The sequence below is a fragment of the Roseovarius tibetensis genome (assembly GCF_050896375.1).
GTDB classification, from domain to species: Bacteria; Pseudomonadota; Alphaproteobacteria; order Rhodobacterales; family Rhodobacteraceae; genus Roseovarius; species Roseovarius tibetensis.
Genome location: NZ_JBPBBB010000001.1, coordinates 1 through 55,363 on the forward strand (window position 1 = coordinate 1; position 55,363 = coordinate 55,363).

Consider the following 55,363-nt stretch of genomic DNA (forward strand, 5'->3'; position numbering starts at 1 on the left):
AGCCGCCGGATTGGGTGGTTTCGAGTCACCCGGAGATTACGCCACATTCAAATTTCAACCAACTTCGCGACACGACCCTTGGGACGGTTGCGCCGGGTCACACCGACGACACGCATGAGAGTGCACCGGTGCGTGTCGCGATGGATGCGGGGGGCGCGCGACATCCCGGAGCGGGCGGCGACCAGGCGCGTGGACGGGATGATCCGCGCCTGTCACCGCCTCTCCGTTCACCTGCCGTTGCAAACACAGCCGCGCAACCCGTTATATACGGCCCCGGCACCGATGCCACGGTGCCCAAGACGCCGGTTTCCGCCGCCTTCGGGGACGGGTTGGGCACTGACATTGCCGGAAAAGGGCGCGATCCCGATCTGGCATTCGGGATCGAGACCCGCGGACAGGGCGCAAGCCCCTTGAGCTTTCAATCGGGCGGCGCCCTGCCCCGCTCAGAGATGCCACAGATGATCGCCATGCAGATCGCGGCCGCCGCCCAGAAGGCCGCGCCCGGCGCAAGGCCGGCGGTCGAGCTCATGCTCAGCCCCGAAGAGCTTGGTCCCGTGCGTTTGACCTTCACGCAGACCGAAGCGGGCGTCACCGTCAATGTGCTCGCGGATCGCGCCGAAACGCTGGACCTGTTGCGCCGAAATATCGACACGCTTGCGCAGGAATTTCTCGATATCGGCTATGAATCGGCACAATTCACGTTTGATCACGGGGATGCCGACGCCCGAAACGCCCCCCCGCCGGTCGACATGGACGATGCCGACGCGGGATCACGGACCGCGAAGGATACGCCGGACCCTATCACCCCGCTGGTGCTGGTCGCGGACCGGCTGGACATTCGCCTCTAGACACAGGAGACATCATGGAACTGACATCACCAACGCAACCGAAATCGGACCTGCCAGGGACCACGCCCGCGAAGGCAGCCGTCCCGGAAGACGGAGCCAAGCGCGGCAACGCGCTCAGTTCGGATTTCGAGACCTTTCTGAAAATGCTGACCACACAGATGCGCAACCAGGACCCGTTGAACCCGGTGGACTCCGCCGATTTCGCGGTACAACTCGCGACATTCTCGACCGTCGAGCAACAGGTCCAGACCAACGATCTGCTTGCCGGTCTCGGGACGCGGATCGATACGCTCGGGATGGGACAACTCTCGGGATGGATCGGGATGGAGGCCGAAGCACGTGTACCCGTGGCGTTCAAGGGCGCGCCGGTGTCGCTGACCACTCGGGTCGATCCGCTGGCCGATGCAGCGCAATTGGTGGTCACCGACGAACAGGGCCGCATCGTGCAACGTCAGGATATCGCCCCCACCAGCGGACGGCTTGACTGGAGCGGTCGCGATGCGACCGGCGTGCCATTGGCCCACGGCACCTATTCCGTCGCCGTGCAGTCGAGCGCCAAAGGCGAAATCCTGGCCCAGACCCCCGTGGCCGTGCACAGCCGGATCACAGAGGCCCGTCTGAACGGCGGCGAGACCGAGGTGGTGCTGGAGAATGGTCAGAGCCTGTCGGCCACCGATATCATCAGCCTCAGACAGCCGTCGAAGACAGGCTAGGTCACGACAGCGTCAAGACCGCCATGACACCGCCCGCGCCGCAAAGGGCACCGATCGCCCCGTAAGCCAGCCGGATATGCCACGGCGTGCCGGCATCCGGCGTTGGCGGGCTGGCCTGACGGATCAGGGCGGACTCCACGAGTTGCGGCAGACGGGGCCCGTAGCGCGACAGGATGGCGGCTGTCCGCCCCAGATCCCGTAGCGCGGCACGCGGCCCGATGGTCTTCTTGATGTAGTCCTCGACCACGGGCCTTGCGACCTGCCAGATGTTCATCTGCGGATCGAGGCTTCGGGCGACACCCTCGACCACGACCATCGTGCGCTGCAGGAGAATCAGTTCGGTGCGCGTTTCCATGCCAAAGCGTTCGGTCACCTCGAAGAGATAACTCAGCAAGTTGCCCATCGAGATCCGGCTGGCATCCATGCCGAAGATCGGCTCGCCCACGGCGCGCAAGGCACGGGCAAAGGCATCCATGTCGCGATCTGCCGGGACATACCCGGCCTCGAAATGCACCTCTGCCACGCGTCGGTAATCACGCTTTATGAAACCGTAAAGGATTTCGGCATACACCCGGCGCGTATACTCGTCGATATCGCCCATGATCCCGAAATCATAGGCGATGATATTGCCGTTCGGCGCGACCTTGAGGTTGCCCTGATGCATGTCGCCGTGAAAATAGCCATCACGCAAGGCGTGATTGAGAAACAGTTGCAGCACCCGCTCGGCCAGGACCGAGCGATCGTGACCGGCCGCATCGATCGCGGCGTTGTCACCCATCGACACGCCATCGGCCCAGCCCATCGTCATGACCCGTCGCGACGACAGGGTCCAATGCACGGCCGGCAGCTGGAACCCCGGATCTCCTTCGGTGTTGGCCGCGAATTCGGAGGCCGAGGCCGCCTCGAGCCGCAGGTCGAGTTCGCCCATCACGACGCCCTCGAAATGGGCGATCACATCGGTGGGGTGCAGACGGCGCGCACCGGGGGCCAGCAATTCGATCATGCGCGCGGCAAAGTAGAACGCATCGATGTCGCGGCGGAACGCACGCTCTATTCCGGGACGCAATACCTTGACGGCCACCGCCTCGCCTGTCTCGCGCAGCCGGGCCTTGTGCACCTGCGCGATCGACGCGGCGGCGACCGGCGGGCTGAAATCGTCGTAAATCTGCGACACCGGCCGGCCCAGTTCGTCGGCGATGCTCTGTCGCGCCACATCGACGGGGAATGGCGGCAACTTGTCCTGCAGCACGCGCAACTGCCCGGCAAGCTCCTCACCCACCAGATCCGGGCGGGTGCTCAGGATCTGACCGAACTTGATATATGCCGGTCCGAGGGCGGAAAGCGCCCGCAGCGCGGCCGGGCTGTCCGGATCACCCCGATATCCCAACCATTGGAACGGCCAGGCCAGGCACCGCATCGTCGCCCGCACCAGCGGCGGCGCCTCGAAGGCGTCCATGATCAGCGCCATCGCCCCGGTCCGTTCCAGCGTCGCACCGGTGCGCACAAGCCGCACGATATTGTGGGGTCCGCGCATCGCTCAGAGTTTCCAGCCGGAATGCAGACAGGCGATCCCGAGGCTCAGGTTGCGGTACTTGGCGTTGCCGAATCCGGCGGCGCGGACCATGTCCAGAAATGCCTCCTGGTCGGGGAACCGGCGGATCGATTCGACAAGGTACTGGTAGCTGTCGCGATCGTTGGCGATCGCCTGCCCGAGACGCGGGATGATGTGAAAGCTGTACAGGTCGTAGACCGTCTGCAGCATCTCGTTGGGGATCTGGCTGAATTCCAGCACCATCAGGCGCCCGCCGGGCCGCAGCACGCGATACGCCTCTGCCAATGCCTCTTGCGGGCGGGTCACGTTGCGGATGCCGAAGCTGATCGTGTAGACGTCGAAACTGTTATCGGCAAACGGCAGCGCCATCGCATCGCCGACCACCCAGTCGAGACTGTCGGCCATTGCCTCGGCCTCGGCGCGGCGGCGCCCCTCGATCAGCATAGGCTCGGTGATGTCGAGCACTGTCGCATGCCCCTGCCCTGCCCGGTCGAGGAACCGAAACGCGATATCACCTGTGCCGCCGGCCACATCCAGAAGCCTCTGACCTGCGCGCGGCGCAAGCCAGTCCATCATCGCATCCTTCCAGATCCGGTGGATGCCAAGGCTCATGGCATCGTTCATCACATCGTATTTGCCGGCGACGCTGCCGAAGACCCCGCGTACACGCCCGGCCTTTTCCGACTCGGGAATCTCGTCAAAGCCGAAATGGGTGGATTTCTCGTTCATTGGTCTTGTCGCCTTCTGTTCCCGTATTTCTTATAGGACAGGTCGGGGCGGTTACAATGCGCCCGTTTTGTCAATGCAGGTTCCACATGCCCGAATTACCCGAGGTCGAGACAGTCCGCCGCGGCCTGGTCCCCGTGATGGAGGGGGCCATGATCGCGCAGGCCGTGGTCAACCGGCCCGATCTGCGCTGGCCCTTCCCGCCCGACATGGCGAGACGGTTGACCGGGCAGCGGATCATGACGCTGCGCCGGCGATCGAAATACATCCTTGCCGACCTGGACTCGGACGAGACGTTGCTTATCCATCTGGGGATGTCGGGCCGGATGCTGATCTCGGGCAACGGGATCGGGCATTATGTTCACACCCATCCCGCACCCGAGAAACACGATCACGTCGTGCTCGACATGGAGAATGGCGCGCGGATCACGTTCAACGACCCGCGCCGCTTCGGCGCGATGGACCTGATGCCCACGGGTTCTGCCGACGCGCATCCGCTTCTCGCGAAACTGGGGCCGGAGCCGCTTGGCAATGGCTTTCACGCGCCGTACCTCGCGGCGGCGATCGCCGGGCGGTCAAGCCCGATCAAGTCGGTGCTTCTCGATCAGAGGATCGTGGCAGGGTTGGGCAACATATATGTCTGCGAGACGCTGTTTCGCGCGGGGATCTCGCCACGCCGCCGTGCCCGAAACATCTCCGCGCAGCGCGCGGGCGGGCTTGTGCCGATCATCCGCGCGGTTCTCGACGATGCGATCGCCGCGGGTGGCTCCTCGCTGCGCGATTTTCGACAGGCGACCGGCGATCTGGGATATTTCCAGCACGCGTTCGATGTCTACGGGCGCGAGGGGGCACCATGCCGCACAAGGGACTGCGCGGCGAAAATTGCGCGCGTTGTGCAATCGGGGCGGTCCAGCTTCTATTGCCCGCGCTGTCAAAGATAGGTTGATCGCGCAGCAAACAGTGGTAATGACTCGGACTGTTGGAAACAAATGAAAGCTGGTTTCATGGCCTATGAGACGATCATCGTCGAAGTAGAAGACCACGTCGCGCTCATCAAGCTCAATCGTCCTGACGCCCTCAACGCGCTCAACGACCAGCTCATGTCAGAGCTTGCGCGCGCCCTCGGCGAGGCGCAGGACAACGAGAAAGTCCGCTGCATCGTGCTGACCGGCTCGGAAAAGGCGTTCGCGGCCGGTGCCGATATCAAGATGATGAGCGGCAAGGGCTTCGTCGATGTCTTCACCGAAGATCTCTTCACCGAAGACACCGACGCGATCATGCGCGTGCGCAAGCCGATCATCGCGGCTGTCTCGGGCTATGCCTTGGGCGGCGGCTGCGAGTTGGCCATGATGTGCGATTTCATCATATGTTCGGATACGGCGAAATTCGGCCAGCCCGAGATCAATCTCGGTGTCATCGCCGGCCTCGGCGGCACGCAGCGCCTGACGCGCTATGTCGGCAAGTCCAAGGCAATGGACATGAACCTGACGGGTCGCTTCATGGATGCCGACGAGGCGGAACGTTCCGGCCTCGTCAGCCGCGTGGTCCCGGCCAAGAAGCTGATGGAAGAGGCGATGGCGGCGGCCCAGAAGATCGCCGAAAAGTCGCAGATCACGGTGATGGCCGCCAAAGAGACGGTCAACCGCTCCTACGAGACCACGCTGCGCGAGGGGCTTCTGTTCGAACGGCGCGTCTTTCACTCGCTCTTTGCGACCGAGGATCAGAAAGAGGGAATGGCCGCCTTCGCCGAAAAGCGCGAGGCGCAGTTCCGCGACAAGTGAGCAGGTCACGGGTGTATGACAGGAGGGGCGTTGCCCCTCTTGGCCTTCGGCCAATTCACCCCAGGGTATTTGACCCAAGAAGAAGGCAATGGTTTGTTAAACGCCCCATGCCAGACTGGTGCCGCGGTACAGGCTGGGGAGCCGATGACCGCCCAAGGAGAAGACGTGCCCGGCCACGGTTTGCATCGGGAAGGCTCCGACCGACGCCAGGGCCGGGCGCGCACCTGTTGTTTCTTCTTGGCAAAAATACCCCAATCCGGCGCCGGCACTCTGCGCATCCTTCGGGTCATCGCGATTTGCGCAAAAGCATCTCGTCACTTTGCTTGTCGCATGTCGTTCGACACATCTCACACAACCGGCAAGATCGCCTCTCATTCGGTCTTGTCCTCGAACAGACAGAGATCGCGGATAAGGCAGGTGCCGCAGGCGGGCTTGCGCGCACGGCAGACGTAGCGCCCATGCAGGATGAGCCAGTGATGCGCATGGCGCTGGAAGTCCACAGGAACATTGTCCTCGATGGCACGTTCGACCACCTCCACATTCTTGCCCGGACAGATGCCACTGCGATTGCCCAGACGGAAGATATGCGTGTCCACCGCCTGAGCCGGGTAGTGCCACCACATGTTGAGCACGACATTGGCGGTTTTGCGCCCGACACCGGGCAGTGATTGCAGGGCAGCGCGCGAGTTGGGCACCTCGCCACCATAGTGATCCACCAGAATGCGACTTAGCTTCAGGACATTCTTGGCCTTGTTGCGGTAAAGCCCAATGCTGCGGATATGTTCGATCAACCCGTCCTCGCCCAGATCCAGCATCTTTTGCGGCGTGTCGGCCACCTGAAAAAGAGTGCGCGTGGCACGGTTGACACCGGCATCGGTTGCCTGCGCCGACAGCGCCACGGCCACCACGAGGGTAAAGGCGTTCACATGCGCCAGCTCGCCCTCCGGATTTGGCGCGGCGGCCTCGAACCGGGTGAAGATCTCGCGGATCGTATGATAATCGAGTTGGGCTACCATCGTGGAACCTATGGCGCGATTTCAATGGATGCGCAACATTCGGGTCGTCTGCGCGGCGCCAACAGCCTATCTTGGCGACAACCAGTCAGGATTGCCCTATGACCGATCTCGAACAAAGCTATCATTACAACGTCATGCGCCGCGCGATCGCGCTGATCGACGCGCGTGGGGATACCCTTTCGCTGGACGATCTGGCGGGCGAAATGGGCATGAGTGCCGCGTATTTCCAGAGGCTCTTCTCGCAATGGGCCGGCGTCTCGCCGAAACGCTACCGGCAATACCTTGCACTCGACCATGCCAAGACGCTTCTGGCCGAGCGGTGCACCACGCTGGAGGCCGCGGACGCGGTCGGGTTGTCGGGCAGCGGGCGTCTGCACGATCTTTTCCTGCGATGGGAGGCCATGAGCCCCGGCGCCTTCGCACGGCAGGGCGATGGTCTGACCGTGCATTACGGCTGGTTCGAGAGCCCGTTCGGCACGGCGCTCGCCATGGGCACGGATCGCGGCCTTTGCGGACTGGCATTTGCCGACGAGATCGGGCGCGATGCGACCTTTGCCGACATGCGCGCGCGGTGGCCGCGTGCGGTCTGCGATCCGGCGCCAGAGCGGATCGCGCCATGGGTCGAGGCGGCCTTTGCCGGGCGCGGAGACGTGGCGGTGCAGGTGATCGGCGCGCCGTTCCAGATCAAGGTGTGGGAGGCGCTGATGGATATCCCGTCGGGGCATGTCACGACCTATTCGCATATCGCGCGGGCGATCGGGCATCCGCGCGCCGTACGCGCGGTCGGGACCGCCGTGGGGCGCAACCCTGTGAGCTATCTCATTCCCTGCCACCGCGCCCTGCGCAAATCCGGCGGGCTTGGCGGCTATCATTGGGGTCTGCCCATCAAGCGCGCGATGCTGGCCCGCGAAAGCGCGCGCACCGACGGATAGGCGGACTTCTGCGCCCGACGGCGCATCTTTTCGCGCATGGAGGCTTGGGGCTGGACGTGTTACTGCATATCTTGAACGCACGTTGTGCGCTATCGCGCGTAATCCAATGAAAGGGCCTCTCTCATGATCCGAACGAAACACCACATGCGCACCCCGATCCTTTTGCTCTCGGGGGCCTCGCTGCTGCTGGCCACGGCCTGCACCGATCCTGCCGCGCTTGGCGGACAGGACCGCCAGAAAACGCGGCAGGGTGCCATTGTCGGTGGTCTGCTCGGGGCCGGGGCCGGTGCGCTGACCAGCGACAACAAGGCGCGGGGCGCTCTGATCGGGGGGGCGCTCGGGGCTGCGGGCGGCGCCGTGGTCGGCAATGCACTCGACCGGCAGGAGGCGGAACTGCGCAATCAGCTGGATAACGACGTGGGTATCAACAACACCGGCGACAGCCTGATCGTGACCATGCCGCAGGACATCCTGTTCGCCGTCGACAGCTTCGACATCCGTCCCGGCTTGCGCCAGGATCTGTTCACCGTCGCCGACAGCCTGCAGCGCTATCCCGACACCCGCGTGCAGGTCGTCGGTCACACAGACAGCGATGGAGCCGCCAGCTATAACCAGAGGCTGTCCGAGCGGCGCGCCGAAACCGTGGCCAGCGTATTGCGAAGTGGCGGTGTTCAATCGTCGCGGATCAACGCCTATGGGCGCGGCGAGGATCAGCCGGTTGCGTCCAACCTGACCCCGCAAGGCAAGGCGCAGAACCGTCGGGTCGAGATCGTCATCGTGCCCAATAGGTAATCCGCAACCGAAAGCCCCGCGTGGGCTCAGACGACAAGGCCGGGGGATTGCGGTGTGACGCTACTCCCCCGCCTCGGGCGGCGGCCGGCCACCGCGCAGCGTCGCCCAGGCAAATCGCGGCAGGCGCAGCAAGAGCCGCCACAGAATTTCTCCGTATTCCACCTCGCCCGCCATCAGCCGCAGGTATTGGTGGCGCAAGGTGGTCGAACGGCGAAACGCGTGCTCGAATCCGGGGGCAAAACGTGGGACGAAAATCACCGGTCGGATAAGGCGCGCCATGCGCAGCGCCCGGTGGATGGGGCGCAATGCGCGGGTGTAGAGCCGGATGGCCCGTTCGGGGCGGCCGGCCGACAGGGACTCTATCGCCGCCTGTGCCGCCAATTGGCCGCTTTTCATCGCGTAGCCGATCCCCTCGCCGGTGATCGGATCGACAAGGCCGGCGGCGTCGCCTGCCAGAACGGTCGCGCCCCGTCCCGGTGTCCGGCGGAACTCTCCAAACGGAAGGAACTGGCCCTTGACCCTGTGGTCGTCCGCGTCGAGGCCCAGCATCACACAGTAGTCGGCCATGGCGCGTTTCATCGTGGGGTTCTGTGACAGCAGCCCGCCGACACCCACCGTCGTCGTTCTGCGCTTTGGAAAAACCCAGCCATAGCCCCAACTGACCGCGGCCAGATCGATACGGATGGGCGCGTCGGGGCGGAGGTGATCATCCGTCGCCTCGATCTCCAGCCCGAAACCGATCTGCGCGCGGTCAAAGCTTTGACCGAAGAGGTGCCGCGCCACCTCGCTGTTGGCCCCGTCCGCCCCGATCAGCACGCCGCAGACCAGCGTTCGACCGTCATCCAGTGTCACCACCCCCGCATCACAGTTCAGCGCCGCGATGCTGTGGCCGGTGAAATCCCCTGCCCCGGCGTCAAGCGCGTGCCCGCAGATCATCGCGTCAAGATCCCACCGCATCGTTGCACAAAGCGCGGGCGCATCGTGGATCAGGCCGACGGGACGCCCGCGAAAGCGAAAGTCGACCTCGGTCTTGCGGTCGATCGCCTCGAACGGCATCTCGTGACCGAAAATCCCGGCGTAATAGCCGCGCGCGCGCCCCGTGATCAGGCCGCCGCAAAGCTTGTCACGGGGAAAGCTCTTGCGGTCGATCAGCGCCACGCGCAGCCCTGCCCGCGCGGCCCAATAGGCCGCCGCACCGCCCGCGGGGCCCGCACCGATCACGATCACGTCGTAGCGCTCCATGGCTCAGGCCTCGGGCAGCGCGTCGCGCCGGATCATGGTCCGCAGGGCAAAGCTTGACCGCATGGACCGGATGCCCGGCATCTGCATCAAACCATCCTCGAGAAACCTGTCGAATGCGGCAAGGTCCGCGGCCACGACCCGGATCAACACATCCCGCGTGCCGGTCATCAGGTAGCATTCCATCACCTCGTCGAAGTGCCGCAAGCCATCCTCGAACGCCTTGATGCCGTCGCGGCTATGATGCTCCAGCTCCACGAAAATGAAGGCGTTGAGCGGCAGGCCCAGCTTTTCCTGGTCGATGCGCGCGGCATAGCCGGTAATGACCCCCTGCCCCTCCAGCCGGGCGATGCGCCGCGCCAGGGGTGTCGGCGACAGACCGACTACCGCCGAAAGGCAGGTCAGTTTCTGACGCCCGTCCCGTTGCAGGGCCGCGATGATGCGACGATCGATGCTGTCCATGTCCCCTGAACCGCCCTTTTTTGGCGAAAAAGCCCGCCATTACCGGACACAAGCGCGTTATTCGCCGTTTTTCCGCGTCCGACGCCGTTTACCCTGAACCGTGAAAGGATACCACCATGCTGACACGTCTTTCCTCATCGACACATGAAGAACTTTACCACGTCAAGGACCGCGACAGCCGCTTGCGCGGATTCATCGGTCTGCATTCCACCAGGCTGGGTCCGGCCGCCGGTGGGCTTCGGATGCGGGTCTATGACAGCGACGACGACGCCTTGCGCGATGTCCTGAACCTCTCACGCGGAATGAGCTACAAGAACGCCGCCGCCGACCTGCCGCTTGGGGGCGGCAAGGCGGTGATCATCGGCGATCCCGCCACCGGGAAGACGCCGGCGCTGCTGCGTGCCATGGGCCGGGCCATTGACAGCCTTCAAGGTCGGTACTGGACCGCCGAGGACATGGGCATGTCGCCGGCCGACATGGCCGAAATCGCGCGCGAGACACGCTATGTCGCGGGCCTCGATCAAGGCGTTCACGCAAGTGGCGACCCCTCGCCTGTCACGGCGCGCGGTGTGTGCGGTGCGATGCAAGCGGGGGCGATGCAGGTTTGGGGCAAGGCCGATCTCGCCGGGCGCGTGGTGGGTGTGCAGGGCCTCGGCCATGTGGGCTGGCACCTCTGTCAGCAGCTGCACGACGCCGGTGCCCGCCTTGTGGTGGCGGACATGGATGCGGGCCGTGTCGCCTCGGCCGTCACCGCGTTCGGGGCGACGCCGGCCGCGGCATCCGGAATTCTTGCGGCGCATGTCGATATCCTTGCGCCCTGTGCTATCGGTGGCGTGCTTGACGCGGCGACCATTCCACGTATCCGCGCACGCATCATCTGCGGTGCCGCAAACAATCAGCTCGCCACGCCCGATGCTGCGGCGGCCCTGATGGCCAGCGGGATTCTGTACCTGCCCGATTACGTGGTCAACGGTGGCGGCATCATCAACGTGGCGGCGGAAATCCTGCATATCGCCGAGCGTGACAGCTGGGTCGAGGATCGGCTGTCGTCGATGCAGGTCACGATCGCCCGCATCCTCGCGCAGGCCCGCGCCGACGGCGTCAGCCCCGCCGTGATAGCGGATCGTATGGTCGAGAACCGATTATTGCCACGCGCCGGATGACCGGACTGGCGGCGACCGGCTCACCCGCCGCGCCGAAGTGGCCGACGGCCACCTGTCGCAGGGGCGCCGTCGACAGACGGCCCGTTCGTGCCGGGACGTGTCACGAAGCAGCCATTCGACACGATCCGCGCATCACGACGACCGCGACCCGGCGCGTCAGTCCCAGCACCCCACGAGAACGGTCATCGCATTGGCGCGGTCGGTCAACGCCTCGGCCGACATTGTCCCCGACGTGGACGTTCGGCGCGCAGTGATCCCGCCGCGCGCCAGAACGTCCGCGAGCGCCCCGTTGGTGACCGCAAAGCTGACAGTGTCCGGCAAGCTGCGATTCTCCATCTCGTAGGCAAGCAGCATGCCAAGTACCGAACCGCCCGTGTCCAGCACGGGGCCGCCCGCATCGCCGTCGAGCGCGGCAAGCGTCAGGCGTTTCATGTGCGCCTCGCCGTTCAGACCCTTGAGATCCGAGACCTGGCCAAAGGTGACCGTCGGCCCCCCGAGCGCCCCACCGTAGGAATAGCCGGCGACCGCCACTTCGGACCTCAGGCGTGGCGTCCGGTCCTGAAAGGTGGCGACGCGCACCGGTGCAAGCCGGGTCTTCGGGCGCAGCACGGCGACACTCAGGGCGTCATCGACCAATGCGATTTCGGCCTCGTGCACGCCGTCTATCGTGACCCGCCCGCAGCCCTGCACGGCGTCCGCCGTGGTCAGAACCGCGCCCTGGTCATCGACATAAAAGCCGGATCGCGTGCGCCGGGGTTTGCGCAGTTCAAGCCCGGAGACGAGATCGATCCGCTGCAGCGACGCGTCGCCCTCTGCCGGATCCAGCGTACCCGGCAACCATTCGAAACTGTCCTGCATCTCGCGCAGCAGACGGTTGCGCCGTTCTTCGTCGCCCACCGGCCAAATCAGGGTAAAGCCCTTGATTTCACCGTTGCGCAGCCAGACCTGCGTGTGCGAGATCTCCAGCGCGCCCTCTCCGACCAGCGTGAAACCGTCGCGTTCGAGGTTGCGCGGCCCGGTCTCGGGCACGATTTCAAGCGTCTGCATGACCTCGTACAGCCCGTTCAGCGCGGCGCTGTCGCCCTCTTGGCTGATAAGCAGCACCCGCGCATCGAGATCGCCCACCGGATCGAAATGCGCGAAGGGCGGCGCGTAGCGGTCGAACGCAACACTGGCGGTCGGCATCTTCATCGCGATCCCCGTCGCGCGGTCAACCACCCTGTCCAGACCCAGACCGTCCAGCACGCTATTGTATTGACGCAAAAGCTCGGCACGCTGCCGCGTTGTCAGAACCCCGGTCGCATCGAACCCGTTACCCCGTTGCCAGCGCGCCATGGCAGCCCGCGTGCCGCGTCCGAACGCCGCGTCAATCGCGCCGTCATAGACCCCGGCCCATGTCAGGGCCTTCTGCAGGTCGAATTTCTGCTCGCGGGTCAGCCGCGCTTCGCCTGCGCGGGCCTCGCGCAAGGTCTCGCCCGGCGGCTCGGCACTCTCGGCAATGTCGGGCGCAGGCACGGACGCGACCGGCGCGGGCCGGTCGCTCGACCCCGCGCCGACGGGCCAGAACTGACGCTCGTAGGCCGAACTGCGCGCGATATAGCTGTCGCGCGCGATCCGTCCCTCACGGCGATACTCGCGCAGCAGACGCTCCGCCGCATCGCGGTCATAGGGGCCGAGGGCAATCGCATACCAGCCATTGCCAAGCGAAAACCCGTTGACCGAGGGAAGGGTGGCGGCGTAACGCCGCGCGGCGTCTCGTGCCTCGGCAAGGCTGGACTTCGCCTCGATCTGGACCCAGACGACGGGTGCGGTCGACACGCCCGGACCCTGTTGCGCGCGACCCTCTGTCGCGCCGACAAAGGCAAGGCACATCAGGACCAGAAAAATACGCAGCATAGGGGTTTCCCGATCAAACAGGCGCAACACGGCCATCGCTGTAAGGTTTAGCAAAATTCCCCGCCGATGCACCCCCCAAAGTCGTGGAAGATCACGCCAATCCGATAACGGACACGCGATTGACCCTTCCGCGCGGGACGCCTAGAGAAAGGCGGCACTTTCAGGGGTGGTCCCCAAGGGTATCGCATGATGCAAGACGCAGACAGACCGCGCAGCTTTCAGGAGATCATCCTGAGGCTTCAGACCTATTGGGCGACCAAAGGGTGCGCCGTGATGCAACCCTACGACATGGAGGTTGGCGCGGGCACCTTCCACCCCGCCACCACGCTGCGCAGCCTCGGCCCCCGCCCGTGGGCAGCCGCCTATGTGCAACCGTCGCGCCGGCCCACCGACGGGCGCTACGGCGAGAACCCCAACCGGCTGCAGCACTACTACCAGTACCAGGTGCTGATCAAACCGTCGCCGTCCGACCTTCAGGACCTTTATCTCGGCAGCCTTCAGGCAATCGGCATCGACATGGCGCATCACGATATCCGCTTCGTCGAGGATGACTGGGAAAGCCCCACCCTGGGCGCCTGGGGTCTGGGCTGGGAGGTCTGGTGCGACGGCATGGAGGTGTCGCAGTTCACCTATTTCCAACAGGTCGGCGCGCATGACTGCCATCCCGTCTCGGGCGAGCTGACCTACGGTCTGGAACGTCTGGCGATGTATGTGCTGGGCATCGATCACGTCATGGAGATGCCCTTCAACGACCCCGCCGCGCCCATCCCGCTGACCTATGGCGACGTGTTCCGCCAGACCGAGCAGGAATACTCGCGTTGGAACTTCGACGTGGCAAATACCGAGGTTCTGTTGCGGCATTTCGAAGAGGCCGAGGCGGAGTGCGATGCGATCCTCGGGCAAGAGGATGTCGATCCCAAGACCGGCCACCGCATCGTCATGGCGCATCCCGCCTATGACCAGTGCATCAAGGCCAGCCACATCTTCAACCTTCTGGATGCGCGCGGCGTGATCTCGGTGACCGAACGTCAGGCCTATATCGGACGCGTGCGCGCACTGGCCCGCAAATGCGCCGACGCCTTCGTGCGGACCGACGCCGGCGGAAAGGCAGCGTAATGGGAAAGATACTCGCGATTTTGCTGGTCGGCGCGGGCCTGATCGCCGGTGCGGGCATGTATTACCTGCAGGTCTACCACTTCTACGAAGACGTGCCGGCGACCGGCGCAGACGACGTGCAACTGACCACGCAAGCCGGCGGCACACGCGAGGCGCTGCCGCATGGCGATTTCCAGGCGATCGACGCCGACAGCTCGCCCATCCGCTACCGCGCCTGTTTCACCACTGACGCGCGGCCCGATGAGTTGAGTGAGACCTACGCGCCCTACCCTCAGGCCGAGCCGCTCAATGCGCCGGTCTGGTTCGACTGTTTCGACGCGCAGGCCATCGGCGAAGCTCTGGAGGACGGGCACGCGCAGGCCTTCCTCGGGCAGCGCGACATCGAATACGGCATCGACCGGATCGTCGCCATCACCGGGGACGGGCGCGGCTATGTCTGGCACCAGATCAACCGCTGCGGCGAGGTTGTGTTCGACGGCCAGCCCGCGCCCGACGACTGCCCCGAACCGCCCAAAGGATACTGACCGCATGCCCGATCTGCTGATCGAACTCTTTTCCGAGGAAATCCCGGCGCGGATGCAGGCCCGTGCGGCCGAGGATCTGCGCGCCCGGATGACCGACGCGCTGGTCGAGGCGGGGCTGACCTATGCGGGCGCCGCCAGCTTTGCCACGCCCCGCCGACTGGCGCTGACGGTGCATGGCCTGCTGGCCGAAAGCCCGACCACGCGCGAGGATCGCAAGGGCCCGCGCGTCGATGCCCCCGAAAAGGCGATCGAGGGGTTTCTGCGCGGCGCGGGCGTCTCCCGCGACGATCTGCAGATCCGCGACGAGAAGAAGGGTCAGGTCTATTACGCCATCCTCACCCGCCCCGGTCGCCCGGCGGCCGATATCGTGGCCGAAGAGCTGGAAAAGATCATCCGCAATTTCCCGTGGCCCAAATCCATGCGGTGGGGCAACGGCAGCTTGCGATGGGTGCGGCCCCTGCACTCGATCCTCTGCCTTCTCACCGATGACTCGGGCGAGGCGCAGGTCGTGGACCTCGAGATCGACGGCATCCGCGCGGGAAACATCACGCGCGGGCACCGCTTCATGGCGCCCGATGCATTTTCTGTAACGTCCTTCGAGGATTACGCGGCAAAGCTCAAGCGCGCGCATGTCGTCCTCGACGCGCAGGAACGCGCCGAGGCGATCTGGCACGACGCCACCAATCAGGCCTTCGCCGGTGGGTTCGAGGTGGTCGAGGATCGCGGGCTGCTGGCCGAGGTCGCGGGGCTGGTGGAATGGCCCGTGGTGTTGATGGGTCGGATCGACGAGGAATTCCTCGACCTGCCGCCCGAGGTGCTACAGACCTCGATGAAGGAGCATCAGAAGTTCTTTTCGGTGCGCAACCCCGCGACGGGCCGGATCGAACGCTTCGTTACCGTCGCCAATATCGAGACCCCGGATCACGGCGCGACGATCCTTGCAGGCAACCAGAAGGTGCTGGCCGCGCGGCTGTCGGATGCCAAGTTCTTTTGGGAGAACGACCTGCGCACGATCCGCGACAAGGGGTTGGAGGGCATGGCCGAAGGGCTGGCGCATGTCACGTTCCACAACAAGCTGGGGACGCAAGCCGACCGCGTGGGGCGCATCGCGGCACTGGCCCGCGAGATTGCGCCATTGGTCGGCGCCAAGCCTGATCTCGCCGCCGAGGCCGCGCGCGTGTGCAAGGCCGATCTGGAATCCGAAATGGTTGGCGAATTTCCCGAATTACAGGGGCTTATGGGCCGTTATTACGCCGAGGCCGCCGGCCATGACGACGGTATTCCGGAAGCCTGCGAGGAGCATTACAAGCCCTTGGGTCCGGGCGATGCCGTGCCCTCCGCGCCCGTCTCCGTGGCCGTGGCCCTTGCCGACAAGATCGACACGCTGACGGGCTTCTGGGCCATCGACGAGAAACCTACCGGCTCGAAAGACCCATACGCTTTGAGGCGAGCGGCGTTGGGGGTTATTCGGTTGGTTTTGGGGAATGGGTTGCGGGTTAACATATCAGAGAAGTTGATTGAGAGGCACATTCTAGCGAGCCTGATAATGATTAAAGGCGCAGAATTTCGGCTTCGGGGTGAGAAAATCGCCTCTGATAGCCTAACAAGTCTGTTAAGCAGTGAAGAGCGTAAAGATATTAGTTATCGAATGGTTGATGCCGATAGTGAGGCATCTGAGGAGCGATTACTTGAGAGAATGGATGTAATCACCGCATCTCTCCTCGCCTTCCTCCACGACCGCCTCAAGGTGCACTTGCGTGACGAGGGCATCCGGCATGACGTGATCGACGCCTGTCTCGCGATGCAGGGCAATGACGACCTCACGCTGCTGGTCAAGCGCGCCACGGCCCTCTCCGATTTCCTCAAGACCGACGATGGCGAGAACCTGTTGCAAGGTTTCAAGCGCGCCAACAACATCCTGACGCAGGCCGAGGACAAGGACGGGGTCGAGTATTCCTTTGGTGCGAATGTGAAATTCGCGGAGACGTCCGAGGAAAAGGCGCTGTTCACCGCGCTGGACACCGCAGAGCCGCAGATAACGGCCGCGCTGGAGGCCGAAGATTTCGCTGGGGCCATGCGCGCCATGGCCGATCTGCGCGTACCCACCGATGCGTTCTTTGACGCCGTGCAGGTCAATGTGGACAACGCCGTGATCCGCCGCAACCGGCTCAACCTGCTCAGCCGTATCCGCACGATCTGCCTGCAGGCCGCCGATCTGACCCGTATCGAGGGGTAAGGCGGGGCGCGTGGCGGCGCTCGGGCTTGAGGGGGCTTTGCGGCAGATACCTCAGCGCGATACGCGGCCGCAGGGCCATCGCACGTTCGCGGACAGGCGATGGCCCTTCTGTTTCGAATGACCTCTCAAGCTCAGTCGCGCGCAGTCACACGCCTTTGATCCTTTCCCTTGCCATGCGCGCAGTGCGGCGTATTCTGCAGCCAAAGCAAAGGTGCCGCAGTGCAGCAAGACGCCCAAGATATCACCCTCATCACCCCGTCGGCCCCGGTGCAGACCGCCACCCATGGCGGCCGGGCGAAATGTCTGCAGCGTCTCGTGCGGCTCGACCTGCCGGTGCCGCGCACCGTCGCCCTGTCGTTTCAGGCCGTGCACCGGATCGCCGCCGGCGATCTGCCGGATATCGCGCAGCTTCTGGCACCGTTCGGCGAGGCGCCGCTGCTATGCGTGCGCCCATCCTCGGAAGATCCCGACTGGGGCGGGCCCGGCGCGGTTCTGAATATCGGGATCAATGACGCCCGCTTAGCGCAGTTGGCCGACCAGATCGGCCGTCCCGCAGCGTCAGAGATCTATCTGCGCTTCGTGCAAGCCTATGCGACGCATGTTGCGCGGCTTGACCCGGACATCTTCGACGACGTGTCGGAAGATCCCGTCGAAGGGCTGCGCGAGGCGCTGCGCGCCTACGAGGCCGAGACCGAAGAGGCGTTCCCCCAGGATCCCGGCGTGCAGTTGACGGAGGTCCTGCGCTCGATGGCCCGCGCGTGGGAGGGGACGACGGCGCGGCTGCTCCGGCAGGGCAAGGGGGCGCCCGCCGATGCCGGGCTGGGCCTCGTGGTGCAAGAGCTTGCGCTTGGCCTTGGCGAGGGCGAATGCGGGTCCGGCGTCATGCAGCTTGTCAACAGCCAGACGGGCGCGCGCCAGATCACCGGGCGCTATCTCAGCCAGAGCCAGGGGCGCGACGCGCTGCAACGCGGCGCGGACGCGCTGTTTCTGGAACGCGACGCGCGCGGCCCGTCGCTGGAGGAGCTGGCACCCGACGCCTTTGACAGGATCAAGTCATATGCCGCGCTGATGCGGACCACGCTGCGCGAGGAGATGCAGGCCGAGTTCACAATCGAGAACGGCAAGGTCTGGCTGCTGGACGGGTTGCGCGTGGCGCGCAATGCCCGCGCCGCGGTCGGCATCGCCGTGGCCCTGGCCGAGGACGGGATCATCAGCCGGGGCGAGGCGCTGATGCGGGTCGAGCCGCGCGCGCTCAACGAGTTGCTGCACCGGCAGGTGGACCCCGAGGCACGCCGCGACGTGCTGGCGCACGGTATCGCCGCCAGTCCGGGTGCGGCGTCGGGCCGGGTGGTGTTCACCGCCGCCGACGCGCAGGCGGCGCAGGCCAGGGGCGAGCCGGCGATCCTCGTGCGGCGCGAGACCAGCCCCGAGGACATTCGCGGCATGCACGCCGCCGTCGCGGTCCTGACCGAACGCGGCGGCATGACCAGCCACGCGGCGGTGATCGGACGCGGGATCGGCCTGCCCTGCATCGTGGGCGCGTCCGAGATCCGGTTCCAGACCCGGCTCGGCCAGCTGACCATGCCCGGCGGGCGCGTCATCCGGGCGGGCGAGACACTGACCATCGACGGCACGAATGGTGTCGTCCTTGCCGGCGAGGCCCCGTTGCTGGAGGCCGCGCGCGACGGGTCGTTCCAGACGCTGATGGGCTGGGCCGACAATGTCCGCGACATCGCGGTGCGGGCCAATGCCGACACGCCCGCCGATGCAGAGGTGGCGCGCAAGTTCAACGCCCGCGGCATCGGCCTGTGCCGGACCGAGCACATGTTCTTCGAGGATGACCGCCTGACCGTCATGCGCGAGATGATCTTCGCGGATACCAGCACCGATCGCGCCGCGGTGCTGGAACGGCTGCTGCCCATGCAACGTGCCGATTTCACCGACCTTTTCCGTATCATGCAGGGACAGCCGGTCTGCATCCGCCTGTTCGATCCGCCACTGCACGAGTTCCTGCCGACCGACCGCGCGGGACATCTGCAACTGGCCGAGGCGCTGGACCTGCCGCTATCGGATGTCACGCGCCGGGTCGAGGCGCTTGGCGAATACAACCCCATGCTGGGCATGCGCGGCGTGCGCCTTGGCATCACCGTGCCCGAGATCTACGACATGCAGGCCCGCGCCATCTTCGAGGCGACGCTCGAGGCAAGCCGAGAGGGTGCGCCGGTGGTCCCCGAAATCATGATCCCGCTGGTCAGCGCGCGGCGCGAGGTCGAACTGGTCAAGACCCGCATCGATTCCGTCGCAGCAGCGGTGCGCAACGAGACCGGTCACGACTTTGCCTACCGGCTGGGCGTCATGGTGGAAACGCCGCGCGCCGCCCTGCGCGCCGGCGAGATCGCGCCGCTGGTGTCGTTCCTCAGCTTCGGCACGAACGACCTGACGCAGATGACCTATGGCCTGTCGCGCGACGATGCCGGGCGCTTCATGTCCGATTACGTCCAGCAGGGCGTCTACCCCGAGGATCCGTTCCATCAGCTCGACACCGATGGTGTCGGAGAGCTGCTGCGCATCGGGGCCGAGCGCGGTCGTGCCGCCAACCCGGACGTCGTGCTGTCGATCTGCGGCGAGCATGGCGGCAACCCCGAATCGATATCGTTTTGCCGCGATGCGGGCTTCGACTACGTATCGTGTTCGCCATTCCGCGTGCCGGTGGCGCGGCTTGCCGCGGCGCAACTGACCGTGCGCGACACGATCGGACAGTGCGGTTGATATTTCAGGCAACGGTCGGATCGTGGCCCCCGCGCACCGCGTCACAAAATGACATGAGCGGGTCCCCGCCGACCCCTCGGCTGGACGCGAAGCTTAAAATTGTCTAAAGGATCTCGTCAAATTGAAGATGCCACCCTTCAAGAGACGGAGACGACAGATGAAACGCATACTGGCAAGCGCCTTGCTGGTCATGGCGGCAGGTCCGCTGCTGGCCGACACCCCCGTGACCCGCCTGATGGAGCAAGAGACGCGCGCGCTACGGTCCATTCCGGGTGACCGGATGGCCAGCTACCTGAGAAGCCCCGAGATCGATATCGAATACTCGCGCGACTGGCTGGCGGAAAAGACCGTGGGCGGCGGAAACGCCCAGTCCGCCTGTCTGGCGGAGGCGCTGTATTTCGAGGCGCGCGGCGAAAGCGTCAAGGGTCAGTTCGCTGTGGCGGAGGTCATCATGAACCGGGCCAGCAGCGCCGAATTCCCCGACAGCGTCTGCGGGGTGATCCGTCAGGGCACGGGGCGCAAGTATCAGTGCCAGTTCACCTATACCTGCGACGGCCTCGCGGAAAATATCGCCAATCCCGCAGCCTTCGACCAGGTCGACAAGGTCGCACGCCTGATGGTGCAGGGCGCACCGCGGCGCCTGACTGCCGGGGCCACGCATTATCACACCAAGGCCGTCAGCCCGCGCTGGTCCCGGGTCTTTCCCCGAACGACGACGATCGGGGTGCACCATTTCTACCGCAAGCCGACGCGGCTGTCGCAAAACTGACGCCGCAATGCGGGTATTGCCCGCACAAGCCGGACAATCCCGGTTGACTCGACCGCCCGCGTCGATACAAGGCGGGTCTGACACGATAATCACGGGCGCGCAAAGCGTTCGGCGCAGGAGATACCCAAATGGCGAAGCCGACGACAATCAAGATTCGTTTGAACTCGACCGCGGGCACGGGCCATTTTTACGTGACCAAGAAGAACGCGCGGACAATGACCGAAAAGATGACGATCCGGAAGTTCGATCCGGTCGCGCGAAAGCATGTCGAATACAAGGAAGGCAAGATCAAGTAGATCATTGCCTTGGGCGCGCCCGCGGACGGTTCCCGTCCCGATGAACATTCACGTGACGTGCAGGATGCGGCGTGGCACCTGTCCGGGTGAATGCCTTGGCAGGTGCGATGTAATAACGCGCCCGATATCTAACCCCATCGCACAACTTTAGCTTGTTATGGCAGGCCCAAAGGGTGTATTTCCGAAGCGGTCGCGCGGGACACCGCACGATCTGCTTTAACGGAACGGACCTCTGGCCGGGGAAGGCTTGCGGACAGGATCTGCTGGTGCCACTGACGGCGCGATCAGGCCAAAAAGGAATATTGGGGTAGATATGGCAACCAGTCAGGACCTGACAGAAAACGAACAGCTTTTTCTCGAGCTGGTCAACCGCGCCCGCCTCGATCCGGCGGCCGAGGCAGAGCGTTATGGCATAGGGCTCAACGACCCGACGCCGGGCAACCCTACCGATGAGCCGTCGCAGGTGTTGACTGCCGACCCCAAGCAACCGCTGGCCCACAACCCCCTTCTGGCGCTTGCTTCGACCCGGCATTCCGATGACATGCTTGCCAGGAACTATTTCGATCACGAGGCCGAAGACACGCAGCAATCCCCCGCCCCAAACGGCGTGACGCCGACGGAACGTGTCCGGGATGCCGGCTACAATCTTGACGCGCCTTCTGCAGTTGGCGAAAATATCGCGTGGTTGGGGACGACCGGTACGCCCGATCTTCAGGCGTATATCCTGGATCACCACGCCGGTCTTTTCAGAAGCGCGGGTCATCGGGAAAACATTCTAGACGACGTGTTTCGCGAAACCGGTGTTGCGCAGGGTGAAGGAGTGTTTCGCTTCCAACCCGAGGGCGGGATAGAGCGCGATTACAACGCGTCCATGCTGACCCACAAATTCGGCACGTCCGGGACGGAGATCTTCCTGACCGGGGTGGCCTATAACGATCTTGACGGCGACGAGTTCTATTCGATTGGCGAATCCAAGGCGGGTGTCGATGTTTCGGTGGCGGGAACCTCCGATCAGACGGCCCCGGCGGGCGGGTATACGCTGGCGCTGGCCGGTGGCACGACGCAGACCGAACTGTCGTATACATGGGATGGCGAAACCCGCACGGTGACTGTCGATATGGGCGGTCACAACGTCAAGGTCGATATGGTCGGCGGCAACCGCATCATGGCCTCGGGGGATCTGGCCCTGGGCGATGGTCTGATCGAAGGCGGTCTTCTGGGCGCGGGCGACCTGATCCTGACGGGCAACGACCTCGACAACCTGCTGATCGCGGGTCGCGGGAACAACATAATCGACGGCGGAGACGGCTATGACATCGCCCGATTCTCCGGGTCCAAGGCAGATTACGAGATCAGCTCACCGCAGGACTCGACGATCGTCACCGATACGCGAACAGGTGTTGAGAGCGATGGCGAGAACGACCTGACCGGGATCGAAAAGCTGATTTTCGCCGACGGGTATCACCTGTTTCCCGGTGACGGTCCGATGCGCGTGACAGGCCACCTGCAGGATGCGGCGGGCGACGACATGGTCGGGGCCTCGGTGGAATTCACCCCGCAGGACGACGCAACGCCGAAATGGGGCATGGCGACCGACGCCACCGGTGGTTTCGACCTTGGATTGGCCAGTGGCGCGGCGGGACGGCTCCACGCGCAGCTTGATGTCAGGGAGGACGATCCCGACATAACCGCCGGGGACGCGCTGAACGTGCTGCGCATCGCGGTCGGGCTCGAGCCGTCGTTCGGACCGGCGCAGGCCCAGAACTTTGTCGCAGCCGACCTCAACGGGGATCAGCGCGTCACGGCCGGCGACGCGCTGGAGGTGCTGCGGCATGCCGTCGGTCTGGAAAGCGAGCACGCACCGAAATGGGCGTTCTTCGACGCCGATACCGACTGGCAGACGCTGGAGATTGACAAGGACAATGTCGCTGTCGAGCGTGGCGTGGACATCGCATCGCTTGGCACTGACGCGGATATCACGATGACCGGCATCCTGCTGGGCAACATGGACACCGTGTAGACCAGAAAGACGCGACCTTGCTTTGAACGGCCAGCTGGCCGCATGTGGCCGGCGCCGCGCCGAATCCTATAGCGGGTTTTGCGCGGTTCCGGGTGGTCTGTCCGGCGTGGCGTCGATGAATAGTTCGCGCCTGTCACAATGCGTCGCCGCACCGATCCGGGACAGTGCGGCACGTTTTATTGCGCAGCCCCCGGTGACATCAACCGACACATCCGCGCGGGTCTGCATCGCGCCCGGCATCTGCCAGACTTCTACCGGCAGCGACCCCGAAAGACGTGTGTGCAGAGCCTCGGCCGCGTGTATCATGTCCCCGGTCGCGGCGATGACAGTCACCCGTCCGGCATGCGGCCCCGGCTGAAATCCCGCCAGATCAGCAAGGCCCACCATCCGCGCCGTGGGATACGCGGCCATAGCCGCGAGGATCGCCTGCGCATCGGTCGCCTGCCCATCTGGCAAGGCGACGGTCACCCGCGCCCCGGCGCGCAGCTTGGCACCGGCATGGCCAAGGGCCTCACCGATCACCTGCGCGCCCGACCGGGCGATGACCACGACCTCGCCCAAGGGGTCGAGCGGCTGACGGCCGAGAAAGAACCCGAAGATCTGTTCGGCCATTCCGGCATAATGCTGCGGATCGCGTGCGTCATGCACGATCCGCCCGATATCCACTTCGGTCACTGCCGCCCCGGCGGCATGGACACGCAGCATAACGTCGATATCGACCGCGTAATCGCCCACAAGCTCGGCATGCGCGATCCGGGACTTGTCGAACAGGTAGATCCCGGAATTCGGCGCGGTCAGATGTGCCAGCCCCGGAAACATCCGCGCCAGCGCAGGCCGCACCAGCAGCCGTGTCATCGGCATGTCGTCATCGGGATCGTTCCACGCCCCCTTGACCAGCCCGACACCGGGGCCGCGCGCCGATTGCATGTTGGCAAAAAGCGGCAGATCGAACTTGTCGAGATCCGCGTCGACCTTCATCACCCAGTCATGCCGGGCGGCGGCGACACCGACCCGCACCGCATGGCCCATGCCGGGACGCGCCTCGGTCACCACGCGCGCGCCTGCCGCCTCGGCTTGCGCCGCCGTCGCATCGGTCGAGCCATTGTCGATGACCACGACCTCGGCGATCCCGACCATGTCGCGCAGCTGCCCGACGACGCGTCCGATCGTCTGCGCCTCGTTGCGCGCCGGGACGATCACGCTCACCGGGTTCTGCATGGTCTCTCCTTGGGCAATGAATGTCGCATCGACTTAGCGGCCCACCGACCACTGTGCAAGAACGCCCCCGCGCGTGCCCGCCTCAGAAGGCCAGCGTCGCGTTGATCGCGCGCGTCCACGCCTCCACCTTGGCGCGGCGCTCGGCCTCGGGCATGCGCGGAAGGAACTGACGTTCGAGCTTCCATGTCTCGGCGAACTCGCGCTGCCCCGGATACAGCCCTATCTGCATCCCTGCGAGCCATGCCGCCCCGAGCGCCGTGGTCTCGAGCACTTGCGGGCGATCCACCGGCGCGTCGATGATGTCGGCGAGGAACTGCATGGTCCAGTCGGACACGCTCATCCCGCCATCGACGCGCAGCGTGGCCACCTCGCTGTGCTGGCCGCCAATGCTTTCCTCGTGCGCCGCCCAGTCGTCGCGCATCGCCTGCAACAGGTCGCGGGTCTGAAAGCCCACGCTTTCCAGCGCCGCGCGGGCGAATTCCTCGGGGCGCGAATTACGCGTCAGGCCGAAGATCGCGCCGCGGCATTCCGGCCTCCAATAGGGCGCGCCCAGCCCGGTGAAGGCCGGCACCAGCACCACCTCCTGATGCGGATCGGCCTTCTCGGCCAAGGGCTGCGTCTCGCTGGCGTGGCGGATCATCCGCAGCCCGTCGCGCAGCCATTGCACGACCGCCCCGGCCACGAAGATCGATCCTTCGAGCGCATAGGTTGGCTGGCCGTCGATCTGGTAGGCGATCGTGGTCAGCAGGCGGTTCTGCGACACGACCGGCGTCGCCCCGGTGTTGAGAAGCGCGAAACATCCCGTCCCGTAGGTCGATTTCAGCATCCCCGGATCAAAACAGGCCTGACCGACGGTCGCCGCCTGCTGGTCGCCCGCAACGCCGCGGATGGGAATTTCGCGCCCGAACAGGTCCGCGCGGGCATGGCCGTAGTCATCCGCGCTGTCGCGGACCTCTGGCAACATCTTCATGGGAATGTCGAGCAATTCGCACATCGTGCTGCTCCACCGTCCCTTGCGGATGTCGTAAAGCAGGGTGCGCGCGGCATTCGTGGCGTCCGTGGCATGTACGGCACCGCCGGTCAGCTTCCAGATCAGGAAGGTGTCCACAGTGCCGAACAGCAGGTCGCCCGCCTCGGCCCTGTCCCGCGCGCCGTCGACATTTTCGAGGATCCAGCGCAATTTCGTGCCCGAGAAATACGGATCGAGCAAGAGACCCGTACGGTCGGCCACCGTCGGCTCGTGTCCGGCCTCGTGAAGGTCGAGACAATGCGCGGCGGTTCGCCGGTCCTGCCAGACGATGGCGCGGTGCACGGGGCGTCCGGTGTGGCGATCCCAGACCACTGTCGTCTCGCGCTGGTTGGTGATGCCGATAGCGGCCACATCGGAAATGTTCAGGCCCGCCTTCTCGATCACCGCGCGGCAAGTTCCGGCAGTCGTGGACCAAAGATCATTCGCGTCATGTTCGACCCAGCCCGAATGCGGGTAATGCTGGTCGAATTCCTCTTGGGCGGTGGCGGTAACCTGCATGGCGGCGTCGAAGAGAATCGCGCGGGTCGACGTGGTGCCTTGGTCGATGGCGAGGATATGGGTCATGGTCCTGTCCGCAAATAATTGGCGGCATCATCCGTTACCCGGATGATGCCTGTGTGTACCCTTCCCGGGACATGCCCGGGAAGATACGTGTCCCTGATCACTGCCAGGACTTGATCAGCTCGTCATAGGCAATCGTGACCGGCTCGGGGTCTTCATTGTCCAGCGCGGGCTTCGGGGCCCCCGGCTGGCTCAGCCAGTAGTCCGGGTCACGCTCTTCGTTGAGCTTTGGCCCGATGTCGCCCTGAACGCCGGCCCGTTCGAGCCGCTCCATCACCCGCTCCTGCTGTTGGCAGAGCGCGTCAAGCGCCTCTTTCGCGGTCTTGGCCCCCGAGGAGGCGTCGCCGATATTCTGCCACCACAGTTGCGCAAGGCGCGGGTAGTCCGGCACGTTGAAGCCCGTGTCGGTCCAGTTCTCACGCGCGGGCGAACGGTAGAATTCCACCAGACCGCCAAGACGCGGCGCGCGTTCGGTGAAGCTGTCATGCTCGATCGTGCTGTTGCGGATGAACGTCAGACCGTAATGCGACTTCTCCACGTCCACCGTCTTGGAGGCGATGAACTGCGCATAAAGCCACGCGGCCTGCGCGCGGTCCACGGGCGTGGACTTCATCAGCGTGGCCGAGCCCACGTCCTGATAGCCGATCTTCATGCCCTCTTCCCAGTAGGCCCCGTGCGGGCTGGGCGCGAGACGCCATTTCGGCGTGCCATCCTCGTTCATCACCGGCAGATCCTCATCGACCAGCGAGGCGACGAAGGTGGTGTAAAGGAACATCTGCTGCGCGATCTGTCCTTGCCCCGGCACCGGTCCGGCCTCGGAGAAGGTCATGCCGGGCGCCTGCGGCGGCGCGTAGTTTTCCAGCCATTCGACATATTTCTCGATGGCGTAGACCGCCGCGGGGCTGTTGGTGGCACCGCCGCGATCCATGCACGATCCGACAGGCTGGTAGTCCTCATTGACGCGGATACCCCATTCGTCGACCGGCACGCCGTTGGGCAGGCCCTTGTCGCCCATGCCGGCCATCGACATCCACGCATCGGTGAAACGCCAGCCGAGGCTGGGGTGACGGCGGCCGTAATCCATGTTGCCATAGACGGTCTGGCCATCGATCTCGCGCCCGGTGAAGAATTCCGCGATATCCTCGTAAGCGGCCCAGTTGACCGGCACGCCAAGCTCGTATCCGTATTCGTCCTCGAACTCGGCCATGATCTCGGGATCGGTGAACCAGTCATGGCGGAACCAGTAGACGTTGGCGAACTGCTGCACCGGAAGCTGGTAAAGCTTGTCGTCGGGTCCGGTCGCCGAGGCGGTGCCGATGAAGTCGTCCAGATCGAGGTCGGGATTGGTGACGTCGGCCCCCTCGCCCGCCATCCAGTCGGTCAGGTTGCGCACCTGCTGATAGCGCCAATGCGTCCCGATCAGGTCGGCGTCGTTGACATACATGTCATAGACGTTCTCGCCGGTCTGCATCTGCGTCTGCAGACGTTCGACCACGTCGCCCTCGCCGATCAGGTCATGCGTGACCTCGATCCCGGTGATCGCCGTGAACGCCGGCGCCAGCACCTGGCTTTCGTATTCATGCGTCGCGATGGTCTCCGAGACCACGTTGATCTCCATGCCCTGGTAGGGCTCGGCGGCGTCGACGAACCATTGCATCTCGGCTTCCTGTGCCTCGCGGCTCAGCGCCGAGCGCTCGATATGCTCGTCCAGAAAGCCGCGGGCGGCCTCCATGTCGGCGAAGGCAGGCAGGCCCGTCAGGGCCAGCGCGGTTGCCAGCGCGGTTGTGGATGTCAGCGTCTTGTTCATCATGTCCTCCCAAGGTTGATTGAACGGTTTCTATTGCCGTGCGGCCCGACCGGGCCGCATGGCCTGTCATGCGGCCCGGTCTAGACCCAACGGAACACCGCCGCGGCATAGACCAGACAGGCCAGCAGCGCGTAAGGCTGCGGCGCGACCTCCAGCCCCAGCCACACCAGATTGATGAAGGCCGAGCCCAGAAGCGTGATGAAGAGACGATCGCCACGCGTCGTCTCGATCTGCAGGATGCCCTTGCGGGGCGTTTCCGGATACTTGATCGCAAGCACCGAAAATATCGCCAGCAGCCCCGCGATCACCAGAAAGAAGATCGCCGTCGGCCATGTCCATGCCATCCATGCCATGTTTGTCTCTCCCTCAGACGCGGCCCAGGGCAAAGCCCTTGGCGATGTAATTGCGGACGAAATAGATCACCAACGCCCCCGGCAGGATGGTCAGCACCCCCGCCGCGGCCAGCACGCCCCAATCGACGCCCGAGGCGCCCACAGTCCGCGTCATGGTGGCGGCGATGGGTTTCGCGTCGGTGCTGGTCAGCGTCCGCGACAGCAGCAGCTCGACCCATGAGAACATGAAGCAGAAGAACGCGGTCACCCCGACGCCCGAGGCAATCAGCGGCATGAAGATCTTGCCGAAAAAGCGCGGAAAGGAATAGCCGTCGATATAGGCGGTTTCGTCGATTTCCTTGGGCACGCCGCGCATGAACCCTTCCAGGATCCACACCGCCAGCGGCACGTTGAACAGCGTATGCGCCAGCGCCACCGCGATATGCGTGTCGAATAGGCCAACAGACGAGTAAAGCTGAAAGAACGGCAGCGCGAAGACGGCGGGCGGGGCCATCCGGTTGGTCAGCAGCCAGAAGAACAGGTGCTTGTCACCCATGAAGTGATACCGGCTGAACGCGTAGGCCGCCGGCAGCGCCACCGCGATCGAGATCACCGTGTTCAGCGTCACGTAGATGATCGAATTGACATAGCCCATGTACCACGACGCATCGGTCAGGATCGTGATGTAATTGGCAAAGGTCAGGTCACGCGGCCACAAAGAGAACGAACTGAGGATCTCGTTGTTGCTCTTGAGGCTCATGTTCACCAGCCAGTAGATCGGCACCAGCATGAACAGCAGGTAAAGCACCATCACCACGTTCACGCGTGGCAGGCGGCGGGGTGTCGCGGTCTCGGCCATCATTTGCCCTCCCGTTTGTCGAGATTGGTCATCACCGTGTAGAACACCCAGGAGACCACGAGGATCACGAGGAAATACATGATCGAGAACGCCGCGGCGGGGCCAAGGTCGAACTGTCCCAGGGCCATCTTGACCAGGTCGATCGACAGGAAGGTGGTGGCGTTGCCCGGACCGCCGCCGGTGACCACGAACGGCTCTGTGTAGATCTTGAAGCTGTCCATGAAACGCAGCAGGATCGCGATGGTCAGTACCCCGGTCATCTTCGGCAACTCGATATAGCGGAAGACGGCCCAACGGCTGGCCTGATCGATCTTGGCCGCCTGATAGTAGGCCCCCGGAATGGATTGCAGCCCGGCATAGGACAAAAGCGCCACAAGCGACGTCCAGTGCCACACATCCATCACGATGAGGGTGGTCCAGGCCGAATAGAACCCTTGCGTGTAGTTGTAGTCGATCCCCATCGCGTCAAGCGTGTAGCCCAGCAGGCCGATATCGGTCCGGCCGAAGATCTGCCAGATCGTGCCCACCACGTTCCACGGAATCAAAAGCGGCAGCGACATCAGCACAAGGCAGACAGAGGCCGAGACCCCGCGCTTGGGCATGTGGATCGCCACGAGGATCCCCAGCGGCACCTCGATCGCGAGGATGATGAGCGAGAACGCGACCTGCCGCGCCAGCGCGTTCCACATCCGATCCGAGGCCAGCATCTGCTGGAACCAGTCCAGACCGGCCCAGAAGAACTGGTTCTGGCCGAACGTGTCCTGCACGGAATAGTTGACCACGGTCATCAATGGTATGATGGCGGAGAACGCCACCAGGATCAGCACCGGCAGCACCAGCAGCCATGCCTTGTGATTGACGGTCTTTTCCATCACGCGGCCTCCTCTTTTCGGGGTCCCGGCGCGACGCGCCAGTCGTCGGAATAGACGTTCACCGCCTCGGGCGCGAAGACCAGCCGGGACAGGTCCGCAGGCACCTCGGCCCCTTCGCCCGCGATCAGGTTGATCTGAGTGCCGTCATGGTCGCAACGCACGATCTTGTGGCGGCCGACATCCTCGACCCGGCTCAGCCGCACCGGCAGGCCGGTGCCCTCTGTGGCCATGCGCACGAATTCGGGCCGTACGCCGATCTGCACGCGGCCACCCGGCCGGCCGTAATCGGCCCCCAGCGGTATCTCGGTGCCGTTCACCACCGCGCGGTCGCCCTCGACCCGCGCATCCAGAAGGTTCATCCCCGGACTGCCGATGAAATAGCCCACGAAGGTATGCGCGGGCCGCTCGAACAACTCTTCGGGGGTGCCGACCTGCACGACGCGCCCGTCATGCATCACCACGACCTTGTCGGCAAAGGTCAGCGCCTCTGTCTGGTCATGGGTGACATAGATCATGGTGTGCCCGAACTCGTGATGCAGCGCCTTCAATTGCGTGCGCAGCTCCCACTTCATGTGCGGGTCGATCACCGTCAGCGGCTCGTCAAATAACAGCGCGTTGACATCCTCGCGTACCATGCCGCGGCCAAGGCTGATCTTCTGCTTGGCGTCCGCGGTCAGGCCGCGCGCCTTGCGGTGCAGCGTGTCCTCCATGTCGATCATCCGGGCGATGGACTGTACCCTTTCGGCGACGTATTGCGCCGACGCGCCGCGATTGCGCAGCGGAAAGGCAAGGTTGTCGTGCACCGTCATGGTGTCGTAGACCACCGGGAACTGGAAGACTTGGGCGATATTGCGCGCGGCGGTGCTTTGGTTGGTGACATCGTTGTCGTCAAACAGGATGCGCCCCTGCGATGGCTGCACGAGCCCAGAAATGATGTTGAGCAGCGTGGACTTGCCACAGCCGGACGCGCCCAGAAGGGCATACGCCTCGCCATCGCCCCAGACGTGATTGAGTTCCTTGAGCGCCCAGTCCTCGGGATCTTTGGGCGCGGGCAGGTAGCTGTGCGCCAGGTTGTCGAGCGTTATCTTTGCCATTCTTTCCCCCTCAGGCCGCCTGCGCATAAGGCGCCGGTGCCACCAGCGCGCCGCCGGTCTCGAACACGTACACATGCTCGGGCGCGAGATAGACGCGCAGATCCGTTCCCGGCTCCAGCAGGCGCACGCCGTGGATCAGACCGACCCAGCGTTCGCCGTGATGATCGAGATGCACAAAGGTTTCGGACCCCGTGATCTCGGTCACGCTCAACGTGGTGTCGAACGCCATGACCTCGGCGTCCCGCGCCTCGAGCTCGAGATGATTGGGGCGGAACCCCGCCACGTAATCGCCATCGGCGAGATCGGACAGCGGGCCGACCGCAGGGGCGGATTGACCGTCACCAAACGAGATCCGCGCGCCCGACTTGGTCACCGGCAGGAAATTCATCGGCGGATCGCTGAAGACCCGTGCGGTGGTGGCATCGGCGGGTTCTCGGTAGACACGGGGCGTCGGCCCGAATTGCGTGATCCGTCCCTCCCACAGGGTGGCCGTATTGCCGCCCAGCAAGAGCGCCTCTTCGGGTTCGGTCGTGGCATAGACGAAAATGCTGCCCGCGGCCTCGAAGATTTTCGGGATCTCGGCGCGCAATTCCTCGCGCAGCTTATAGTCGAGATTGGCCAGCGGTTCGTCCAGAAGCACCAGCCCGGCATCCTTGACCAACGCGCGCGCCAGCGCGCAGCGCTGCTGCTGCCCGCCCGACAGTTCCAGCGGGCGACGGTCCAGCATCGGCGACAGTTGCATCAGGTCGGCGGTCTTGCGCACCGCCGCGTCGATCTCGGCCGACGACTTTCCCATCAGCCGCATCGGCGAGGCGATGTTGTCGTAGACGCTCATCGACGGGTAGTTAATGAACTGCTGATACACCATGGCGACGGCGCGGTCCTGCACCCGCATGCCGGTCACATCCTTGCCCTGCCACAGGATACGGCCCGTGTTGGGCACATCCAGCCCGGCCATCAGCCGCATCAGCGACGTCTTGCCCGCCAGTGTCGGCCCCAGCAGCACATTCATCGTGCCCGCATCAAGCGTCAGGTCGGTGGGGTGGATATGCACCCGACCGTCCACGACCTTTGACACCCCCTCCAATGTCAGCGTCATCTCTTTCTTGCCTCGCTCATCCCTTGGCGGCCTGCGCAGGCGCGGTCCGCGCCTGTCGCTGCTGCCGCATCCATGCCTCCAGCTCGTCGATCTGCGTCGGGGTCATCTTCAGCCCCAGCCGCGTGCGCCGCCACACGACATCCGCCGCCTCCCGCGCGAATTCATGCTCCATCTGCCAGCGCACCTCTGCCCCGGTCAGCGTCGCGCCGAACTGCGGACCCAGATCCGACGCCGTATCGGCACCGCTCAGGATCTGGGCGGCCTCGGTGCCATAGGCGCGCACGAGCCGCCGCGCCCACGCTGCTGACAGGAACGGATGGGCCGCCTGCAAATCCTTCACCAGCCGGTCCACCCCGTCAACGGCGCAATCCCCACCGGGCAGCGCCACCCCGGCCGTCCAGTCCCGGCCGGCCTGTTCGAAATACGGGTCCAGCCGCGCCAGCGCGGCCTCGGCCAGCTTGCGATAGGTGGTGATCTTGCCGCCGAACACGTTGAGCAGCGGCGCGCCCTGCGCATCGCTCAGCGACAGGACGTAATCACGGGTCGCGGCCGTCGCCGATTTCGCCCCGTCATCATATAGCGGCCGCACCCCGGAATAGGACCAGACGATGTCGTCGCGGGTCACAGGACGCTCGAAATACTGGCTGGCGAAATGGCACAGGTACTCGGCCTCTTCGGGCGTACACTCGGGCTTGGAATGGGCGTCGGTATGTTCGGCATCGGTGGTTCCCAGCAGCGTGAAGTCGCCTTCGTAGGGAATGGCGAATATGATCCGCCCGTCGGTGCCCTGAAAGAAATAGCACTTGTCGTGATCGTAAAGCTTGCGGGTCACGATGTGGCTGCCGCGCACCAGCCGGACACCCTCGCTGGAATTCATCCGCAGCGTGTTGGCGATCACGTCCTTCACCCACGGCCCGCCGGCATTGACCAGAGCGCGCGCACGCACCGTCTCGGTCACGCCGGTCTCGGTGTCTTCAACCGTCACCTGCCACAGATCACCCACCCGTTCGGCGGCGCGCACACGCGTGCGCACCCGGATGCGCGCGCCCCGTGCCTCGGCGTCGCGGGCATTGAGCACGACAAGACGGCTGTCCTCGATCCAGCAATCGGAATACTCGAAGGCGCGTTCGAACCGATCCTGCAATGGCGCGCCCTCGGGCGCCTGCCGCAGATCCAGTGTCTCGGTCGCGGGCAGGATCTTGCGCCCGCCCAGATGGTCGTAAAGGAAAAGCCCCATCCGGATCAGCCAGGCCGGCCGCCGGCCCTTCATCCAAGGCATCACCACGTTCAGGATGTGCGAGGTCGGCGTCTGCCCCTCGAAGCGCATCTCGGGATGGTACGGCAGCACAAAGCGCATCGGCCAGCTGATATGCGGCATTGCGCGCAAAAGCGTCTCGCGCTCGATCAGCGCCTCGCGCACCAGTCGGATCTCGAAATACTCGAGGTAGCGCAGCCCGCCATGAAACAGCTTGGTCGAGGCCGACGACGTTGCCGAGGCCAGATCATGCATTTCTGCAAGCTCGACCGTCAGCCCGCGACCGACCGCGTCACGCGCGATGCCGCAGCCGTTGATGCCGCCACCGATGACGAAAAGATCGACAACCTTGTCTTGGACGGATTCCGTCACGCAGGCCCCTCCCCTTGGTTCGCGTCAAAACGAAGCACGTTTGACCGCGAGACGTCAAGAAAAATGTTCGTTTATTTTCTTTTTCTACGAGACGCGGGGCCGCACAGGTGATTGCACCCGCAGAAATATCTTTGCAGCCGCAGCATTTTTGCGACGTGCACGCCGCAGCGCGGCAAAGACGGGGCTTGCACATGGAACTGAAACGAACATAGTCGAAAAATCAAACATCGGAATCCGCCATGTCGCAAACCTTCCGCCTGCCAGACATCCTCGAAATCGCGCGCACCGAAGGCAAGGTGACGGTCGAGAACCTCGCCGAACGCTTCGATGTCACCGTCCAGACCATCCGCCGCGACCTGACCGAGCTTGCCAATGCCGGCAAGCTTGAGCGGGTGCACGGCGGCGCGATCCTGCCCTCGGGGGTCTCCAACATTCTCTACGAGGAACGCCGCCGCCTGAACGAGCCCGGAAAGCTCGCCATCGCGCGCGCCTGCGCCGCCGCGATCCCCGACGATGCCTCGCTCTTTCTCGACATCGGCACCACCACCGAGGCGGTGGCCCGCGAGTTGATGGATCACCGCAATCTCATGGTGGTGACCAACAACATCAACGTGGCGCAGATCCTGCTGGCCAATGCCGATTGCGAGATCATCGTCGCCGGTGGTGCGCTGCGCCGCGCCGACCAAGGGCTGGTCGGCCACCTGACGGCGCGCAGCGTCGAGAATTTCAAGTTCGATCACGCAATCCTCGGCTGCTCGGCGCTCGACGAAGATGGCGACATGCTCGATTTCGACATTCAGGAGGTCGTCGTCGGCCAGACCCTGCTCAACCGCTCGCGCGAGGTGTTCCTCGTGGCCGACCATTCGAAATTCCAGCGCAGCGCGCCGGTGCGGATAGGATCGGTCCGGGATGTCGACCGGATCTTCACCGACGCCCCCCTGCCGCCAAGGCTGTCAAAACGCTGTGCAGACTGGCGCACCGAGGTGCATGTCGCCGCCCCGCGGCCCTGAAGGTCAGGCCCGATCACCGACGCTGCGCCAAGTTTCTTCTTGGCGAAAATACCCCGGGGGAGTCGCCCGGAACGGGCGACGGGGGCAGCGCCCCCCAGGACCCCCTCAGCCATCCATGAAACTGCCGAACGGGATGTAGCGCACCGGGTCGCCCGGCGCGATCTCGGCCGCGCCTTCGGCCAGCTCCACCAATCCCTCGGCCCAGCTCAGCCCGCTGATGCGACCAGAGCCTTCGGAGGCAAACACCTCGGCGCGGCAATCCCGCATGCGCGCGCGCAGGTACTCGCGCCGGCCGGGTTTCTTGGACTTCGAGAACCCCGCAGGGACGTCAAAACCCTGCGGCACGGACCAGTCCGCACCCGACAGCACCGCCATGGCGGGCCGCGCGAAGATCAGCGTGCAGACCAGCGCCGCCACCGGGTTGCCCGGCAGGCCGAAGACCGGCGCCCCGCCCCATAGGCCCAGTGCCAGCGGACGTCCGGGTTTCAGCGCGATGCGCCACTCGGCCATCGCACCGGCCTCGTTGAGCAGGGCCGAGACGTGATCCTCGTCGCCCGACGACGCGCCGCCCGAGGTCAGGATCACGTCCGCCTCGGCCGCGCCCCGGTCAAGCGTCGCGCGCAAGGCCGCGCGATCATCCGCCACGCGCCCCAGATCGATCGCCTCGTACCCCATCCGGCCCACCAGCGCCGTCAGCATCGGGCGGTTGGCGTCATATATCTGGCCCGCGCGCGCGGTCTCGCCCGGCTCGACCAACTCATCGCCGGTCGAGATCACCGCGACCCGCAAGCGGACGCGCACACGCAATTCGGCCACGCCGACCGCGGCACACAGCGCCAGATCGGCCGGCGTCAGCATCCGGCCCGGCTCCAGCACGGTCTCGCCGGCGGTCACGTCCTCGCCGGCACGGCGTGTATTCACGCCGCGCTTCAGCCCGCCGCGAAAGGCGATGCGGCCCGCGCGCTCGGTCACGTCCTCCTGCAGGATCACGGTATCGACACCCTCGGGCAGCGCGGCCCCGGTCAGCACGCGGATGGCGTGGCCTTTTGGCACCGCACCGGCGAAAGGCATCCCGGCGGCCGCGCGCCCCTCGACCAGCGGCAGCACCGGATCGTCCGCGCCAACGCTGTCATGCGCAAAACCATAGCCATCGACCGCCGTGTTCGCCTCGGGCGGGTTGGCGCGGCGCGCGACGACCGGCGCGGCCAAAACCCGGCCCGCCGCCTGCCCCAGCGGCACATTCTCGGCACCCACGACCGCGTGCAACCGGTCCCGCAACATCCCGAGTGCATCCTCGACCGGCGTCCAGTCGACACCGGCAGGCAGCGCGAAACAATCGTCGCGAAGGGGTGGCGGGGCGATCGGCGCATCGCATTCGCGCATCAACTCGGCCTCGTGCCCGGCCCCCAGCACCCACCCTTCCTCGTACGCCTCGGGCGGCAGGCCGCGCATCATGGGCATAAGGTCTTCCGCCGGCAGCCGCGACAGCGCGCGCGCCAACAGCCGCACCTGCTCGCGATCCCGGATTGCCCCGGTCTGCGCCATCGCGTCCCTGACGGCACCCTCGATGACACCGGGCCAGATCTCGGCCAGCACGACGGGCGCGTCCTGCCACGCCTCGAACGGCCAGACCGAGACGCCCGCCAGCCGCCGCAGCCGCGCCAGCATCGGCAATCCCATCAGCGCCTGACTGCCCACGGTGGGATTGTAACATAGCTGAAAGCAACTGCTCGACGTCCTCGCGGCCACGTCGCAGGCGCGTTTCTCCGGCACCTCGGCGTAAACGATACCCGCCTTGCGATAGGGGATCCCGGGCCAGCGATCCGCATGCGTCTTGCCCCAGAACGGCCCCGGCCCGGCAAAGGCGGCGTTCATCTCCTCGGCCACGTCAAAGCGGTTGTTCGCGCCATCCTCGGCATCCTCGATGCGCGCCGCCAGCCAGTCCCACAACACCAGCGGATCGTCCGACCCGGTGATCGCCCGCGCAAGCCCGCGCGGATAACCGAAGGGGAAATCGAACGCGGCCAACAGGCGCCGGCCGGCGTCGCGTTCCTCGGCAATCAGATCCGCGATGCGTGCCTCGGCCTCGATGCGCGTCCGGCAATAGATCGGCTCGGCCTCGACGCCGTTTCGGACAAGCCCCATCCAGATGAAGTTTTTGGACGGCTTCGCGGGCGCGCGCGTGCTCGCCGCCGACCAGTCCACCACCAGGACACTGTCAAACCCGGTCACAGCCCCACCTCGGCCAAAATGAAATCGGCGACGCGACCAGTGTCGTCCAGATCAAACACCGGCCGGTCCAGATCCAGCGCGCAATCGGCGGCCACCGCCCGGATCGTCGGATCGCCCGGCGCGATCAGCGGCTGCCCGGTCTCGGCCCGGAACGCCTCGATCTTGGGGTGGCGGTCGCGCTTGTAGCCCTCGATCAGAACAAGATCGACCGGGCTCAGCATCTCCAGCAACGCCTCCAGCGGCCATTCCGCCGCGCCGCGCATCTCGTGCATCAGCGCGAAACGGTTGCGCGAGGCCAGCAGAACCTCGGACGCGCCGGCGACGCGGTGCCGGTGGCTGTCCTTGCCGGGGTGATCCACGTCGAAGCTGTGATGCGCGTGCTTGACGGTCGAAACGGTGATCCCACGCCCCGCGATCTCGGCCACCAGCCGTTCCATCAGCCCAGTCTTGCCGGCATTTTTCCAGCCTGTCACACCGTACAACTTCACGCCCCGGCCCTCCGGCGCGCGCGCTCCAGGTCCTCGGGCGTGTTGACGTTGAAGAACGCGTCTTCATCATCGAACACTGCGTCGCGCCCTGCATGCTGTTCGGTCCAGACCACGACCTTGCGCACGCCGCCCTCCAGCGCGGCACGCAGATCGTCGCGCAAGCTGACCGGCCACAGGCCAAAGGTCGGATGCCGCACCTTGCCGCCCGCGCTCATCGACTTGGTGTCCTCGCTGCCGCGTGGCGTCGCGGCCAGCACCAGCGGATGCGTCATGCCCGCGGCCGCGCCTTGAAGCCGCGCCACGAGATCGCGCGGGAAGAACGGCGTATCGCCGGCCACCGTCACGATGGTCTTCGCGCCCTCGCCCGCCGCCCAGTCGAGCCCTGCGAGAACCCCGGCCAGCGGCCCAGCAAAGCCCTCGACCGAATCGGGCAGAACCGGCAGGCCAAGACCCGCGAACCGCGCCGCATCGCCATTGGCGTTGAGCGCCAGCGCGCCCACCTGCGGCGCCAGCCGGGCAATCACGCTATCGAGGATGGTTGCGTCGCCCAAGGGCAACAGCGCCTTGTCGCCACCACCCATCCGTGTGGCCTGCCCACCGGCCAGGATCACACCGACTGGACCACCCGGCGGCGCGGTCATTCCCGCGCGCTCTTGCGGCGGACCTTGGGGCTTTCCTCGGCCACGGATCCGGGATCGGCGTCGCGCAGCAGGCGATCCTCCCCCGCAAGGCAAACAAAGCGCCGCCCGCGCAGCCGACCCACCAGCGTCAGCCCTACCTCGCGCGCGATCTCCACCCCCCAGGCGGTGAAGCCCGACCGCGAGGCGAGCACCGGAATGCCCATCAGCGCCGTCTTGATCACCATCTCCGAGGTCAGCCGCCCGGTGGTGTAAAGCGTCTTGTCTCCCGGCGCGACGCCTTCGCTGAACATCCAGCCGGCGATCTTGTCGACCGCGTTGTGCCGGCCGACATCCTCCATGTAGACCAGCGGGCACGCGCCTTCGCACAGCACCGTACCGTGTATCGCGCCGGCGGCGAGATACAGCGACGGCGTACGGTTGATCGTGGCGGCCAGCGCGTAGAGGTCCGAGGTCCGCACCGTCACCTGCGGCAGCGTGACGGCCTCCAGCCCCTCCATCATGTCGCCGAACACCGTGCCCACGGCACAACCGCTGGTGCGGGTCTTCTTCTTCAGCTTTTCCTCGTACGAGGTCTGCGCGTCGGTGCGCACCACGACCGTCTCGAGATCCTCGTCGTAGTCCACGCCGCGCACCGCCTCATCGGCACCCAGCATCCCCTGGTTGCGCAAAAACCCGAGGGCCAGATATTCGGGATAATCGCCGATGGTCATCGCGGTGACGATCTCCTGCCCGTTGAGGAAGATGGTCAGCGGGCGTTCCTCGACCACGGACAGCTCGGTGCGCGCGCCCTCGTGATCCACCCCCTCGACCACGCGCGTCAGGCGCGGCGCGTCGGGATCGGGGGCGATCAGGTAGTCGGAGGGGGTGTCGCGGGTGGCCAATTGCATCTCCTGCTCGCATTGGATAGGCGACCTCTCGACAGCATCACATCGAAGGCAACCCGGTGACGACAAAAACCACCAAATCGGTCTATTGGCAAGGCGTGCGCGACGGCGCGCCCTTCATCCTCGTGATCGTGCCGTTCTCGCTTCTGTTCGGCGTCGTGGCGACAGAGGCCGGGCTCAACGTGTTCGAGACGCTCAGCTTTTCGGTTCTTGTCATCGCCGGGGCGGCGCAGTTCACGGCGCTGCAATTGCTGACCGACGGCGCGCCGACGGTGATCGCGCTGGTCTCTGCGCTGGCGGTCAACCTGCGCATGGCGATGTATTCGGCCTCGCTCACACCATGGCTCGGGCAGGCCAGCCTCGGTCAACGCGCGCTCGCCGCCTATTTCACCGTCGACCAAAGCTACGCCTGCGCCATCGTCAAGTTCGAACAAAACCCGGACTGGAGCATAACGCAAAGGCTCGCCTATTTCTTCGGCGTGGTCACGCCGATCTGTCCCCTGTGGTATATCTTCACGCTGGTCGGCGCGTTGGTGGGCGCGAAGATGCCCGGCGGGCTGGCGCTCGATTTCGCACTGCCGATCACCTTTCTGGCGATGATCGGCCCGATGCTGCGCACACCCGCGCATCTCGCGGCGGCGTTCGTGTCGGTCACGACGGCGCTGATTTTCGCGGGGCTGCCCTACAACCTCGGGCTGCTTGTCGCCGGCGTCGCGGGAATGACGGTCGGCGCCCATGTCGAGGTGCTGCTTGAACGCCGCCGCGCAGGGGCCGGCCAATGAGCATCGACACCCTCGATCTGTGGATCGTCATCATCGGGTTGGGTCTTGGCAGCTTCGGTTTGCGCTTCGTCTTCACCGGCTTCGTGGGCGACCGCCCGCTGCCGCCGTGGGTTTTGCGCCACCTGCGCTACACGGCAGTGGCGGTGCTGCCGGGCCTCGTCGCACCCCTGGTGGTCTGGCCGGCGGCCACGGGCGGCAGCCTCGATGCGCCGCGCATGGCCGCGGCCCTCGTCACACTTGCAGCGGGATATTTTCTGCGCAACGTGATCGTAGCCATCCTGCTCGGCGCGCTGACACTCTATGGCGGCCTGGCCCTCATTGGCTGATCTTCATCTTTCCTCAAATACTCCGGGGGAGTCGCGCCGCAGGCGCGGCGGGGGCAGAGCCCCCCGAATCGTCCAGGCCGGCAGCGCGCCCTACGCCTTCGGCGCCGCCGCCCGACGCAGCCGGTCGTTGATGGCCCGGCCCAGACCCCGCTCGGGAACAGGCGACACCGCGATCCCCGCCACGCCCGTCCGGTCCAGCGCGTGCAGGTGGTGAAACAGGTTCGCCGCCGCCTCGGTCAGATCGCCGGCGGGCGACAGGTTCAGATCGGCCTCGACCGGACCAAAGCCCAGCATCGCCTCGCCCGCCCTTGGCGCGCGCGCCTCCAGCCGCACCGGCGCACCCGGCGCGTAATGCGACCGCATCTGGCCGGGCGCGGTCAGATCCGCACCTTCGGGGCGCATGCCAACGGGCCGGCGCAGCGCCGCGTCCAGCGCCTCGACTGGCACCCCGCCGGGGCGCAGCAGGACCGGATCGCCCACAAGGCCGAGGATCGTCGATTCCACCCCGACAGGGCAGGCCCCGCCATCGACCACCGCCTCGATGCGCCCGTCCAGACCGGCCAGCACATGCCCAGCCTCGGTCGGGCTGATCCGTCCCGACGGGTTGGCCGAAGGTGCGGCGACCGGCCCGCCGAATGTCTGCAGCAGCGCGCGGGCCACCGGATGGCCCGGCACCCGGACCGCCAGCGTCGGCAGATCGGCAGTCACCAGTGGCGACAGTTCCGACCCGTCCCGCAGCGGCAGCACCAGCGTCAGCGGCCCCGGCCAGAACGCGCGCGCCGCGATCTCTGCCGCGTCCGACCAGACCACGAGGTCGCGCACGGCGTCGATGCTTGCCACATGCACGATCAGCGGGTTGAAGCGGGGCCGCGCCTTGGCCTCGAAGATCCGCGCCACCGCATGGTCGTCGCGCGCATCGGCCCCCAGCCCGTAGACCGTCTCGGTCGCAAAGGCGACCAGGCCGCCCCCGCGCCAGATCCCGGCGGCGGCGGCGTACCCGGTCGCATCGGCGCTCAATACTCGCGTCTGCACCAAACTTGTCCTCGTGACGCGGCGTAGCGGTTGAAGCCGTGCCGCGGTTGATTACGCTTTATCCTGAAGATACGCTTTACGGGGGCACGGCCACGCTGCCAAGGTCCCCTTTGCATCAGGAGAGGTCCATGCCCTATCGCGCCCCTGTCGAAGATTATCAATTCCTGTTCGAGCATGTCATCGGGCTGGCAGAGGTCACCGCCACAGACCGCTTTGCCGAGGCGACACCCGACATGACCACCGCGATCCTGACCGAGGCCGCGCGCATGTGCGAAGAGGTGCTCTACCCGCTGCAACGGCCCGGCGATCTCAACCCGGCGCGGCTGGAAAACGGCGTCGTGCGCACCGCACCGGGCTTTGCCGACGGCTACCGCGCCATTGCGGGCGGCGGCTGGGTGGCGATCAGCGCGGACCCCCGCAATGGCGGCATGGGCCTGCCGATGACGCTGACCACAGCGGTCAACGAGATGATGTCGCAGGCCTGTCTCTCGCTGCAACTGGCCCCGCTGATGACGCAAGGCCAGATCGAGGCGCTGGAGCATCACGCCTCGGACGCGATCAAGGATCTCTACCTGCCCCGCCTTGTCAGCGGTGACTGGACCGGCACGATGAACCTGACCGAACCGCAGGCGGGCTCGGACGTGGGCGCGCTGCGCACCCGCGCCGAGGATCAGGGCGACGGCACCTATGCCATCACCGGGCAGAAGGTCTACATCTCGTGGGGCGATCACGACATGGCCGACAATGTCTGCCACCTGGTGCTGGCGCGTCTGCCCGACGCCGCACCGGGCACCAAGGGCATCAGCCTGTTCCTCGTGCCGAAATTCATCCCCGACGCGGACGGCACGCCGGGCCGGCGCAACGACCTCAAGGTGGTCAGTCTCGAGCACAAGATGGGCCTGCATGCCAGCCCCACCTGCGTGATGCAGTATGACGGCGCCACCGGCTGGCTGATCGGCGCGCCGCATCAGGGGATGCGCGCGATGTTCACGATGATGAACAATGCCCGCCTCGGCGTGGGCGGCCAGGGTGTCGGCGTGGCCGAGGCGGCCTATCAGCACGCGCTGGCCTTCGCGCAGGACCGCAAGCAGGGCCGCACGCCGGACCCCGCGAATCCCGACACGATCATCGGCCACGCCAATGTGCGCCGCATGCTGGCGGGAATGAAGTCGGAAATCTTCGCGGCCCGCGCCACGGCACTCGCCTGCGCGCAGGCGATCGACATGGAAACCGCAACCGGCGCGCCGCACTGGGCGGCGCGCGCGGCCCTCCTGACGCCGATCACCAAGGTCTGCGGTACCGAAACGGGCATTTCGGTGGCCAATACCGGCGTGCAGCTGCATGGCGGCATGGGCTACATCGAGGAAACGGGCGCGGCACAATACCTGCGCGACGTGAGGGTGACGGCGATCTACGAGGGCACCAACGGCATCCAGGCGATGGATCTGGTGGGGCGCAAGCTGTCGGACGGGGGCGAGGCCGCCTTCGCCCTGATCGACGAGGTGCAGGCGGCCGCCGAGGCCGCACGCGACGATCTGCCGGATCTTGCCGATGCCGTCTGGCAGGCTGCCGAGACACTGCGCGAGGCGACCGACTGGATGCTCGGGCAGGACGACATGACCCAGCGGTTTGCCGGCGCGATGCCGTTCCTGCGCGGCTTCGCGCGGGTGCTTGGCGGGCATTACCACCTTGTCGCGGCGCGCGCCAAGGGTTGCGACGGGCCACGCACCCGGCTTGCGCGGTTCTACATCACACGGCTGCTGCCCGAACATGCCGGGCATCTGGCGCATGCCACCGTCGGATCGGATGATCTTTACGCGTTGACGGCCAAGGATTTCGCGGCGTGATGGATGGCGGCGACCTTCTGCGCCACCCGTGGCCCGCGCCACCCGCGCCCGCCGAGGCCACGGAGGTTGCGCCGGGCGTGCTCTGGCTGCGGTTGCCGCTGCCCATGGTGCTTGATCACGTCAACATCTACGCGCTGGACGACGGTGACAGCTGGACACTGGTCGATACCGGCATCCACTCCAGGCGCAGCGTGGCGCTGTGGCAGGACATGCTGGCCGGTCCCCTGCGGGGCAAACCCGTCGGCCGGGTGATCCTGACCCATCACCACCCCGATCATATCGGCATGGCGGGCTGGATCATGGACCACTTCGGGGCCGATCTGTGGACCTCGCGCACAAGCTGGCTGATGGCGCGCATGCTGATCCTCGATGTCGAGGAGCGCCCGACGCCGCAGGCGATCGCGTTCTGGCGTGCAGGCGGCATGGACCCGGACATCCTGGAACAGCGCAGCCATGACCGCCCGTTCAATTTTGCCGATGTCTGCGCACCGCTGCCGGTGGGCTACCGGCGGATTCAGGAGGGCGAGGTGATCCGCGCCGGCGGGCGGATGTGGGACGTGCGCATGGGCGGCGGGCACGCGGCCGAGCATGTCACGCTCTGGTCGCGCGACGATTCGCTGGTGATCGCCGGGGATCAGATCCTGCCCGGTATCAGCCCCAATATCGGCGTCTACCCGACAGAGCCCGAGGCCGATCCGCTGGCCGACTGGCTGGCAGCCTGCGACCGGCTGGCACGGCACGCGCGCGAAGACCATCTGGTGTTGCCGGGCCACAAGCTGCCGTTCACCGGGCTGCCGTTGCGTCTGGCGCAACTGGCCGACAATCATGTCGCGGCCCTCGACCGCTTGCGTGATTTTCTGCGCGTACCGCGCACCGCCACGGACTGCTTTCCCCTGCTGTTCAAGCGCCGCGTCGAGGCGGGTACCTACGGGCTGGCACTGGTCGAGGCGGTCGCCCATCTCAACCATTTGCATCACGCGGGCGAGCTGGCGCGTTGGCGGCGCGACGACGCGGCCTGGCTCTGGCAGATGCGCGACAATGTCACCGCGCGGCCCGCCCTTGGGACGTGACAGCGCTGACGAAATCACGTAACGAAAGGACCGTAAATGGCCAGCGATGACGAAGGACACAAGAACATGGCAGAGCACAAGCACGGCGAAATGGACACCGAGGTACGGGAAAAGACCTTCGAGGGGTTCGTGAAGATCGTGACATGGTCCACGGTGGTGATCATCGTTACCCTGATCGTCATCGCGTTGATCGGCGCCTGAAGGCACGGACCGCGCCATCGGGATCGCGCAGATGCGACATTTCGGTCTGGCGCTCGCAGCGCTTTGGGTGCTTGCGGGCTGCGCCGCGGAACGGGTCTGGGCCCCCGATGACGCGGTGTCGCGCGCGGCTTACGGCCATGACGGCCCGTCGCGCCTGACGCTGTTCACCATGGTCAACAACGCCACGGGTGCGGGCGAACATACCTCGTTGATGATCAACGGCGCGCAGCGTGTGATCTTCGATCCCGCGGGCAGTTTCGCCCACGAGACGATCCCTGAACGCAACGATCTTCTGTACGGGATCACGCCGGACGTGGCCGATCACTATACGCGCTACCATGCGCGGCGTACCTTCCATGTGCAGATCCTGCGTCTGGACGTCACGCCCGAGATCGCGGATCGCGCGCTCCGGATGGCGATGGCGGCCGGCCCCGTGCCACAGGCGCAATGCGCGCGGGCGACGTCCGGCATCCTTGCCGCGCTGTTCCCGGACCAGGTGCGCCCGACATGGTTTCCGTTGAAACTGGCCGCGGCCTTCCATGAGATCGACGGCGTGACCGAGGAAGCGCTTTACGAGTACGACGGCCACGACAACGCGAACGTGCTGGCGGACTGGGACCCGGTGCGCGCCGCGGCGCAGTAGCGCGCGGATCAGTAGCTGAATTCGTCGTAGATACGGCTCAGATCGCCCTGCCAGCGGCCGTGATAGGCCTCCAGCAGCTCGTCGGCCGGGGTCTTGCCCGTCTCGACGCTTTCGCGCAGCGCGCCAAGGAAATGCGTCTCGTCGGGGATCATGCCACCGCTGCCGGCCCGGCCGCGCGCACGCAACCCGGCCTCGGAAATGTCCAGTACGTCACGCGCGAGGCGGTCCATGCGGATATCGCCCACTTGCGCCTGCAGCCCGTCCACACTGGCGGCCACGCGCAAGCTGTCGCGGGTCTCGGCGTCCCAGCCCTTGGCAAGATCCCATGCGGCACCCAGCGCGGTCTGGTCGTACATCAGCCCCACCCACAGGGCTGGCAGCGCGCAGAGCCGGCGCCAAGGGCCGCCATCGGCGCCGCGCATCTCCATGAATTTCTTGATCCGCGCCTCGGGAAAGATCGTGGTCAGGTGATCGGCCCAATCCGACAGGGTCGGTTTCTCGCCCGGCAGCGCCGGCAGTTCGCCGCGCAGGAAATCGCGAAACGACTGGCCGAGCGCGTCGATATACCGGCCCTCGCGGTAGACGAAATACATCGGCACGTCGAGCGCGTACTGCGCATAGGCCTCAAAGCCGAACCCGTCCTCGAAGACGAAGGGCAGCATGCCGGTCCGGTCGGGATCGAGATCGCGCCAGACCCGCGCGCGCCAGCTTTTGTGCCCGTTGGGCTTGCCGTCAAGGAAGGGCGAATTGGCGAAAAGCGCGGTAGCCACGGGCTGCAACGCCAAGGCCACGCGCAGCTTCTGCACCATGTCCGACTCGCTGCTGAAATCGAGATTGACCTGCACCGTGCAGGTGCGGCGCATCATGGTCTGGCCCATCGTGCCGACCCGCTGCATGTAGTTGTCCATCAGCTTGTAGCGGCCCTTGGGCATCATCGGCATCTGGTCATGCGTCCAGATCGGCGCCGCGCCCAGCCCGATAAAGCCAACGCCCACCTTGTCGGCCACATCCTTGACGTCGGCGAGGTGGTCGTTCACCTCGTTGCAGGTCTGGTGGATATTTTCGAGAGGCGCGCCCGAAAGCTCCAGCTGTCCGCCGGGTTCCAGCGACACGTTGGCGCCGTCCTTTTCCAGCCCGATCAGCTTGCCGTCTTCCTCGACCGGCGCCCATCCGTGGACGTCGCGCAGCCCCTCCAGCACCGCGCGCACGCTGCGCGGGCCCTCATAGGGGATCGGCAGCTGATTGTCCCTGCAATAGCCGAACTTCTCGTGCTCGGTGCCGATGCGCCAGTCTTCTGGTGGCTTGCAGCCCGCGGCCAGGTATTCGGCCAGTTGCGACTCGTGTTCGATCGGCCCGCCGCCGGTTTGAGGGATGGACATGGTCGGGCCTCCTGATCCTGTGCGCGTCTTTTCAGGGCGCACAGTTGGCGGCATTCCCGGGCGGTGTCAATGCAGCCGAACGGCCGAAGTGACGGGCGGCGCCTTCTGCCAGATCACCGTGGGAAAGTTCGGAAGGCGCTGCATCTGCGCCAGCATGTGCTCGGTCCGCAGGCCGGGCAGGGCCGCGAACGCATCGAACAGCGCCTCGGCGCCTTCGGCATTCACGGGGATGTGAAGATCGGGCGCACCGCGCTGGCTGAGCACCCAATGCGCCGGATGCCCCGACGGATCCAGCGTCAGGCTGTCGAGATCGCGGATCGCCACGACGCCCCCGGTCAGCGGGCCGAAATAGGCAACCTGCCCCTCGTCGACGCGCACCACGCCGGGCCCGCCGCCACCGTGACGAAAGCGCCCCCGCTGGACGCCCACCACCAGCACCGCGCCGGCGAGGATCAGCACCGCGTAGCCCAGCCAGTGCAACAGGCCGTCCAGCCCGAATGTCCACCAAAGGCCCAACCCCGCCAGACCTGTGCCGACAACCACCTCGCGCCAGCGCCATAGCGCCGCGCGCGCTTGCGGACGGACAAAGCTCATGTCCAGTCCCCCACCGCCTGCTGCCAGACCGTCAGCGCGGCGACCGCGGCCGTATCGGCGCGCAGGATGCGCGGGCCGAGGGCGACGGCATGGGCCACGGGCATCGCCGCCAACCGTGCACGCTCGGCCTCGGAGAACCCGCCCTCGGGGCCTATGAAGATGGCCCATGCGCCACCTCCGGCCGCACCCAGGGCAGGGCCGTTCCCGGCCAGCGCCTCGTCGCAGAACATGATGCGCCGTCCCCCGGGCCAGTCCGCCAGCAGAGCGTCGAATTTTTGCAGCGCGCACACCGTCGGCACATAGGTGCCGCCGCATTGTTCGGCCGCCTCGACGGCATGCGCCTGCAGGCGGTCCTGACGGATACGCTCGGCATTGGTGAAATCCGTCTGCACCGGCAGGATACGCGCCGCTCCCATCTCGGTGGCCTTCTCGACGATGAAATCTGTGCGGGCCTTCTTGAGCGGCGCGAAGATCAGCCACAGGTCCGGCGGGTCGCGCTGCGGCGCGGTCTGCGCGTGCACCGCCAGCGTGCCGGCGCGCTTGCCGGCCTGCGTGACCTCGGCGCGCCATTCACCGTCACGGCCGTTGAAGACCAGCACCGCGTCGCCCTCATCCCGCCGCATCACGCCGAATAGGTAATGCGCCTGATCGCGGGTCAGAGGAACGGTTTGCCCTTGCCCCAGCGGCTGCTCTACATAAAGCCTGATCTTCGCCGTTTTCATGAGGCCTACATATGACCGGACAGAACCAGACGCCAGAGGCTGCGGGCGCCGTGGCCGACGCCTATCGCGGCAACTGGGTGGACCGCGCAGCACCGCAACCCGCCCGGCCCTACCTGCGCCTGTCGCGCGCGGACCGGCCCATCGGCACATGGCTGCTGCTGTTGCCCTGCTGGTGGGGGCTGACGCTTGCCATGCTGTCGGACGGGCGCGCGGGCTGGCATGATCTGTGGATCGCGGCGGGCTGCGGGGTGGGCGCCGTCCTGATGCGCGGCGCGGGCTGTACCTGGAACGACATCACCGACCGCGACATCGACGGGTCGGTGGCGCGCACCGCCTCGCGCCCGATCCCGTCGGGACAAGTCACCCCGCGCGGCGCGTTCCTGTGGCTGGTCGCGCAATGTCTCGCGGCCCTCTGCATCCTGCTGACCTTCGACTGGGCGGCGATCGCCCTTGGGATCGCGGCGCTGGTGCCGGTGGCGATCTACCCGTTTGCCAAGCGGTTCACGTGGTGGCCGCAGATCTTTCTGGGGCTGGCCTTCAACTGGGGAGCGTTGCTGGCCTGGACGGCGCATTCGGGCAGTCTGGGCTGGCCGGCGGTGATCCTCTATCTGGCCGGGATGGCGTGGACGCTGTTCTACGACACGATCTATGCCCACCAGGATGCCGAGGATGACGCGCTGATCGGGGTAAAGTCCACGGCGCGGCTCTTTGGCGACACGTCACCGCGCTGGTTGCGCGGCTTTGGCCTGGCAAGTGTCGCACTGATGGCCGTCGCGGTCGGGCTGGCGGACCGGGGCGGCGGGCTGTCGCTTGTCGTGGCGCTGTGCGGCCCGCTTGCCATGGGCTGGCACCTGCGGGATCAATTGGGCCGGCTGGACCTCGACGACCATGACGGGCTGTTGACGTTGTTTCGGTCAAATCGGAACGCGGGCCTGCTGCCTGTGCCGTTTTTCGCCGTCGCGTGTCTGGTGTGATTGATCTTGCCGGACCCGACGCATAAAACCGCGCCAGCACATGACAAGGCAAAGGTCTCATGCGGTTATCCAGCATCTTTACCATCGGAGCGACCTTCGCCATCGCCGCGGCGCTGAGCCTTGTGGCCGCCGGTTTCGCGGTCAGCAAGATCGAGGACGGATCGCGCGCCGAGGTGCGCGCGGCCTTCGACAGACACGACATGGGCTGGACAGAGATCGAGACCTACGGTCTGCAGGTCTACCTTGCCGGAACCGCCCCAACCGAGGCCGCACGTTTCAAGGCGCTGTCGGTCGCCGGGTCCGTCGTGGACGCCACGCGGGTCATAGATCAGATGCTGGTGCAGGAGGCCGAAGGCGTCGCCCCGCCGCGCTTCGCCATCGAGATCCTGCGCAACGAGCGGGGCATCTCGCTGATCGGGCTGGTGCCCGCAACGCTCGACCGCGACCGCCTGATGTCCGACATCGCCGCGCAGACAGGCGGCACGCAGGTGTCCGACCTGCTTGAGACGGCGGATCACCCCGCCCCGGACACCTGGCGCGATGCGCTTCAATTCGCGGTCGGGGCGCTGTCGGACCTGCCCCGCACCAAGATTTCGGTCAGCGCGGCGCGGGTGGAGATCAGCGCCATGGCCGAAAGCGAGACCGACCGGCGACGTCTTGAAACCGAACTGTCCCGCAAGATCCCGAGCGACGTACGGCTCGCGCTCGACATTTCCGCGCCACGCCCGGTCATCACGCCCTTCACGCTGCGCTTCGTCATCGACGACCGCGGCGCACGGTTCGACGCCTGTTCCTCCGATACCGAAGAGGCACGCGACCGCATTCTCAGCGCCGCGGGCCAGGCCGGCCTGCAGGGCAAGGCCAACTGCGTCGTCGGCATGGGCGTACCGACACCCCGGTGGGCGCAGGCGGCGGAACTGGCAATCGCCGCGCTCGACGACCTCGGGGCGGGCACCGTGACCTTCTCGGATGCCGATATCGCCCTCCGGGTTCCGCAAGGGACAGAGCAGGACAAGTTCGACGATGTGGTCGGTCGCCTCGAGGCCGAGTTGCCCGATGTCTTCGCGCTTGACGCGACACTGCCGGACCCGCCCGACGAGGACGCGCCCGTCGCGCCCGAATTCATCGCTACCCTCTCGCCCGAGGGGCAGGTGCTGTTGCGCGGACAGCTCAGCAACGCGCAGTTGCGCGAGACGGCGCGAAGCTTTGCCAAGGCGCGCTTTTCCTCGGACACGGTGAACATGTCGGCGCGGATTGCCGAGGGCTTGCCGGGCAACTGGCCAATGCGGGTACTTCTGGGGCTGGAGGCCCTGTCCCATCTGGCCAACGGCGCCGTGATCGTGACCCCGGACGATATCGCCGTGAAGGGCGATACAGGCCGCCAGAACGCCGGCAACGCCCTGTCGCAGCTTCTGTCGGACAAGCTGGGGGCGAAGGGACAATTTTCCATCGAGGTCACGTATGACGAGGCCCTTGATCCCGTCGCACAGTTGCCCACCCCGGAGGAATGCCAGGCGCGTCTTTCCGCCGTGCAGGACGACCAGAAGATCGCGTTCGAACCGGGGTCAGCGCAGATCGATTCGAAGGGCAGCCGAACCATGGACAGGATCGCTGATATCCTGAAAGAGTGCGGCGAGTTGCGCATGGAAATCGGCGGCCACACCGACAGCCAGGGCCGCGAAGAGATGAACCAGAGGCTGAGCCTGCAGCGCGCGCGCGCCGTCCTTGAAGAGTTGCGGATGCGGCGCGTCCTGACCTCGACGATCGAGGCCGAGGGCTATGGCGAAAGCATGCCGATCGCCGATAACGACACCGCCGAGGGCCGCGAGATCAACCGGCGGATCGAATTCCGGGTGATCCGTCCGGACCGGGTGACCGAGGATGAAACCGCGCTTGAAACCGCCGACCAGACAGAAGACACTGACACCTCGAACGTGACCGATAACGAGGACCGGGCGGCAGATGAACAGGACTGAGTTTATCATCGCCACGGCCATCGTGCTTTTCGTGGCCTTCTGCGTCGGCTGGTTCGCGAACTGGCTCGTACATCGTTTCATCCGCGTGCCGGCGTCGGATGTGGGAGAGCTTGAACGTCTCGCACAGGAATTGCACGAGGCCGAAGAGACCCGCGATCAGGCAATCACATACCTGCAACAGCGCGAAGCGGAACTGACCAATCAACTAAGCCAGTCAGAGGCGGAACTTCGCGCGACAATGGACGGGCTGCGCGAAGCACGCCACGAGGTTCACCAACTGCGCGCCCGCCTCGACAAATCCACCGGACGCGCCACAGGCTGACAGAGGTGCCGGGCGCAGGGCGCGGGTGCAGACTGTCTGCGCGTGTCGCAATGCGAACGGGATACGGCGGCGGTATCCGCAAAAAAGGCGTCGTTCTGTCACGCTGCTGTCACAGCATCGGTCTATCGTTCGGTTGATTGCGAGGCAGACCTTTCAGGGCCACGATTCTCAGCATGCGTAAGGCGATCCCCACGGGGTCGCCTTTTTTTGATCGGATATGTGCCTTCGGCGCAATGATCCCCGGCGATCCTCGACCTGCATCCGGCGCAGGCCTCTTGCGGGGCGAGGTGACACCGCATAGCATCTTCCAATGGTCCGATCACACCGCGCCCGACTGACACGCGACGACTGGATTCGCGCCGGGTTCGATGCACTTCATGGCACCGGACCCGATGCGCTTGGGGCAGAGCCGCTGGCGCGGCGTCTTGGTGCGACCAAGGGGTCGTTCTACTGGCACTTCAAGGACGTTCCGGCCTTTCACGCGGCCATGCTCGGCTTCTGGCAGACCGAGGTCGAGACAGCGCTTTTCTCTGTGGACGAGGTGACCGACACCGCTACGCTGCGCGCCACCGTGCAGACCATCGCCGACAACAGCGGTGGTGACGCGCCCGCCCTGCGCTGTGAACCGATGATACGGGCCTGGGCGCAGGCCAATCCCCGCATCGCCGGTCCGCTGCGCGAGGTGGACGCGACGCGGCTGGACCGGCTGCGCGCGCTTCTGGCCGCCTGCGGCATCGGCAATCCGGAAATGGCCCGCATCCTTTATGCCGCCGCGACCGGGATGCAGGGGCTGCAGGACGCGGACCGCGACCAGACGGCGAATGCCATCGGCTCGCTCGTCGATCTCATCCTCGCGCTGCGGTGACGGGCGTCGGACATGGCGATCAGCCTGCCCCGGCCCGCGCGGCGAAACGCGCCATGTAGCGCGCGCGGGCATCAGGCAGCGATTTGTCCCCAAGATGCGGCGCAAGGTGCCGGGTCAGGAAATGGCCGGTCACCTGCAGCCCTTGCAGGATTTCGGCATCGGGTGCGGGCCCCTCGCCCAGCAGGCAGGGCGGCAGCGGCAGCAACCGGTCGGCCCAGTCGCCGGCGCCGGCGCGCGACACGGCCCGCCCGGATTTCGGGGATATGTAGCTCAGGTCATTGGCCTTTTCGCCCAGCACCGCGCAGCGCCGCAGGTCAAGGCCAAAGCCCATCTCTTCGAGAAGGATCATTTCCCAGTTGAGATAGGCCAGCGGCCAGATCTCCGGCTGATCCAGAAGGTCCAGCAGGACCACGCTCTTGCGGTAAAGCCGCGCATGTTCCTCGCGCTCGGGCAAGGCATAAAGCAGCAGCGTGCAGACCGTGTTCAACCCGGACAATGCCATCCGATCGGCCATGGACCACGCCCTGGACTTCACCGGCTCGACCCGGAAGGTGCCAAGGTGATCCTCCAGCCGCGCGCGCCATTCAAGATCAAGCTGCGCGCCGGGTTGCAGGACAGGGGCCATCCGGCGCGACGCCCCGCCGCGCACGATACCCGCATGACGCCCGTGTCCCGGCGTGAAAACGTCGATGATCACGGAACTTTCCCCGTGCCGCCGGGTGCCGAGCAAGATGCCCTGATCGCGCCACTCCATGGCCGCCCGCCTTTTTTGTCGTTCGGCTTGCGCCTGTGGTCTGTCATTGCACACCAGAATGGCGGGATTGCCAAGGGCGCAAGGTCAGCGGACGGAGATCACCGTGCAGTCGGCATGCTGGACGACCTTCTGCGCCACGCTTCCCAGCAATAGCGACTTGACCCGCCCAAGCCCGCGATGGCCGACCACGATGACATCCGCACCGGCGGCAGCGGCCATGTCGATGATCGCGTCGGCCGGATCGCCGGTTTCGGTCACCGTCCGGACATCGCGCGCCCCTAGCTCTTTCGCACGGCTTTCGGCGCGGTGCACGATCTCGTCACCGATCGCGTTGACCGCCGAGACAGCATCACCCGAGGGCCGCGTATTGACCAGCAGGTCGCCGGAATGTCCCGTCAGCACCTGAAAATCGACGTTGCTCTTTTCGCTGGCCCGTTTGGCGAGATGCTCTATCTCGGCCATCCGCGCCAGCTCTGCGGACGGGCGACCGTATTGCAGCGCATGGCCCACGGTCAGGGGCACATCGAATTTCGCCGCCATTTCGGCGGCCATCTCGGTGGCTTTCCCGGCCGGGTCCGAGCCATCGGTCGCGACGAATACGTGTTTCATCTTTTTCCCTCCTGACATGCGCCCGCTTGCGACGGGACGTCGCACAGAAGGATAGCGTGCCGGCGGGACCGGCTCCTTAATTCGGATCAAGTCACCGCGTCAGCTGTCGAGACCCGGTTCGTCCAGAAGATGGCGTCCCTGACGGTCCTCGACCTCGATCACCCACAGATCGGGATCGGTCGCGCGTTGGCGTGCGATGGTGGCATCGACCGATGGCTCCGCGCCCTCGGCCAGAGGCAGCCAGACGCGCGCGCCCGTTCCCGGATCGAAGGATCTTTGGTAAAGCACCGCCTGTCCATCGAGCGTGTTGAGCTTGACCAGAACCGCACCGCCCGTGTCATCGCCATGCGCCGTGACGAAGGCCGAGATGTCCGCCAGTCGCAGCCGCGTCAGATAGGCATCGATCCAGAACCGGGCGGTCAGGCGGGCCATGGCGCGCCCGTGTCGAGCGATGCGGTGAGTATTTTGGGAAAGATGAAGGCGCGCATGAGGCTCAGCCCCCGTCCTTGAAGTCGAGCCCCATCTCGGAATAACGTTCGGCATCGTCCATCCAGCCGCTGCGGACCTTGACCTGCAGGAACAGATGCACACGCCGCCCGAGAAACGCTTCCAGCTCTTCGCGCGCGGCTTTCGAGACGGCCTTGATCGTCTCGCCCTTGTTGCCCAGAACGATGCCCTTGTGCCCGTCACGGATGACATAGACCATCTGGTCGACACGTGCCGAGCCGTCCTTGCGCTCTTGCCAGTTTTCGGTCTCGACGGTCAGTTGATAGGGCAGTTCCTGATGCAGGCGCAGCGTCAGCTTTTCGCGCGTCATCTCGGCGGCGATCATGCGCATCGGCAGATCGGCGATCTGGTCCTCGGGATAAAGCCACGGCCCTTCGGGCACCTCCTCGGCCAGCCAGGCGCGCAGATCATCGACGCCGTGGCCTTTCTCGGCAGAGATCAGATAGGTCCGTTCGAACGGGAAGCGGGCGTTCATTTCCTTGGTCAGCGCCAGCAGCACGGGCGCCTCGACGCGGTCGATCTTGTTGATGGCCAGCGCGATCCGGCGCCCCGAGACGGTGTCGCCCAGACCGTCGAGGATGCGCGCAACGCCGTCGGTAATGCCGCGATGCGCCTCGATCAGCAGCACCACGATATCGGCATCCGCTGCCCCGCCCCAGGCCGCGGCGACCATCGCGCGATCCAGCCGGCGACGCGGCTGGAACAGTCCGGGCGTGTCGACGAAGATGAGCTGGCTCTCGCCCTCCATAGCGACGCCGCGGATGCGTGCGCGGGTGGTCTGCACCTTGTGGGTGACGATGCTGACCTTGGCCCCCACCATACGGTTGAGCAATGTGGACTTGCCCGCGTTGGGTTCGCCGATGAGGGCGATGAAGCCGGCGCGTGTGGTCATGTAGAGTTCTCCAATCGGCCAAGCAGCGCGCGCGCTGCCGCCTGTTCGGCCTGGCGTTTCGACCCGGCCGTCGCAGCGGCGCAGGTGCCGTCCGGCAGCCGCGCCTCGATGGTGAAGACCGGCGCGTGGTCCGGGCCGGACCGGGCGGTCTCGGCGTAATCGGGCGGCGGCAATCCGCGCGCCTGCGCCCATTCCTGCAGGCTTGTCTTGGCGTCGCGCGCATCCTGCTTGACCGCACCGATGCGGTCACCCCAGAGACGCAGCACCATGGCGCGCGCGACATCAAAGCCTGCATCGATGTGAACGGCGGCGATCACCGCCTCCATCGCGTCGCCCAGCAGCGCCTCCTTGCGCCGTCCGCCCGACAGCATCTCGGAGCGTCCGAGTTTCAAAACCTTTCCAAGGTCGATGGCACGGGCCACATCGGCGCAGGCTTCCTTGCGCACCAGCGCATTGAACCGTGGCGCAAGCTGACCTTCGGTCGCGCCCGCGTCATGGGCAAGCACCGCCTCGGCCATCACCAGCCCCAGCACCCTGTCGCCCAGAAACTCAAGCCGCTGATTGTCGTCGCGGTTGGGCGTGGCCATCGAGGAATGGGTCAGCGCCCGCACCAGCAGCGCGGGGTCGGAGAACACATGCCCGAGCCGCTCCTGAAAGGCCGTCATCTCTTGCGACAGCTTCACTCCAACCTCTCGAAGAACCGATCGCCGCGCCATGTCCAGAAGGCCAGCATAGAACTGCCCGCCGACGAGAATATCACCCTGTTGGCGCGCCCGATCAGGTTCTCGTACGGTACGAACCCGACGCCGCCCACGGCCTGCGGAAAGCGCGAGTCGGTGGAATTGTCGCGGTTGTCCCCCATGAAGAAGTAATGCCCCTCGGGCACGGTGAAGACGCCGGTGTGATCGGCGCGCTGATCGCCGATGTTCAGGATATCATGAGAATGCCCGTTTGGCAGCGTCTCGGTAAAGCGCGACTTGGTGCAGTCCCCGCCCTGCCCGACGACGCCGTTCTCACAGCGCGGGCGGATGCCCATCGGTCCCTGCCGGTCGAATTCCTCGGTGAAGGTGCCCGCTGGTGCCAGCTCGACCGCCTCGTCGTTTATATGCAGCACGCCGTCGCGCATCTGGATGCGATCGCCGGGCAGGCCGATCAGGCGCTTGATGAAATCCGTGCCGTCGGCGGGATGGCGGAAGACGATGATATCGCCGCGCTCGGGCTCGGACCCAAGGAGGCGCGTATTGTCACCATCAAGAAAACCGCA

At 65.7% G+C, this 55,363-nt stretch carries 54 protein-coding genes (1 of these 54 cut by a window edge); 25 read left to right on the forward strand and 29 right to left on the reverse strand.

The features are described 5' to 3' along the window. Nucleotides 1-290: 290 nt before the first annotated feature. Both fliK and ACROSR_RS00010 read left to right on the forward strand, forming a co-directional pair. Complete coding sequence (fliK, locus tag ACROSR_RS00005; protein ID WP_432681698.1) at nucleotides 291-848, forward strand: flagellar hook-length control protein FliK; 558 nt, start codon at nucleotides 291-293, stop codon at nucleotides 846-848. A gap of 14 nt (nucleotides 849-862) precedes the next feature. Continuing rightward, a complete protein-coding gene (locus tag ACROSR_RS00010; RefSeq protein ID WP_432681699.1) occupies nucleotides 863-1,561 on the forward strand; it encodes a flagellar hook capping FlgD N-terminal domain-containing protein in 699 nt (232 codons plus the stop codon). Nucleotide 1,562: 1 nt separating this feature from the next. Here the strand turns inward: ACROSR_RS00010 and ubiB are convergent, their stop codons facing one another. Together ubiB and ubiE are read right to left on the reverse strand one after the other, a co-directional pair. Then, nucleotides 1,563-3,095, reverse strand: coding sequence for a 2-polyprenylphenol 6-hydroxylase (gene ubiB, locus ACROSR_RS00015; RefSeq protein ID WP_432681700.1), 1,533 nt, complete (start codon nucleotides 3,093-3,095; stop codon nucleotides 1,563-1,565). 3 nt (nucleotides 3,096-3,098) lie between these two features. After that, nucleotides 3,099-3,842, reverse strand: a complete 744-nt coding sequence (gene ubiE, locus ACROSR_RS00020; protein ID WP_432681701.1) for a bifunctional demethylmenaquinone methyltransferase/2-methoxy-6-polyprenyl-1,4-benzoquinol methylase UbiE — start codon at nucleotides 3,840-3,842, stop codon at nucleotides 3,099-3,101. A gap of 86 nt (nucleotides 3,843-3,928) precedes the next feature. Between ubiE and mutM the strand changes: the two genes are divergently transcribed. Beyond that, the gene (gene mutM, locus ACROSR_RS00025; RefSeq protein WP_432681702.1) at nucleotides 3,929-4,780 is read left to right on the forward strand and encodes a bifunctional DNA-formamidopyrimidine glycosylase/DNA-(apurinic or apyrimidinic site) lyase; all 852 of its coding nucleotides are present in this window, start codon (nucleotides 3,929-3,931) and stop codon (nucleotides 4,778-4,780) included. A 63-nt stretch (nucleotides 4,781-4,843) separates the two neighbouring features. After that, nucleotides 4,844-5,620 carry an enoyl-CoA hydratase gene (locus tag ACROSR_RS00030; RefSeq protein ID WP_432682052.1) on the forward strand — a complete coding sequence of 259 codons (777 nt, stop codon included), beginning with the start codon at nucleotides 4,844-4,846 and terminating at the stop codon, nucleotides 5,618-5,620. A 371-nt stretch (nucleotides 5,621-5,991) separates the two neighbouring features. On the opposite strand, the gene nth is transcribed toward ACROSR_RS00030, so the two are convergent. Next, on the reverse strand, nucleotides 5,992-6,636 hold the full coding sequence (gene nth / locus ACROSR_RS00035) for an endonuclease III (protein ID WP_432681703.1): 645 nt from the start codon (nucleotides 6,634-6,636) through the stop codon (nucleotides 5,992-5,994). 98 nt (nucleotides 6,637-6,734) lie between these two features. On the opposite strand from nth, the gene ACROSR_RS00040 reads away from it, so the two are divergent. After that, a complete protein-coding gene (locus ACROSR_RS00040; RefSeq protein ID WP_432681704.1) occupies nucleotides 6,735-7,568 on the forward strand; it encodes a methylated-DNA--[protein]-cysteine S-methyltransferase in 834 nt (277 codons plus the stop codon). 123 nt (nucleotides 7,569-7,691) lie between these two features. After that, nucleotides 7,692-8,360, forward strand: coding sequence for a YiaD family glycine zipper/OmpA-like lipoprotein (locus ACROSR_RS00045; RefSeq protein ID WP_432681705.1), 669 nt, complete (start codon nucleotides 7,692-7,694; stop codon nucleotides 8,358-8,360). 60 nt (nucleotides 8,361-8,420) lie between these two features. Here ACROSR_RS00045 and ACROSR_RS00050 read toward each other — a convergent pair whose 3' ends face one another. Both ACROSR_RS00050 and ACROSR_RS00055 read right to left on the reverse strand, forming a co-directional pair. Continuing rightward, nucleotides 8,421-9,602 carry a geranylgeranyl reductase family protein gene (locus tag ACROSR_RS00050; protein WP_432681706.1) on the reverse strand — a complete coding sequence of 394 codons (1,182 nt, stop codon included), beginning with the start codon at nucleotides 9,600-9,602 and terminating at the stop codon, nucleotides 8,421-8,423. A gap of 3 nt (nucleotides 9,603-9,605) precedes the next feature. Beyond that, nucleotides 9,606-10,061 (reverse strand): Lrp/AsnC family transcriptional regulator, encoded by a 456-nt coding sequence (locus tag ACROSR_RS00055; protein ID WP_432681707.1) that lies wholly within the window; start codon nucleotides 10,059-10,061, stop codon nucleotides 9,606-9,608. A gap of 116 nt (nucleotides 10,062-10,177) precedes the next feature. On the opposite strand from ACROSR_RS00055, the gene ACROSR_RS00060 reads away from it, so the two are divergent. After that, complete coding sequence (locus ACROSR_RS00060) at nucleotides 10,178-11,224, forward strand: Glu/Leu/Phe/Val family dehydrogenase (RefSeq protein WP_432681708.1); 1,047 nt, start codon at nucleotides 10,178-10,180, stop codon at nucleotides 11,222-11,224. Nucleotides 11,225-11,380: 156 nt separating this feature from the next. On the opposite strand, the gene ACROSR_RS00065 is transcribed toward ACROSR_RS00060, so the two are convergent. Next, on the reverse strand, nucleotides 11,381-13,120 hold the full coding sequence (locus tag ACROSR_RS00065) for a serine protease (protein ID WP_432681709.1): 1,740 nt from the start codon (nucleotides 13,118-13,120) through the stop codon (nucleotides 11,381-11,383). A gap of 189 nt (nucleotides 13,121-13,309) precedes the next feature. On the opposite strand from ACROSR_RS00065, the gene ACROSR_RS00070 reads away from it, so the two are divergent. The 7 genes from ACROSR_RS00070 (at nucleotide 13,310) to ACROSR_RS00100 (ending at nucleotide 22,850) form a co-directional block, all read left to right on the forward strand. Beyond that, on the forward strand, nucleotides 13,310-14,236 hold the full coding sequence (locus ACROSR_RS00070; protein WP_432682053.1) for a glycine--tRNA ligase subunit alpha: 927 nt from the start codon (nucleotides 13,310-13,312) through the stop codon (nucleotides 14,234-14,236). After that, a complete protein-coding gene (locus ACROSR_RS00075) occupies nucleotides 14,236-14,760 on the forward strand; it encodes a DUF6446 family protein (protein ID WP_432681710.1) in 525 nt (174 codons plus the stop codon). Before ACROSR_RS00070 ends, ACROSR_RS00075 begins: the two co-directional genes overlap by 1 nt. 4 nt (nucleotides 14,761-14,764) lie before the next feature. Then, complete coding sequence (glyS, locus tag ACROSR_RS00080; protein WP_432681711.1) at nucleotides 14,765-16,996, forward strand: glycine--tRNA ligase subunit beta; 2,232 nt, start codon at nucleotides 14,765-14,767, stop codon at nucleotides 16,994-16,996. A gap of 219 nt (nucleotides 16,997-17,215) precedes the next feature. Beyond that, a complete protein-coding gene (locus ACROSR_RS00085) occupies nucleotides 17,216-19,765 on the forward strand; it encodes a putative PEP-binding protein (protein WP_432681712.1) in 2,550 nt (849 codons plus the stop codon). A gap of 157 nt (nucleotides 19,766-19,922) precedes the next feature. Further along, on the forward strand, nucleotides 19,923-20,534 hold the full coding sequence (locus ACROSR_RS00090) for a cell wall hydrolase (protein ID WP_432681713.1): 612 nt from the start codon (nucleotides 19,923-19,925) through the stop codon (nucleotides 20,532-20,534). A gap of 128 nt (nucleotides 20,535-20,662) precedes the next feature. Next, nucleotides 20,663-20,830, forward strand: coding sequence for a 50S ribosomal protein L33 (gene rpmG / locus ACROSR_RS00095; RefSeq protein ID WP_005856346.1), 168 nt, complete (start codon nucleotides 20,663-20,665; stop codon nucleotides 20,828-20,830). Nucleotides 20,831-21,143: 313 nt separating this feature from the next. Next, complete coding sequence (locus ACROSR_RS00100; RefSeq protein WP_432681714.1) at nucleotides 21,144-22,850, forward strand: CAP domain-containing protein; 1,707 nt, start codon at nucleotides 21,144-21,146, stop codon at nucleotides 22,848-22,850. 66 nt (nucleotides 22,851-22,916) lie between these two features. On the opposite strand, the gene ACROSR_RS00105 is transcribed toward ACROSR_RS00100, so the two are convergent. The 9 genes from ACROSR_RS00105 to glpD form a co-directional block, all read right to left on the reverse strand. Then, a complete protein-coding gene (locus ACROSR_RS00105) occupies nucleotides 22,917-24,068 on the reverse strand; it encodes a glycosyltransferase (protein WP_432681715.1) in 1,152 nt (383 codons plus the stop codon). 82 nt (nucleotides 24,069-24,150) lie between these two features. After that, nucleotides 24,151-25,662, reverse strand: a complete 1,512-nt coding sequence (gene glpK / locus ACROSR_RS00110; RefSeq protein WP_432681716.1) for a glycerol kinase GlpK — start codon at nucleotides 25,660-25,662, stop codon at nucleotides 24,151-24,153. Between the two features lie 97 nt (nucleotides 25,663-25,759). Further along, a complete protein-coding gene (locus tag ACROSR_RS00115; RefSeq protein WP_432681717.1) occupies nucleotides 25,760-27,466 on the reverse strand; it encodes an ABC transporter substrate-binding protein in 1,707 nt (568 codons plus the stop codon). Between the two features lie 80 nt (nucleotides 27,467-27,546). Then, nucleotides 27,547-27,819, reverse strand: coding sequence for a DUF2160 domain-containing protein (locus ACROSR_RS00120; RefSeq protein ID WP_432681718.1), 273 nt, complete (start codon nucleotides 27,817-27,819; stop codon nucleotides 27,547-27,549). A gap of 13 nt (nucleotides 27,820-27,832) precedes the next feature. Continuing rightward, nucleotides 27,833-28,657 carry a carbohydrate ABC transporter permease gene (locus ACROSR_RS00125; protein ID WP_432681719.1) on the reverse strand — a complete coding sequence of 275 codons (825 nt, stop codon included), beginning with the start codon at nucleotides 28,655-28,657 and terminating at the stop codon, nucleotides 27,833-27,835. Beyond that, on the reverse strand, nucleotides 28,657-29,529 hold the full coding sequence (locus ACROSR_RS00130; RefSeq protein ID WP_432681720.1) for a carbohydrate ABC transporter permease: 873 nt from the start codon (nucleotides 29,527-29,529) through the stop codon (nucleotides 28,657-28,659). Before ACROSR_RS00130 ends, ACROSR_RS00125 begins: the two co-directional genes overlap by 1 nt. Next, nucleotides 29,529-30,623 (reverse strand): ABC transporter ATP-binding protein, encoded by a 1,095-nt coding sequence (locus ACROSR_RS00135; protein ID WP_432681721.1) that lies wholly within the window; start codon nucleotides 30,621-30,623, stop codon nucleotides 29,529-29,531. The genes ACROSR_RS00130 and ACROSR_RS00135 overlap by 1 nt, the downstream gene beginning before the upstream one ends. Before the next feature lie 10 nt (nucleotides 30,624-30,633). After that, a complete protein-coding gene (locus ACROSR_RS00140) occupies nucleotides 30,634-31,722 on the reverse strand; it encodes an ABC transporter ATP-binding protein (RefSeq protein WP_432681722.1) in 1,089 nt (362 codons plus the stop codon). A gap of 16 nt (nucleotides 31,723-31,738) precedes the next feature. After that, nucleotides 31,739-33,349: a glycerol-3-phosphate dehydrogenase gene (gene glpD, locus ACROSR_RS00145; protein ID WP_432681723.1), complete on the reverse strand. Its 1,611-nt coding sequence runs from the start codon at nucleotides 33,347-33,349 to the stop codon at nucleotides 31,739-31,741. Between the two features lie 239 nt (nucleotides 33,350-33,588). On the opposite strand from glpD, the gene ACROSR_RS00150 reads away from it, so the two are divergent. Further along, nucleotides 33,589-34,359: a DeoR/GlpR family DNA-binding transcription regulator gene (locus ACROSR_RS00150; RefSeq protein ID WP_432681724.1), complete on the forward strand. Its 771-nt coding sequence runs from the start codon at nucleotides 33,589-33,591 to the stop codon at nucleotides 34,357-34,359. 105 nt (nucleotides 34,360-34,464) lie between these two features. Here the strand turns inward: ACROSR_RS00150 and ACROSR_RS00155 are convergent, their stop codons facing one another. The 4 genes from ACROSR_RS00155 to ACROSR_RS00170 are packed head-to-tail and all read right to left on the reverse strand — an operon-like array spanning nucleotide 34,465 to nucleotide 38,607. Beyond that, complete coding sequence (locus tag ACROSR_RS00155) at nucleotides 34,465-36,591, reverse strand: molybdopterin-binding protein (protein WP_432681725.1); 2,127 nt, start codon at nucleotides 36,589-36,591, stop codon at nucleotides 34,465-34,467. Next, nucleotides 36,588-37,079, reverse strand: coding sequence for a molybdopterin-guanine dinucleotide biosynthesis protein B (gene mobB, locus ACROSR_RS00160; RefSeq protein ID WP_432681726.1), 492 nt, complete (start codon nucleotides 37,077-37,079; stop codon nucleotides 36,588-36,590). Before mobB ends, ACROSR_RS00155 begins: the two co-directional genes overlap by 4 nt. Continuing rightward, on the reverse strand, nucleotides 37,076-37,720 hold the full coding sequence (gene mobA, locus ACROSR_RS00165; protein WP_432681727.1) for a molybdenum cofactor guanylyltransferase MobA: 645 nt from the start codon (nucleotides 37,718-37,720) through the stop codon (nucleotides 37,076-37,078). Before mobA ends, mobB begins: the two co-directional genes overlap by 4 nt. Then, nucleotides 37,717-38,607 (reverse strand): formate dehydrogenase accessory sulfurtransferase FdhD, encoded by an 891-nt coding sequence (locus tag ACROSR_RS00170; protein ID WP_432681728.1) that lies wholly within the window; start codon nucleotides 38,605-38,607, stop codon nucleotides 37,717-37,719. Before ACROSR_RS00170 ends, mobA begins: the two co-directional genes overlap by 4 nt. 56 nt (nucleotides 38,608-38,663) lie before the next feature. Here ACROSR_RS00170 and ACROSR_RS00175 point away from each other — a divergent pair, with 56 nt between their 5' ends. Both ACROSR_RS00175 and ACROSR_RS00180 read left to right on the forward strand, forming a co-directional pair. After that, nucleotides 38,664-39,386 carry an AzlC family ABC transporter permease gene (locus ACROSR_RS00175; protein WP_432681729.1) on the forward strand — a complete coding sequence of 241 codons (723 nt, stop codon included), beginning with the start codon at nucleotides 38,664-38,666 and terminating at the stop codon, nucleotides 39,384-39,386. Further along, nucleotides 39,383-39,712 carry an AzlD domain-containing protein gene (locus ACROSR_RS00180; protein WP_432681730.1) on the forward strand — a complete coding sequence of 110 codons (330 nt, stop codon included), beginning with the start codon at nucleotides 39,383-39,385 and terminating at the stop codon, nucleotides 39,710-39,712. Before ACROSR_RS00175 ends, ACROSR_RS00180 begins: the two co-directional genes overlap by 4 nt. A gap of 90 nt (nucleotides 39,713-39,802) precedes the next feature. On the opposite strand, the gene ACROSR_RS00185 is transcribed toward ACROSR_RS00180, so the two are convergent. After that, complete coding sequence (locus tag ACROSR_RS00185; protein ID WP_432681731.1) at nucleotides 39,803-40,744, reverse strand: L-threonylcarbamoyladenylate synthase; 942 nt, start codon at nucleotides 40,742-40,744, stop codon at nucleotides 39,803-39,805. A 128-nt stretch (nucleotides 40,745-40,872) separates the two neighbouring features. Here ACROSR_RS00185 and ACROSR_RS00190 point away from each other — a divergent pair, with 128 nt between their 5' ends. Genes ACROSR_RS00190 through ACROSR_RS00205 form a run of 4 tightly spaced genes read left to right on the forward strand, consistent with a single transcriptional unit; the run spans nucleotide 40,873 to nucleotide 44,505 of the window. Then, on the forward strand, nucleotides 40,873-42,591 hold the full coding sequence (locus tag ACROSR_RS00190; RefSeq protein WP_432681732.1) for an acyl-CoA dehydrogenase: 1,719 nt from the start codon (nucleotides 40,873-40,875) through the stop codon (nucleotides 42,589-42,591). Then, a complete protein-coding gene (locus ACROSR_RS00195) occupies nucleotides 42,591-43,661 on the forward strand; it encodes an MBL fold metallo-hydrolase (RefSeq protein ID WP_432681733.1) in 1,071 nt (356 codons plus the stop codon). The genes ACROSR_RS00190 and ACROSR_RS00195 overlap by 1 nt, the downstream gene beginning before the upstream one ends. Before the next feature lie 36 nt (nucleotides 43,662-43,697). Next, nucleotides 43,698-43,862, forward strand: coding sequence for an aa3-type cytochrome c oxidase subunit IV (locus ACROSR_RS00200; RefSeq protein WP_432681734.1), 165 nt, complete (start codon nucleotides 43,698-43,700; stop codon nucleotides 43,860-43,862). A 31-nt stretch (nucleotides 43,863-43,893) separates the two neighbouring features. Beyond that, nucleotides 43,894-44,505: a hypothetical protein gene (locus tag ACROSR_RS00205; RefSeq protein ID WP_432681735.1), complete on the forward strand. Its 612-nt coding sequence runs from the start codon at nucleotides 43,894-43,896 to the stop codon at nucleotides 44,503-44,505. An 8-nt stretch (nucleotides 44,506-44,513) separates the two neighbouring features. On the opposite strand, the gene ACROSR_RS00210 is transcribed toward ACROSR_RS00205, so the two are convergent. The 3 genes from ACROSR_RS00210 to ACROSR_RS00220 all read right to left on the reverse strand — a co-directional run bounded on the left by ACROSR_RS00210 (nucleotide 44,514) and on the right by ACROSR_RS00220 (nucleotide 47,200). Further along, on the reverse strand, nucleotides 44,514-45,884 hold the full coding sequence (locus ACROSR_RS00210; RefSeq protein WP_432681736.1) for a glutamate--cysteine ligase: 1,371 nt from the start codon (nucleotides 45,882-45,884) through the stop codon (nucleotides 44,514-44,516). 66 nt (nucleotides 45,885-45,950) lie between these two features. After that, complete coding sequence (locus tag ACROSR_RS00215; RefSeq protein ID WP_432681737.1) at nucleotides 45,951-46,478, reverse strand: hypothetical protein; 528 nt, start codon at nucleotides 46,476-46,478, stop codon at nucleotides 45,951-45,953. Continuing rightward, nucleotides 46,475-47,200, reverse strand: coding sequence for a 16S rRNA (uracil(1498)-N(3))-methyltransferase (locus ACROSR_RS00220; RefSeq protein ID WP_432681738.1), 726 nt, complete (start codon nucleotides 47,198-47,200; stop codon nucleotides 46,475-46,477). The genes ACROSR_RS00215 and ACROSR_RS00220 overlap by 4 nt, the downstream gene beginning before the upstream one ends. Before the next feature lie 11 nt (nucleotides 47,201-47,211). Between ACROSR_RS00220 and ubiA the strand changes: the two genes are divergently transcribed. The 4 genes from ubiA (at nucleotide 47,212) to ACROSR_RS00240 (ending at nucleotide 51,337) form a co-directional block, all read left to right on the forward strand. Further along, nucleotides 47,212-48,174 (forward strand): 4-hydroxybenzoate octaprenyltransferase, encoded by a 963-nt coding sequence (ubiA, locus tag ACROSR_RS00225; protein ID WP_432681739.1) that lies wholly within the window; start codon nucleotides 47,212-47,214, stop codon nucleotides 48,172-48,174. Between the two features lie 59 nt (nucleotides 48,175-48,233). Continuing rightward, nucleotides 48,234-50,150, forward strand: coding sequence for an OmpA family protein (locus tag ACROSR_RS00230; protein ID WP_432681740.1), 1,917 nt, complete (start codon nucleotides 48,234-48,236; stop codon nucleotides 50,148-50,150). Beyond that, nucleotides 50,137-50,472 (forward strand): hypothetical protein, encoded by a 336-nt coding sequence (locus ACROSR_RS00235; RefSeq protein WP_432681741.1) that lies wholly within the window; start codon nucleotides 50,137-50,139, stop codon nucleotides 50,470-50,472. The genes ACROSR_RS00230 and ACROSR_RS00235 overlap by 14 nt, the downstream gene beginning before the upstream one ends. A 310-nt stretch (nucleotides 50,473-50,782) precedes the next feature. Further along, a complete protein-coding gene (locus ACROSR_RS00240; protein WP_432681742.1) occupies nucleotides 50,783-51,337 on the forward strand; it encodes a TetR/AcrR family transcriptional regulator in 555 nt (184 codons plus the stop codon). Nucleotides 51,338-51,356: 19 nt separating this feature from the next. Here ACROSR_RS00240 and recO read toward each other — a convergent pair whose 3' ends face one another. The 6 genes from recO to lepB form a co-directional block, all read right to left on the reverse strand. Next, entirely contained in the window at nucleotides 51,357-52,091 is a 735-nt protein-coding gene (recO, locus tag ACROSR_RS00245) for a DNA repair protein RecO (RefSeq protein WP_432681743.1), read from the reverse strand. Between the two features lie 84 nt (nucleotides 52,092-52,175). Then, entirely contained in the window at nucleotides 52,176-52,700 is a 525-nt protein-coding gene (locus tag ACROSR_RS00250) for a universal stress protein (protein WP_432681744.1), read from the reverse strand. Nucleotides 52,701-52,799: 99 nt separating this feature from the next. After that, a complete protein-coding gene (locus tag ACROSR_RS00255; RefSeq protein ID WP_432681745.1) occupies nucleotides 52,800-53,132 on the reverse strand; it encodes a DUF1491 family protein in 333 nt (110 codons plus the stop codon). Nucleotides 53,133-53,193: 61 nt separating this feature from the next. Then, nucleotides 53,194-54,099: a GTPase Era gene (gene era, locus ACROSR_RS00260; RefSeq protein ID WP_432681746.1), complete on the reverse strand. Its 906-nt coding sequence runs from the start codon at nucleotides 54,097-54,099 to the stop codon at nucleotides 53,194-53,196. Beyond that, a complete protein-coding gene (gene rnc, locus ACROSR_RS00265) occupies nucleotides 54,096-54,782 on the reverse strand; it encodes a ribonuclease III (RefSeq protein ID WP_432682054.1) in 687 nt (228 codons plus the stop codon). Before rnc ends, era begins: the two co-directional genes overlap by 4 nt. After that, a protein-coding gene (gene lepB, locus ACROSR_RS00270) for a signal peptidase I (RefSeq protein WP_432681747.1) crosses the window boundary here: on the reverse strand, nucleotides 54,779-55,363 show its 3' portion. Its footprint extends 246 nt past the window's final position; only the last 585 of its 831 coding nucleotides appear in the window; its start codon lies beyond the right edge, outside the window — the gene reads right to left on this strand; it ends in the stop codon at nucleotides 54,779-54,781. Before lepB ends, rnc begins: the two co-directional genes overlap by 4 nt.

What these genes read in the sequence shown, in the direction of transcription:
- ACROSR_RS00010 (WP_432681699.1), top strand. Translation starts at nt 863, where the DNA reads ATGGAACTGACATCACCAACGCAACCGAAATCGGACCTGCCAGGGACC.
- ubiB (WP_432681700.1), bottom strand. Translation starts at nt 3,095, where the DNA reads ATGCGCGGACCCCACAATATCGTGCGGCTTGTGCGCACCGGTGCGACG.
- ubiE (WP_432681701.1), bottom strand. Translation starts at nt 3,842, where the DNA reads ATGAACGAGAAATCCACCCATTTCGGCTTTGACGAGATTCCCGAGTCG.
- mutM (WP_432681702.1), top strand. Translation starts at nt 3,929, where the DNA reads ATGCCCGAATTACCCGAGGTCGAGACAGTCCGCCGCGGCCTGGTCCCC.
- ACROSR_RS00030 (WP_432682052.1), top strand. Translation starts at nt 4,844, where the DNA reads ATGGCCTATGAGACGATCATCGTCGAAGTAGAAGACCACGTCGCGCTC.
- nth (WP_432681703.1), bottom strand. Translation starts at nt 6,636, where the DNA reads ATGGTAGCCCAACTCGATTATCATACGATCCGCGAGATCTTCACCCGG.
- ACROSR_RS00040 (WP_432681704.1), top strand. Translation starts at nt 6,735, where the DNA reads ATGACCGATCTCGAACAAAGCTATCATTACAACGTCATGCGCCGCGCG.
- ACROSR_RS00045 (WP_432681705.1), top strand. Translation starts at nt 7,692, where the DNA reads ATGATCCGAACGAAACACCACATGCGCACCCCGATCCTTTTGCTCTCG.
- ACROSR_RS00050 (WP_432681706.1), bottom strand. Translation starts at nt 9,602, where the DNA reads ATGGAGCGCTACGACGTGATCGTGATCGGTGCGGGCCCCGCGGGCGGT.
- ACROSR_RS00055 (WP_432681707.1), bottom strand. Translation starts at nt 10,061, where the DNA reads ATGGACAGCATCGATCGTCGCATCATCGCGGCCCTGCAACGGGACGGG.
- ACROSR_RS00060 (WP_432681708.1), top strand. Translation starts at nt 10,178, where the DNA reads ATGCTGACACGTCTTTCCTCATCGACACATGAAGAACTTTACCACGTC.
- ACROSR_RS00065 (WP_432681709.1), bottom strand. Translation starts at nt 13,120, where the DNA reads ATGCTGCGTATTTTTCTGGTCCTGATGTGCCTTGCCTTTGTCGGCGCG.
- ACROSR_RS00070 (WP_432682053.1), top strand. Translation starts at nt 13,310, where the DNA reads ATGCAAGACGCAGACAGACCGCGCAGCTTTCAGGAGATCATCCTGAGG.
- ACROSR_RS00075 (WP_432681710.1), top strand. Translation starts at nt 14,236, where the DNA reads ATGGGAAAGATACTCGCGATTTTGCTGGTCGGCGCGGGCCTGATCGCC.
- glyS (WP_432681711.1), top strand. Translation starts at nt 14,765, where the DNA reads ATGCCCGATCTGCTGATCGAACTCTTTTCCGAGGAAATCCCGGCGCGG.
- ACROSR_RS00090 (WP_432681713.1), top strand. Translation starts at nt 19,923, where the DNA reads ATGAAACGCATACTGGCAAGCGCCTTGCTGGTCATGGCGGCAGGTCCG.
- rpmG (WP_005856346.1), top strand. Translation starts at nt 20,663, where the DNA reads ATGGCGAAGCCGACGACAATCAAGATTCGTTTGAACTCGACCGCGGGC.
- ACROSR_RS00100 (WP_432681714.1), top strand. Translation starts at nt 21,144, where the DNA reads ATGGCAACCAGTCAGGACCTGACAGAAAACGAACAGCTTTTTCTCGAG.
- ACROSR_RS00105 (WP_432681715.1), bottom strand. Translation starts at nt 24,068, where the DNA reads ATGCAGAACCCGGTGAGCGTGATCGTCCCGGCGCGCAACGAGGCGCAG.
- glpK (WP_432681716.1), bottom strand. Translation starts at nt 25,662, where the DNA reads ATGACCCATATCCTCGCCATCGACCAAGGCACCACGTCGACCCGCGCG.
- ACROSR_RS00115 (WP_432681717.1), bottom strand. Translation starts at nt 27,466, where the DNA reads ATGAACAAGACGCTGACATCCACAACCGCGCTGGCAACCGCGCTGGCC.
- ACROSR_RS00120 (WP_432681718.1), bottom strand. Translation starts at nt 27,819, where the DNA reads ATGGCATGGATGGCATGGACATGGCCGACGGCGATCTTCTTTCTGGTG.
- ACROSR_RS00125 (WP_432681719.1), bottom strand. Translation starts at nt 28,657, where the DNA reads ATGGCCGAGACCGCGACACCCCGCCGCCTGCCACGCGTGAACGTGGTG.
- ACROSR_RS00130 (WP_432681720.1), bottom strand. Translation starts at nt 29,529, where the DNA reads ATGGAAAAGACCGTCAATCACAAGGCATGGCTGCTGGTGCTGCCGGTG.
- ACROSR_RS00135 (WP_432681721.1), bottom strand. Translation starts at nt 30,623, where the DNA reads ATGGCAAAGATAACGCTCGACAACCTGGCGCACAGCTACCTGCCCGCG.
- ACROSR_RS00140 (WP_432681722.1), bottom strand. Translation starts at nt 31,722, where the DNA reads ATGACGCTGACATTGGAGGGGGTGTCAAAGGTCGTGGACGGTCGGGTG.
- ACROSR_RS00150 (WP_432681724.1), top strand. Translation starts at nt 33,589, where the DNA reads ATGTCGCAAACCTTCCGCCTGCCAGACATCCTCGAAATCGCGCGCACC.
- mobA (WP_432681727.1), bottom strand. Translation starts at nt 37,720, where the DNA reads ATGACCGCGCCGCCGGGTGGTCCAGTCGGTGTGATCCTGGCCGGTGGG.
- ACROSR_RS00170 (WP_432681728.1), bottom strand. Translation starts at nt 38,607, where the DNA reads ATGCAATTGGCCACCCGCGACACCCCCTCCGACTACCTGATCGCCCCC.
- ACROSR_RS00180 (WP_432681730.1), top strand. Translation starts at nt 39,383, where the DNA reads ATGAGCATCGACACCCTCGATCTGTGGATCGTCATCATCGGGTTGGGT.
- ACROSR_RS00190 (WP_432681732.1), top strand. Translation starts at nt 40,873, where the DNA reads ATGCCCTATCGCGCCCCTGTCGAAGATTATCAATTCCTGTTCGAGCAT.
- ACROSR_RS00195 (WP_432681733.1), top strand. Translation starts at nt 42,591, where the DNA reads ATGGATGGCGGCGACCTTCTGCGCCACCCGTGGCCCGCGCCACCCGCG.
- ACROSR_RS00200 (WP_432681734.1), top strand. Translation starts at nt 43,698, where the DNA reads ATGGCCAGCGATGACGAAGGACACAAGAACATGGCAGAGCACAAGCAC.
- ACROSR_RS00205 (WP_432681735.1), top strand. Translation starts at nt 43,894, where the DNA reads ATGCGACATTTCGGTCTGGCGCTCGCAGCGCTTTGGGTGCTTGCGGGC.
- ACROSR_RS00210 (WP_432681736.1), bottom strand. Translation starts at nt 45,884, where the DNA reads ATGTCCATCCCTCAAACCGGCGGCGGGCCGATCGAACACGAGTCGCAA.
- ACROSR_RS00215 (WP_432681737.1), bottom strand. Translation starts at nt 46,478, where the DNA reads ATGAGCTTTGTCCGTCCGCAAGCGCGCGCGGCGCTATGGCGCTGGCGC.
- ACROSR_RS00220 (WP_432681738.1), bottom strand. Translation starts at nt 47,200, where the DNA reads ATGAAAACGGCGAAGATCAGGCTTTATGTAGAGCAGCCGCTGGGGCAA.
- ubiA (WP_432681739.1), top strand. Translation starts at nt 47,212, where the DNA reads ATGACCGGACAGAACCAGACGCCAGAGGCTGCGGGCGCCGTGGCCGAC.
- ACROSR_RS00230 (WP_432681740.1), top strand. Translation starts at nt 48,234, where the DNA reads ATGCGGTTATCCAGCATCTTTACCATCGGAGCGACCTTCGCCATCGCC.
- ACROSR_RS00235 (WP_432681741.1), top strand. Translation starts at nt 50,137, where the DNA reads ATGAACAGGACTGAGTTTATCATCGCCACGGCCATCGTGCTTTTCGTG.
- ACROSR_RS00240 (WP_432681742.1), top strand. Translation starts at nt 50,783, where the DNA reads ATGGTCCGATCACACCGCGCCCGACTGACACGCGACGACTGGATTCGC.
- recO (WP_432681743.1), bottom strand. Translation starts at nt 52,091, where the DNA reads ATGGAGTGGCGCGATCAGGGCATCTTGCTCGGCACCCGGCGGCACGGG.
- ACROSR_RS00250 (WP_432681744.1), bottom strand. Translation starts at nt 52,700, where the DNA reads ATGAAACACGTATTCGTCGCGACCGATGGCTCGGACCCGGCCGGGAAA.
- ACROSR_RS00255 (WP_432681745.1), bottom strand. Translation starts at nt 53,132, where the DNA reads ATGGCCCGCCTGACCGCCCGGTTCTGGATCGATGCCTATCTGACGCGG.
- era (WP_432681746.1), bottom strand. Translation starts at nt 54,099, where the DNA reads ATGACCACACGCGCCGGCTTCATCGCCCTCATCGGCGAACCCAACGCG.